Genomic DNA, 57671 nt, shown 5'->3' on the forward strand with positions numbered 1-57671 from the left:
CCCGCTCGTCTCCGACCTGCCCAACCAGCGCCTGTGGGGCACCCTCGCGGCCCCCGGCTACCTGCTCGCCGGGCTGCTCTGCCTCGTCCTGCCGCGTCGCTTCGCCGCCCGGGCCGGGGCGACGGCCGCTCTGCTGGGCGCCGTACTGGTGCCGCTGGTGCTGCTCGTGCTGCAGGGCCGCCACCAGTCCGAGGTGATGGTGGTCGAGCGCTCCGCGCACCTGCTGTTCACCACCGGCAGCCCGTACCTGCCGCATCCGGTGACGGTCACCGACTACAACCCGTACCTGCCGGCGATGTCGCTGTTCGGGGTGCCGCACGCGCTGCTCGGCGAGGGCAGCGCCGCCGCCCGGCTGGCCGGGGACGCCCGGATCTGGTTCGCGTTGGCCTTCGTCGCCTGTCTGCTGGCGAGCTGGCGGCTGCTGCGGCCCACCAGGGACCACGCGCCGCTGCTGCCGCTGACCGTGCTCACCGCCTCGCCGCTGGTCGCGCTGGCACTGGTCGGCGGCGGGGTGGACCTGCCGCTGATCGGGCTCTGCTGCCTGGCGATGGCGCTCGCCGAGCGGGACCGGACCATCGCCGCCGGGCTGGTGCTGGCGCTGGCCGGGACCCTGAAGTGGACGGTCTGGCCGGCGCTGCCGGTGGCAGTCCTGCTGCTCTGGCGGCTCTACGGGCGCCGGCCCGCCGCCCGGGCCGGGCTGACCGCGCTCGGCGCGGCGTCCGCCGTCATGGTGCCGTACGTGCTGGCGCGGGCCGAGGAGCTGCGCGAGCAGGTGGTGCGCTTCCCGCTCGGGCTGACCGCGATCCAGACGCCGGCCGGCAGTCCGCTGCCCGGCAAGGTGCTGGCCGGGTTCGGGCCCAGCGGGCACATCGCCTCACTGGTGCTGCTGACCGTCGGCGGGCTGGGGGTGACGGTCTGGCTGCTGGCCCGGCCGCCGGTCTCCGCGATCGCCGGCGCCGATCTGCTGGCCGGCGGGCTGGCGATCGCCTTCATGCTGGCGCCGGCCGGGCGGTTCGGCTACCTGGCGCTGCCGGCCGTCCTGGTGATCTGGCCCCGGCTGGCCGCCCGGCGGTGGAGCGCCCGCCCGTCCGTCCCGTCGGCCTGCCTGCTGGCACAGGGCGGGCCCGCCCTGCCGACGACGCGGTAGGACGGGCCCGGGTGGCTGCCGAGGGGTGGTCGCCGAGGTTCGGCGAAGGGCGTCAGCGGTTGCCGGCGGCCTTGATGATCGAGGCGACGGCGGGACCGGCGGCGTCCACGCCGTGGCCGCCGCCCTCGACCTCGGCGGCGACCGCGAGGTTGCCCCGGTAGGCGGTGAACCAGCTGTTGGTGGTGGCGATGCCGGTGGCCTCGGCGGAGCCGGTCTTGGCGCCCGCGTTGTCGGAGATCCCGGCCATCACGCCCTGGGCGGTGCCGCCCGTGGCGGTGGCGGCCATCATCTGGCGCAGCTTGCCGGCGACGTCGGGGGTCATGTCCCGGGCGGCCTTCTGCTGCGGCAGCTCGGCGACCAGGATCGGCTGCTTGAAGCTGCCGCTCTGCACGGTGGCCGTGATCGAGGCGATGGCCAGCGGGTTCATCTGGACCTTGCCCTGGCCGATGGACTGCATGGCCTGCTCGTCCTTGTTGGTGCCGGCGTCCGGCACCACGGCGTCGAAGCTGGGCAGGCCGGTCTGCCAGTTCAGGCCGATGCCGTAGACGTCCTTGGCGGTGGTGGTCAGCGCGCCCGGCTTGAGGCTGGTCAGGCCCTGGTCGATGAAGGCCGTGTTGCAGGAGATCATGAAGTCCTGCTGGAGCGTGTTGTTCGGGTACGCGTCGGGGAACGAGTTCGGGATCTTCTTCGGGTTGCTGCTCAGGGTCGGGCAGGGCACCGGGGTGTCCGGGTTGACCCCGGCCTCCAGCAGGGCGGTGGAGGTGAGGATCTTCAGCGTGGAGCCCGGGGCGAGCTGGCCCTGGAAGGCCCGGTTCAGACCGGTGACCGGGGCGTTGGCGAAGGCCAGGACCTGACCGGTGCTCGGCTCGATGGCGACGATCGAGCCCTTCTTGCCGCCCAGGTCGGTCATCGCCTTCTCGGCGGCGGCCTGCAGGTTGGCGTCGATGGTCAGCTTGAAGGGCTTCGGGGGCTTGGGGTCGACGATGGTGAACAGCCGGTCCGGGGTGCTGTTCTGGTCGGCCGCGTTGGTGATCACCACACCGGTGCCGTTGTCGCTCTGGTCCTTGTTCTGGTCCGCGAGCAGCTTGGCGACCTTGGCCTGCACGGTGGCGACCAGCGGGGTGATCGAGGGGCTGTTCAGCGCCTTGTTGTTGCGGTCCACCACGTTGCCGGCCAGCGGGGGCAGCGGCTGGACGGAGATCGTCTCGCCCGCGCCCAGGTGCGGGTGGATCACTGACGGCGCCCAGTGCACGGCCGGGGTGTCGTCGCTCATCTTCACGACACCGAGGAAGCCGTTGTAGTCCCAGACCCGGTTGGTGCCCTCGAACTCGGCGCGGGCCTTGAAGCCCATCAGCACCCCGGTCGGGGCGGCGGAGGCGGTCGGGGACGCGGAGTCGGTGGCGGTCGGGTCGCCCGGGGTGGCCGGGGCGGTGGCGGGGGCCGTGGTCCTGGCGGGGGAGGGGGTGCCGGTGGCCGAGGCGAAGGCCGCCGGGGTGGCCGGGCCGGCGGGCGCCAGGGTGAGGCCGCTCGGCTTCACCTGGTCGCGGAACGCGCTCAGCGCGGTGGTCGCGGCGGCCGGGTCGTCGGTCAGCGCGGCCGCCTTGGCGAGGTCACCGGCCGCCCAGGCTTCCAGGAAGTCCTTGGCCCCGGCCGCGGCCTGCTCGGCGCTCGGGGGTTCGGCGACCACCGTGCGTGGCTTCTTGGCGGCGGGCTCGCCCTTGTCGTCCGAGCCGCCGACGAGGCTGTACGCCCCGTAGCCGCCGGCGGCGAGCATGGCGACGGCCACGCCGGTGATGATGCCGGTCTTCGCGCCATTGCGCATGGTGATGTTCCCCCAAGGGTCAGGCGATCGGCCGCAGCCGGAGGTGGCCGGATGCGCGTTCGGAGCCCAGCCTAGGCAGCCGGATTCCGCGCACCGACGAAGGGACCGGGTGTTGTGACGGTTCTGGTACGTGTCGCGTACCACTTCGGTACCCTTCGCCGCCCGGCCGCCGTCCCCGCGCGGCGGCCGGACGCCGTCAGATCCAGGTGTTGAACCACATCCGGCGGCGCCAGTCCTCCATCGGGATCGTCTCGCCGGTGTACAGGGGGTGGAAGAACAGGAAGTTCCACATGATCAGCAGGACCACCAGGCCGGCCGCCGCGGAGCCGATGATCCGGCGGTCCCGGGACGCCCCGGCGGGTCCGATCAGCGCTCCCACCAGCATCGTCACGGCGAGCACCAGGAACGGCACGAAGCAGACCGCGTAGAAGAGGAAGATCGTCCGCTGCTGGTAGGCGAACCAGGGCAGGTAGCCGGCGGCCAGGCCGCAGAGCACCGCGCCGGCCCGCCAGTCGCGCCGGGCCGCCCACCGCCACAGGCAGTAGACCAGGGCGATCACGCCGGTCCACCAGAGCAGCGGGGTGCCGATGCCCAGCACCTCGCGGGCGCACTCGTTCACCGTGCAGCCGGCCGTCCCCTGCTTCGGGGACTCGTAGAAGAAGGACACCGGCCGGCCCAGCACCAGCCAGCTCCACGGGTTCGACTGGTAGGTGTGCGGGTCGCTCAGGTGGGTGTGGAAGTCGTAGACCGTCGAGTGGTAGTGCCAGAGCGAGCGCAGGCCCTCGGGGATCCACGGGTAGTCGGTGGAGCGGCCGACCGCCCAGTCGCGGCCGTAGCCGCCCTGGTTCGGCACGTTGCTGCTGGCGAACCAGCCCCACCAGGAGGTGACGTAGACGACCACCGAGGTCACCACGATCGAGACGAAGGCGGGCACCGCGTCCCGGACCAGCGTCCACAGGTAGGGGCGGTCGGCACCGGCCAGCCGGCGCGAGCCCACGTCCCACAGCACGGTCATCAGGCCGAAGGCGGCCGCCACGTACAGGCCGCTCCACTTGGTCGCGCAGGTCAGGCCGACGCAGACGCCGGCCGCGATCCGGTACGGGCGCCAGCCCAGGTTCATCCGGCGGGCGAGCGCCGCGTCCGGCCCGCCGTCACCGTGCGCCGCGAGACGGGCGGCGATCCGGGCCCGGGTGTGGTCGCGGTCCAGCAGCAGGCAGCCGAAGGCGGCGAGGATCCAGAACATCACCACCAGGTCCAGCAGCGCGGACCGGCTCATCACGAAGTGCAGGCCGTCCACCGCGAGCAGCAGGCCCGCCACGCAGCCCAGCAGGGTCGAGCGGAAGAGCCGGCGGGCGATCCGGGCCACCATCAGCACCGAGAGGGTGCCGAGCAGGGCCACCGCGAACCGCCAGCCGAAGGGGTTCATCCCGAAGATCTGGATGCCGGCGCCGATGATCCACTTGCCGACCGGCGGGTGCACCACGTACGAGGGGTTCGGCCGGTACGGGACCGGGTCGCCCGCCATGATGTGGTCGTTGGCGCCCTCCGGCCAGCTGATCTCGTAGCCGCCGTGCCAGAGCGCGTAGGCGTCCTTGGCGTAGTAGGTCTCGTCGAAGATGATCGCGTCCGGCGAGCCGAGGTTGTCGAACCGCAGCGCGCCGGCGAACAGGGCCACCGCGAGCGGGCCGAGCCAGCCGGACCAGCGCACCAGCCAGGACCACAGCGGCGCCGGCAGGGACAGGCCCAGGCGGAGCAGCAGGGGGGAGGGCGGCACCCGCTTCGGGGTGACGCCCCGGCCGTCCGGCATCGGCGGGACCAGGCGTTCGGCCAGGGTGGCGGCGGGCGGTGGCGAGTAGCCGAAGCGGCCCAGGCCGCGCAGCCAGGCGGGGCGGGGCGGCGCCGGTATGGAGCCGTCGGCGCCCTCGCCGTCGGGGCCGCCGGGGCCGCCGTCGTCGTCCGGGTCCCGGGGGCCGGGCAGAGCGGGCGACGGCTGGTCCGTCAGGACCGGCACGCCGACGTCACCCCGCGCGGTGTGGTCTGTACCAGTGGGCGTCTGCGCCGCCGTGTCGCCGTTCATCCGCCACATCGTAGGGGCGCGGGACGAGCCTGCGGAGGGCCCCTCCGCAGGCTGCCCGAATCGTCACCAAAAGCGCCCGGCCGCCGGTTGCTGGAAGGATGGGGCCCGTGACAGGAGTACTGGTACTGGCAGGCACCCCCATCGGCGACGTCTCGGACGCCCCGCCCCGGCTGCTCACCGAGCTGGCCACCGCGGACGTGATCGCGGCCGAGGACACCCGGCGGCTGCGCCGGCTCACCCAGGCGCTCGGGGTGACCCCGACCGGGCGGGTGGTCTCCTACTTCGAGGGCAACGAGGTCGGACGCACCCCCGAACTCGTCGAGGCGCTGCTCGGCGGCGCCCGGGTGCTGCTGGTGACCGACGCCGGGATGCCGTCCGTCTCCGACCCCGGCTACCGGCTGGTGGCGGCAGCCGTCGCCGCCGACGTCAAGGTGACCGCGGTGCCCGGGCCGTCCGCGGTGCTGACGGCGCTGGCGCTGTCCGGGCTGCCGGTCGACCGGTTCACCTTCGAGGGCTTCCTGCCGCGCAAGAGCGGCGACCGGGCCCGGCAGCTGGCCTCGATCGCCGCCGAGCCCCGCACCATGGTCTTCTTCGAGGCCCCGCACCGGATCGCCGAGGCGCTCACCGCGATGGCCGAGGCGTTCGGCGCCGAGCGGCCCGCCGCCGTCTGCCGCGAGCTGACCAAGACCTACGAGGAGGTCCGGCGCGGGCCGATCGGCGAACTCGCGGCCTGGGCGGCCGAGGGCGTCAAGGGCGAGATCACCGTGGTCGTGGCGGGCGCGCCGCCGGCCGCGCCGCAGGAGCTGACGCCGGCCGAGCTGGCCCGGCTGGTGGCCGTCCGGGAGGAGGCCGGAGAGCGCCGCAAGGAGGCCATCGCGGCGGTCGCGTCCGAACTGTCGTTGCCCAAGCGGGAGGTCTTCGACGCGGTCGTGGCGGCCAAGAACGCGGCTGCGGCAGGCTCCGGGCGTACGGTCGGTGAACCGTCCTGAACTGACCGCGACAAGCCGCTGAGCTGCGAGTACGTACCGTTCGTGGGCGATGTGCCGCAGCGCGTGCGGGCGCGTACCGTGGGGAGAAGGCCCCGGGCGAACACCCGTCGGGCCGAAGCTTCGGTCGAGGTTCCCGGACAGGACCCACCCTTTCGTATAGGGATTCCCAATCTGCCTCCAAGTCTTCACAAGAGGGGCATCGCCCGGAGCGTTCCGGGCATTTCCTGGGATGGAAAGACCCAGCCGGGCGAGCGCCCGGCGGGCGCTGGGAGACGGCTATGAGCGAGACGATCGGTAGCCCCCGCGGTGGCAACGCCCTGAGCGACCCCGGCCCGAGCGGCACCGGCCCGAACGGCCGGACGCAGACTCCCGTCGAGACCGTCCGGGAGGCCTACTCCTTCGCGTGCCTGAGCTGCGGGTACGGCTGGGAGCAGGCGTACGACATCGAGCACCACGTGGCCCGGGACGGGCACGTCGTCTTCGAGTACCACGCCAACGGAGTCCGGGTGCCGTCGCCGCTGCTCAAGCCGACCTGCCCGGGGTGCGGCGGCCACACCGTCCGGATCATGCGCGAGGGCCGGGTCGGCGTCGCGGACCAGTCGTGGCAGCACGCCCCCGGGTTCGCGGCCCACGCCGAGCCGGCCGGGGCGCCCGGGACGGGCCGGCCGGTGCGGCCCGCCCCGACGGGCGGGCGCTGGGCGCGGTTCTGGGCGCGGCTGCGCGGCTGACGAGGAGGCGGCGGGCCCCGGCGGGGAAGCGGAGGCCCGCCGACGAGGAGGCGGAGGGCCGGTGGCCGCGGGGCCACCGGCCCTCGCCGTGCGGGGGCCCGCGCGGGCCCGACTAAGCTTGCGGACCATGGCCGCCACTGCAGAGCACCACAGCACCAGCGGGGGCACCACCCCCGCGTACTACGTCACCACCCCGATCTACTACGTCAACGACCGCCCCCACCTCGGCCACGCGTACACCACCGTGGCGGGCGACGTGCTGACCCGCTGGCACCGCCAGCGCGGCGAGAAGGTGTGGTACCTGACCGGCACCGACGAGCACGGTCAGAAGATCCTGCGCACCGCCGAGGCCAACGGCGTCACCCCGCAGGAGTGGTGCGACAAGCTGGTCGAGGAGGCCTGGAAGCCGCTCTGGCAGCACCTGGAGATCGCCAACGACGACTTCGTCCGCACCACCCAGGAGCGGCACACCGCCCGGGTGCAGGAGTTCGTCCAGGACCTGTACGACAAGGGCGAGATCTACAAGGGCGGCTACTCCGGCCCGTACTGCGTCGGCTGCGAGGAGTACAAGCTCCCCGCCGAACTGCTCGACGGTGCCACCGAGGGCGAGAAGCTCTGCCCCATCCACAAGAAGCCGGTCGAGTGGCTGGAGGAGGAGAACTACTTCTTCCGCCTCTCCGCGTACGGCCCGAAGCTGCTGGAGTTCTACGCCGAGAACCCCGGCTTCATCGCCCCCGAGTCGGCCCGCAACGAGGTGCTGCGCTTCGTCGAGCAGGGGCTGCAGGACCTCTCCATCTCCCGCTCCACCTTCAACTGGGGCGTCCCGCTGCCCTGGGACGAGAAGCACGTGCTCTACGTGTGGGTGGACGCGCTGCAGAACTACATCACCGCGGCCGGCTACGGCGCCGACCCGGAGCGCTTCGCCGAGCTGTGGCCGGCCTCGGTGCACCTCGTCGGCAAGGACATCCTGCGCTTCCACGCGGTGATCTGGCCCGCGATGCTGATGGCCGCCGGCCTGCCGCTGCCGAAGCGGGTCGTCGCCAACGGCTGGCTGATGGTCGGCGGCGAGAAGATGTCCAAGTCCAACCTGACCGGCATCGCGCCCACCGACCTGACCTCGCACTTCGGCGTGGACGCCTACCGCTACTACTTCCTGCGGGCGATCCCGTTCGGCACCGACGGCTCGTTCTCCTGGGAGGACTTCACCGCCCGGTACACCTCCGAGCTGGCCAACGACTTCGGTAACCTCGCCTCCCGGCTGGCGGCCATGGTCGGCAAGTACTTCGACGGCGTGCTGCCGGCCGCGGCGGCGCCGGGCGAGGCCGAGCGGGCCGTCGCCGAGGGCCTCGCGGCGGCCGTCGCGACCGCCGACCGGAAGATCGGCGAGGAGCTGGACTTCGCGGGCGGGCTCGCGGCCGTCTTCGACTTCGTCAAGCAGGTCAACGGCTACCTCACCGAGCAGGAGCCGTGGAAGGTCGCCAAGGACGACTCGGCCGAGGGTCGGGACCGGCTGGCCACCATCCTCTACACCGCCGCCGAGTCGCTGCGGGCCACCGCGGTGCTGCTCAACCCGGTGATGCCGACCACCGCCGAGAAGCTCTGGGCCTCGCTCGGCGCCGCCGAGGGGCTGGGGTCGCTCGCCGGGCAGACCGTCGCCGGGGCCGCGGTGTGGGGCCGGCTGCCCGCCGGTGCCACCGTCACCAAGGGCGAGATCCTGTTCCCCCGTCTCGAGGAGAAGCCGGCCTCCTGAGGCCGGTGAAGGACGACTGATGCCGAAGAAGGACGACGACCGGTCCACCCCGCCGCCGCTGCCCGCCCCGCTGGCGGTGGCGGTCGCCGACTCGCACACCCATCTGGACATGCAGTCCGGCACCCCCGAGGAGGGCTTGGCCAAGGCCGCCTCGGTCGGGGTGACCACCGTCGTCCAGGTCGGCTGCGACGTGCCGGGCTCGCGCTGGGCCGCCGAACTGGCGGCCCGGTTCGAGCAGGTGCACGCCGCCGTCGCCCTGCACCCCAACGAGGCGCCGCGGATCTTCCTCGGCGACCCCGACGGCTGGTCGGGGCAGCGGCGGGAGCCCGGCGGGCAGGCCGCGCTCGACGCGGCGCTGGCCGAGATCGACGCGCTCGCGGCGCTGCCGCAGGTTCGCGCGGTCGGCGAGACCGGTCTCGACTACTTCCGCACCGGGCCGGAGGGCGTGGAGATCCAGAAGGAGTCGTTCCGGCGCCACATCGCGATGGCCAAGCGGCACGGCAAGGCCCTGGTGATCCACGACCGGGACGCCCACGAGGACGTCATCGCCGTCCTGCTGGAGGAGGGCGCCCCCGAGCGGACCGTCTTCCACTGCTACTCCGGCGACGCCGAGATGGCCAAGGTCTGCGCCGAGCACGGCTGGTACCTCTCCTTCGCCGGCCCGGTCACCTTCAAGGCCAACCAGCCGCTGCGCGACGCCCTGACCGCCACCCCGCTCGACCGGATCCTGGTCGAGACCGACGCCCCCTTCCTCACCCCCCACCCGTACCGCGGCCGCCCCAACGCCCCCTACCTCATCCCGGTCACGGTCCGCTCGATGGCCGACACCCTGGGCCTGTCGGAGGACGAGCTCGCCGGGGCCGTCGCGGAGAACACGGCGCGGGCGTTCGGGTACTGATCCGATCGAACGAATGTCGGGTTGCGGCGGAACGATTCGGCACTCGTGGCGGCTTTCTAGGCTGGTTAGCATGAGTGCAGTGAGGGAGGTGGCCATGACCGCCATGCCGATCGACGGACCCGTCGAGGATCATCACGACTCGTCGCACCCGCTGTCCCAACTGCGGACGTACGAGCAGGTCAAGAACCTCGACCTGCCGTTCGATTGGGATCTTGTGGACGGAGTCATCGTGGTCCGGGGGCAGACGAATCAGTGGCACGACCAGGTGCGGGACCGGCTCTTCATGGCCCTGTTCAACGCGCGGATCGGGCCTTACGCGGCGAACGTCGAGCGCTGCGTGCTGCTGGACGAGGACAACACGACCAAGCCGGATGTCGTGGTGTTCGACAAGACCGGCATCGATGTCTTCGAGCTGGAGTGCCTCCCGCCCGAGGCCGTGGTGCTCACCGTGGAGGTCGTCTCGCACGGGACCCGGGCCAACGACCGCTTCCGCAAGCCCGGGCAGTACGCCGACAAGGGCATCCCGTACTACTGGCGGGTCGAGCGCGGCATCGACGACCTGCCGATCGTCCACGAGTTCCACCGGGACGAGGAGAAGGGCGTCTACCTGCCCGTCGCCCAGCACGAGGGCGTGCTGCGCACCACCGTCCCCTACCCCGTGGAGATCGACCTCGCGGCGGTCGTCGAGCTGTGAGGGGGCCGCGCGCCCGTATCCTTGGCGGGTGAGCAGCACCGACCCCACCTCTGACAGCCACCCCCAGCCTTCGGCCGGGGGGACCCCCTTGCTCGGCGGCGCGGACATCCGGGCGCTGGCGGACGCGTTCGGCGTGAAGCCGACCAAGCAGCGCGGGCAGAACTTCGTCATCGACGGCAACACCGTGCGGCGGATCGTCCGGGCCGCGGAGGTGACCGGCGAGGACGCGGTGGTCGAGGTCGGGCCCGGGCTCGGGTCGCTGACGCTCGCGCTGCTGGAGGTCGCCCGGCACGTCACCGCGGTGGAGATCGACCCGGTGCTGGCCCGGCACCTGCCCGACACCGTCGCCGCCCGGATGCCCGGGAAGGCCGAGGCGTTCGACCTGGTGTTCAGCGACGCCATGCTGGTCACCGAGCTGCCCGGCCCCGCGCCGACCGCGCTGGTCGCCAACCTGCCGTACAACGTGGCCGTACCGGTGCTGCTGCACATGCTCGCCACCTTCCCCAGCATCGAGCGCACCCTGGTCATGGTGCAGAGCGAGGTCGCCGACCGGCTCGCCGCCAAGCCCGGCAACAAGGTGTACGGCGTCCCCTCGGTCAAGGCCAACTGGTACGCCGAGGTGAAGCGGGCCGGGGCCATCGGCCGCAACGTCTTCTGGCCCGCCCCCAACGTCGACTCCGGGCTGGTCTCGCTGGTCCGCCGCGACCCGCCGAGCACCACCGCGAGCCGCGAGGAGGTGTTCGCGGTCGTCGACGCCGCGTTCGCCCAGCGCCGCAAGACCCTGCGGGCCGCGCTGACCGGCTGGGCCGGCTCCGCCGCCGGGGCCGAGCAGGCGCTCGCCGCCGCCGGCATCGACCACAAGCTGCGCGGTGAGATGCTCACCGTCGAGCAGTTCGCCGCCATCGCCGAACACAAGCCGGAGTAGGGGAAGGATCCCGTGAGCGTCACGGTACGCGTGCCCGCCAAGGTCAACGTCCAGCTCGGGGTCGGCGGCCTGCGCGCCGACGGCTTCCACGACCTGGCCAACGTCTTCTTCGCGGTCGCCCTCGGCGACGAGGTGACGGCGACGGCGGGCGAGCCCGGCGCGGGCGTCACCCTGAGCTGCACCGGACCGGACGCCGACGCCGTCCCGCTGGACGGGAGCAACCTCGCCGCCCGGGCCGCCCGGCTGCTCGCCGCCCGCCACGGCCTCGCCGAGCCCGACGTCCACCTGCACATCGCCAAGGCCATCCCGGTCGCGGGCGGCATGGCCGGCGGCAGCGCCGACGGCGCGGCGGCGCTGGTCGCCTGCGACGCCCTGTGGGGGCTCGGCACGCCGGCCGGCACGCTGCTGGAGCTGGCCGCCGAGCTCGGCTCGGACGTGCCGTTCGCCCTGGTCGGCGGCGTCGCCCTGGGCCGCGGCCGGGGCGAGATCCTGGAGCCGCTGCCCGTCACCGGCAGCTACCACTGGGTCTTCGCGGTCGCCGACGGCGGCCTGTCCACCCCCGCCGTCTTCCGCGAGTGCGACCGCCTGCGCGAGGAGGCCGGCACCGGCTCCAGCGACGCCGAGGTGCCCACCCCCGACGCCGACCCCGCCCTGCTCGCCGCCCTGGCCGACGGCGACGCCGTCGCGCTGGCCGCCGCCCTGGCCAACGACCTCCAGCCGGCCGCCCTGTCGCTGCGCCCCGCCCTCGCCGACACCCTCCGGGCCGGCACCGCGGCCGGGGCGCTCGGGGCGCTGGTCTCCGGCTCCGGGCCGACCTGCGCCTTCCTGGCCAAGGACACCGAGGGCGCCGAGGCGGTCGCCGCCGCGCTGCGCGCCTCCGGCAGCTGCCGGACCGCGCACGCCACCCACGGGCCGGTGCCGGGCGCGGCCGTGGCGGCGGGCTCGCCGGACGCCGTGGTGCCGGGGCCGGGCGCGTAGCGACCGGTCGGGCTGGTCGGGCCGGCCGGGCTGGTCGGCCGAGCGCGCGGCGACCCGGGACGGGCCCACTAGGCTGGGAGGCTCAGGGCTCCGCCCGAGCCCGGACCGTCGAACCCAGGAGCGCAGCACACGTGGCCGTCAACCTCGCCACCATCGAGTCCGTCACGAAGGTCTACGGCACCCGGGCCCTTCTGGACGGGGTCAGCCTCGGCGTCAGCGAGGGCGACCGGATCGGTGTCGTCGGACGCAACGGCGACGGCAAGACCACCCTGATCCGGATGCTCGCCAAGCTGGAGGAGCCCGACGGCGGCCGGATCACCTGGTCCGGCGGCCTCCAGCTGGCCGTCCTCACCCAGCACGACTCGCTGGACCCGACCGCCACCATCCGGCACGAGGTCATCGCCGACCGCGCCGACCACGAGTGGCTCGGCGACGCCCGCATCCGCGACATCATCGAGGGCCTCTTCGGCGGCCTCGACCTGCCCGGGTTCCCCGACGGCCTGGACACCGTCATCGGCCCGCTCTCCGGCGGCGAGCGCCGCCGCATCGCCCTCGCCAAGCTGCTGCTCGGCTCGCCGGACCTCATCGTCCTCGACGAGCCCACCAACCACCTCGACGTCGAGGGCATCGCCTGGCTCGCCCGACACCTCCAGTCCCGCCGCTCCGGGCTGGTCTGCGTCACCCACGACCGCTGGTTCCTCGACCAGGTCTGCACCCGGATGTGGGACGTCCAGCACGGCGCCGTCCACGAGTACGAGGGCGGCTACTCCGACTACGTCTTCGCGCGCGCCGAGCGGTCCCGGATCGAGGCCGTCGAGGAGCAGAAGCGCCAGAACCTCGCCCGCAAGGAGCTGGCCTGGCTGCGCCGCGGCGCCCCCGCCCGGACCTCCAAGCCCCGCTACCGCATCGAGGCCGCCAACGCGCTCATCGCCGACGTGCCCGAGCCGCGCGACAAGAGCGAGCTGATGAAGTTCGCCAACGCGCGCCTCGGGCGGACGGTCTTCGACCTGGAGGGCGTGACCGTCAAGGCCGGCCCCAAGCTGCTGATGGAGAACCTCACCTGGCAGCTCGGCCCCGGCGACCGGATCGGCCTGCTCGGCGTCAACGGCGCCGGCAAGACCTCGCTGCTGCGCGCGATGCGCGACGCCTACGCCTCGGAGGGCGACGTCCAGCCGACGTCCGGGGTCATCAAGGTCGGCAAGACGGTGCGCCTGGCGTACCTCTCCCAGGAGGTCGCCGAGCTGGAGCCGACCACCCGGGTGCTGCAGGCCGTCGAGCAGGTCCGCTCCCGGGTCGACCTCGGCAAGGGCCGGGAGATGAGCGCCGGCCAGCTCTGCGAGCAGTTCGGCTTCGGCAAGGACAAGCAGTGGACGCCGGTCGGCGACCTCTCCGGCGGCGAGCGGCGCCGGCTCCAGCTGCTCCGGCTGCTGATGGACGAGCCCAACGTGCTGTTCCTCGACGAGCCCACCAACGACCTCGACATCGAGACGCTCAACCAGCTGGAGGACCTGCTCGACGGCTGGCCCGGCTCGATGGTCGTCATCAGCCACGACCGCTTCTTCATCGAGCGGACCACCGACGTGACGTACGCGCTGCTCGGCGACCGGCGGTTGCGGATGCTGCCGAACGGCGTCGACGAGTACCTGGAGCGGCGGGCCGCGATGGCCGCCGCCGCGGCGGCCGCGGCGGCTTCGGCCGCTGCCACCGGTGCGGCAGCGCCGGCGGCGGGCGGCGCGGGGGCCGGGGCGCCCGCGCTGTCCGGCGGGGACCTGCGGGCGGCGAAGAAGGAGATGCAGAAGCTGGAGCGGCAGATCGCCAAGCTGGACGAGAAGGAGTCCAAGCTGCACGCCCAGCTCGCCGAGCACGCCGCCGACTTCTCCAAGGTCGCCGAGCTGGACGGCCGGCTGCGGGCGGTCCGGGAGGAGAAGGAGGAGCTGGAGATGAGCTGGCTGGAGCTGGCCGAGCAGGTCTGAGTCCCCCGGGAGCCGCCGACGAGCGGCCTCTCCCATCCGCACGGCCCGACGGCCCGGCGCGCTGAGCGCCGGGCCGCACGTGTCAAGTTCGTACCGATCGCGTACAAGCGGGCCATGGGCCCTGCCGGTCCGACGGAGGCGGTGGCTACGATGACCGAGGCGCCGCTCGTCCCGAGGCGTGGACGGTGCGGGGCCGCTACGACCGAGTAGTTGACGTTGTGTTGTGTGCGACGGCGATCCGGGAGGCCTGGAGCGCTCCGCACATACGGGGGAGAGGTGAACAGCCGTGCCAGGTGAGGTCCCGCCGAGCTCGGAACCCAGGCCGGATGTGCCCGGCGAGGTGAATCCGTATTCACTCAACGACACGTGGATCGGCCGCACGATCAGCTATGCGCAGGCCAACGTCAGTGCCGTCGGACTGGTGTCCGCGTTCGGCAAGCAGGACGTCACGGTGGAGCTCGACACGCTCACCACGTTCGCGAACAAGATCGAAGCGCTGCTCGCCGCCATGGAAGGGTCGCCGGCCGCACCCTACAAGCTCCAGGAGCAGAAGCTGACCGGTGGAAGCTTCGCCAGTGCGGAGTTCTCGGAGGCGACGGCTCTGACGGCTGCCTACGACAAGGTCCACGCCCAGCTCGTCAAGCTCCACAAGGACTTCATGTCCCAGATCGAGGCCATGAAGAACGCGGTCTCGCAGACGGCGGGCAACTACGCGGGCAACGAGGATCACACCGCTGCCGCGCAGACCACGATCGCGAAGAACGCGGGCGTCGCCACTCCGGCAGCGGGTCCGGACGGGCCGGCGCCGAAGCCGACCAGTGTCACCTACTGATGGCGGCGGTCCGGGGAGAGGTTTTCGGGGAGACGGGGAGTAAGTAGTGGCAGGTGGAACGAACTTCGAGGGCATTCACCACGCCGGGCTCAAGAACATGGTCAAGGGCAGCGACCCCACCAAGGTGCTCAGCCGGGGGACCCAGCTGCAGGCGGCCGGCCGTGTCCTCAAGGACCTGGGTGCGGCACTCAAGGCGCACGCCTCGCAGATCGCCTGGGAAGGGCCGGCTGCCGAGAGCTTCAAGGCCTGGGTCGGCAATCTGCAGCAATCGGCCGCACTGCTCGGCGACTACTCCAAGTCGGCCGGCGACGCGATGCACCAGGCCGGCGAGGCGCTCAGTACCGCGAAGGCGGCCGTACCGGAGGTGCCTGAGCAGGACATCAAGACGGTCAACGGGCGCCAGACGCAGGGCTCGCCCAACCCGATGGCGCTCACCAAGGCCAATCTCACGATCGACGGTGGGACCACCGCGAACATCGACTCGATCATGAAGAGGAGCTACAACTCCAACTGGGTGTCCGAGGCCGATGCGCAAGCCGCAGCCCATCGGGTGTATCTGGCGCACCAGGAAGCCATCCACCAGATGGAGAAGCTGGGGCAGGCGTACGACGCGGCGACGACGAAGCTGAACTCGCTGGGTGATGTGACACTGCCGGGAACGCCGGAGTCCGGTAGTCGAGACAGCTCGTCGGACTACTCGAAGGGCGGTGGCGGTGGCGGTGTCGGTGGCGGGGGCGGCGGAGCCGTTCGCAGCCTTGCGCCGAGCGTTGGTGGTGGCAACGGCCCAGTCGGCGGCGGTTACGTAAGCAGTGGCGGTTCCGTGACGCCGCGTCCGCCCGCGTCGGTGCCGGACGGGCCGAGGACTCCGGGGCACAGCACTCCGATTCCGCCGTCGCACGGTGGTTCGGTGCCGCTGCCGGGCGACCCGGGCACGCCCGGGACGGTGACTCCGCCGACCACGTTCCCCGGGGACCGTCCCGGCACCGGGCTGGACAGCCTGCCGACGGTGCCGACGCTGCCCGGACACACCGGACCGGTGGGGCCGGCGGGTGGCGGCCCCGTGCCGTCGTACCCGCAGGGCGGCGGCCCCGGACAGCCGGGCATCCCGGGTGGCGGGCCCGGTCCCTTCCCGGGTGGCGGGCCGATCCCGTTGGGCGGCACCGGACCGTTCACCGGGGGAACCGTGCCGCTGAAGGGCGGCGGCGGGGGCTCCGTTCCCCCGAACCGGACCAGCACCTTCGGGGGCGGGAACCCGTCGGCGAAGGGTGGTGCCCCGGTGCCGACCAACGGCGGGGCCGTCTTCGGGGCGCGCGAGGCGGCCCAGGGCCGGGCCGGCGGGCCGGCCGGCGGTGGCGGCTTCGGCGGTCCGGGCGGCGCGATGCACCCGGGTGGCGGCGGCCATGGTGGTGGCGCGGTCGGTGGTTCGCGCGGTCGCGGGTACAGCTCGACCGTCGGCGGTGTGGTCGGCGGGGCGAAGGGGCCGGTGGCCGGCGGGGAGTTCACCCCCGGCGGCAGCGGCCTGCGCAACCGGGCGGCCGCAGCCGGGGCTGCGGCGGCCGAGGGCGCGGCGCGGCCGGGCCAGAACGGCATGATGGGCCCGGGCATGACGGGCGGTGCGGGGGAGCGGCGCGAGCGTGAACGGCGCCGGCGGGCCGACTACCTGCACGAGGACGAGGAGACCTGGACCAGCGGTACTCCGAAGAGCAACCCGGGCGTGATTGAGTAGTGCGGAACGACTGCCCGGCCACTGGGCCCACCCGGTGGCCGGGCAGTTCTGCGTGGGCGTGTTCTCGGACAACGGGGAAGTGGCGAGGAGTTGTGATGCGTCGGACGATCGCCGGAGCGCGTCGACGGGTGTTGGCCATTTCGTTCTTGGCGGCGGGCCTTGTGGTCGGGCCGATCGCGGTGCCGGCAGTCGCGGATGGTCCGATGCGTGAGGATCAGTGGCATCTGGATGTCATGCGCGCATCCGAGATGTGGAAGATCACCAAGGGGCAGGGCGTCACGGTCGCGGTGATCGACAGTGGCTTCAAGCTGGATCATCCGGATCTGGCGGGACAGTTCCTGCCCGGCAAGGATTTCAGCGACAGCCCGGGTGGTGTGGGGAGCTACGCCGAGGGGCACGGCACCCAGATGGCCGGCCTCATCGCAGGTACCGGGAAAGCGGACGGTGGAAAGGGGGCGTACGGGCTCGCCCCCGGAGTGAAGATTCTCCCGTTGAAGATCGCCAACGGTTCTGAGAAGCCGATGGTCGCCACGGAGTTCCTCGGCCAGATCGGGCAGGCCGTCGACTACGCGGCCGACCAGGGAGCCCGGGTCATCAACGTTTCCCAGGGGATTGCCGCGTTCAGGGCGTCCGACTCCGACGTGGCGAAGTTGAACGCGTCCCTTGCCCGGGCGAGGGCCAAGGGCTCTCTTGTCGTATCCAGCGTGGGGAACTCGGCTCAGTCGGGTAACCAGGTCGAGTATCCGGGGGCGCTGCCCAACGTCGTCGGTGTAGGGGCTGCCGACCGGAACGGCACGGTGACAGCTGAGTCGCAGCGCGGGCCGCAGGTCACGCTCGTTGCGCCCGGTGTGGACATGATCGAGTCATGCACCGGTTCGACCGGCTACTGCAAGAGTCATGGCACTTCGGACTCGGCGGCCTTGGTGTCGGCTTCGGCGGCTCTGGTATGGGCGGTGCATCCGGATTGGACGGCCAATCAGGTTCTCCGGGTGCTGATCAATACGGCGGGGAAGCCGGTGGACGGTTCGGTTCGGACGGATGATGCCGGGTACGGCGCGGTGCGGCCGCGGGTTGCGCTGACGGATCCGGGTGATCCGGGCCCGGCCGATGTGTCTCCCGTTCCGGTGACGGAGGCGTCGTCCTCGGCGAGCCCGTCGGCAACTGTTGCGTCGAGCGCGCCGGGCGAGCCGACCGCATCCGGGGCGAGCCCGAGCGCTGCGCCGGTGGGCGGCGCTCCCACGGTAGGACCGGACGCGGTGGAACGGTCCGGGTCGGGCAGTGTGGTTCCGGTCGTGGTGGCGGTGGTTGCGGGGCTGGCCGTGGTGCTGGCGGTGGTTGTGGTGGTCGCGAGGCGGCGGGCTGCCGGGGCGCGGCAGGGAGTGGTGGGCGCTGTGCCGCCTCCGCCGGTGTACGGGCCGCCGGAGCCGCCGGGCGACAACCCGTACGCGAGGTGATGTGGGGGGTTGCTGTGGGGGTGTGAGGGCGGCGCCGGGGGGCGTGGGGGGTGGGGTGGGGCGCGGGTGTCACTCGGGTGGGCGCTGTCGGGGGTGGGGTGGGGTCGTCAGGGTTGGGGGCATGGGTGCGACGGGGCAGATGCGGCGGGCCGCTGCGGCGGCGCTGATCGGTACGGCGATCGAGTTCTACGACTTCTTCATCTACGGGACGGCGGCGGCGCTCGTCTTCGGTGAGGTGTTCTTTCCCGAACTGGGCACGGTGGGAGCGCTGTTGGCGGCGTTCTCGGTGTACGCGGTGGCTTTCCTGGCGCGGCCGCTGGGGGCGGTGGTGTTCGGGCACTTCGGGGACCGGCTGGGGCGCAAGACGACGCTGGTGGTGTCGCTGCTGCTGATGGGCCTGTCGACGGCGGCGGTGGGGGTGCTGCCGGGGTTCGCGGCGTGGGGGTGGTGGGCGCCGGTGGCGCTGGTGGTGTTGCGGGTGTGCCAGGGGGTGGGGCTGGGCGGGGAGTGGGGTGGCGCGGCGCTGCTGGTGGCGGAGAACGCGCCGGCGGGGCGGCGGGGGCGGTACGGGGCGTATCTGCAGCTGGGGCCGACGACCGGGTTCGTGCTGGCCAACGGGGTGTTCCTGGCGCTGCAACTCGGGCTGGACGAGGGGGCGTTCCGGTCCTGGGGCTGGCGGGTGCCGTTCCTGGCGTCGCTGGCGCTGGTGGCGGTGGGGCTGTTCGTGCGGCTGCGGCTGGAGGAGACGCCGCTGTTCCGGGGCGAGGCGCGGACCGGGGCCGAGCGGGCGCCGGTGGTGGAGGTGCTGCGCGGGCACTGGCGGACGGTGCTGGTGGGGTGCGGGGCGATCACGGTGGGGTACGCGCTGTTCTACCTGACCACCACGTATGCGCTGGCGTACGCGACGACGGGGCTCGGGGTGCCGAGCACGGTGGTGCTGGCGATGCTGCTGGCCGGGGCGGCGGGGAAGGCGGTGACGGTGTGGCTGAGCGCGCGGCGCAGTGACGAGTGGGGCCGGCGCCGGACGCTGCAGGGGGCGACGGCGCTGGCGGTGGCCTGGGGGCTGGTGCTGTTCCCGCTGCTGGAGACGGAGCGGCGGGAGCTGATGTTCCTGGCGCTGGCGGGGGCCATGGTGGTCCTGGGGTGCCTGCTGGGGCCGCTGGCGGCGTTCCTGCCGGAGCTGTTCCCGACCCGGGTGCGGTACACGGGGGCGGCGCTGACGTACAACCTGGGCGGGGTGGTGGGCGGGGCGACGACGCCGCTGATCGCGACCAGGCTGACCGAGGCGTACGGCACGGCGGAGCCGGTCGGCTGGTACCTGGCGGCGTGGGGGGTGGTGGCGCTGCTCTGCCTGCGGCTGCTGCCGGAGACCCGCGGAACGGACCTGGCGGTGGCGGGTTCGCTGCGCGGCCGGGCGGCCGGGACGGATTTCCCAATCGGCCCCCCGGCCGTGTAATGTCTTCCTTGTTCGAGCGAGCGGGCGGAGCGGAAAGCGAAGCCGGGGAGCACGGACAGGGAACAAGCCCCTATAGCTCAGTCGGTAGAGCGTCTCCATGGTAAGGAGAAGGTCTGCGGTTCGATTCCGCATGGGGGCTCGGTCAGGACCTCCGCCTTCGGGCGGGGGTCCTTTTTGTTGTGCCCGCGAGGCCGGGCCAGGGTCGGGCCACGGCCGGGCGGCAGCCGAGTGGCGGCCGGGTGGTGAGACGGTCCGGTGAGACGGTCTGGCAGGTCGGGTACGGAATGCGCTGTGATGGTGCGTCATCGGACGCCTTCCTCAGCCGGGCGGGGCTGCGGGCGGGACGCCGACCTGGAGGGGTCTCATGGGTGTTCGTCTCGTCGTGGTGGACGACCACCGGTTGCTGGCCGAGGCGCTGGCGACCGCGCTCCAACTGCGCGGTCACCGGGTGCTCGCGGTGGGTTCGCCGGCTTCGTCGGCGGCCGATCTGGTGGCGGGCCGGCGGCCGGAGGTGTGTCTGCTGGGGGTGGCCGCGCCGGGCGAGCCGGGGGCGTTCGACGGTTTGCGGCGGATCCGCCGCGAGCGGCCCGAGGTGGCCGTGATCGTGCTCGGCCCGGTCGGTGAACTGCGGGGCGTGGCAGGGGCGTTCGCCTCGGGGGCGGCCGGGTACGTGCCGAGCGACGAGCGGATCGAGGTGGTCGAGCGGGCCATCGCGCGGGCCCGGGCAGGGGAGGCGGCGGTCGCGGTGGAGGTGCTGCGGGGCGCGTTCGACCAACTGCTGAGGCCGGCGGCCGAGCCGGACGACGAGGCGGTGCGGCTGCTGCGACTGCTGACCCGCCGGGAGGTCCAGGTGCTGGCGCGGATCGCGGACGGCGAGGACACCGCGGCGATCGCGGCGGGGATGCGGATCGCGGCGAGCACGGCCCGTACGCACGTCCAGCGGGTGCTGATGAAGCTCGGCGCGCGGACCCGGCTGGAGGCGGCGGCGGTGGCGGCGCGCACCGGACTGCTGGAGCGGATGGCGCGCGGCTGACCGCCGGGCGACGGGCCGGCGACGGGCGGGTGGACGGCGCCGGAGGCCAGTGGGAAGCGGACGGCGCCCCGGTCGGGAAGGGCCCTCCGGATGGTTCCGAGCACCCCCGGCGGCCAGGGAGAATAGGCCGCAGTCGTACGTACGTCCCCGATGGTCCGCCGACGGCGGTCCATCGCCCGCTGGAGGTCGCATCATGAGTAAGTACCTGGTCACGGGTGGCGCCGGCTATGTCGGCAGTGTGGTCGCCGCCCACCTGCTGGAGGCGGGGCACCAGGTGACCGTCCTGGACGACCTCTCGACCGGCTTCCGCGAGGGCGTGCCGGCCGGTGCCGAGTTCGTCGAGGGCCGGATCCAGGAGGCCGGCAAGGTTCTGGACGCCTCCTTCGACGGCGTGCTGCACTTCGCCGCCTCCTCGCAGGTCGGCGAGTCGGTCGTGGACCCGGAGAAGTACTGGCGCAACAACGTGGCCGGCTCGCTGGAGCTGATCAGCGCGATGCGCGCGGCGGGTGTGCGCAAGCTGGTGTTCTCGTCGACCGCCGCCACCTACGGCGAGCCGGAGTCCGTGCCGATCGCCGAGACGGCCCGCACCGCGCCGACCAACACCTACGGTGCCACCAAGCTGGCCGTGGACCACCTGATCACCAGTGAGGCCGTCGCCCACGGCCTGGCCGCCGTCTCGCTGCGCTACTTCAACGTCGCGGGCGCGTACGGCCAGTACGGTGAGCGCCATGACCCCGAGTCGCACCTGATCCCGCTGGTGTTCCAGGCTGCCCTCGGCCAGCGCGAGCACATCGCGGTGTACGGCGACGACTACCCGACCCCGGACGGCACCTGCATCCGCGACTACATCCACGTCGCGGACCTGGCCGACGCGCACCTGCTGGCGCTGGACGCCGCCAAGCCGGGCGAGCACCTGATCTGCAACCTGGGCAACGGCAGCGGCTTCTCGGTCCGCGAGGTGATCGAGTCGGTCAAGCGGGTCACCGGCCGGGAGATCCCGGTCGTGGTCTCCGGCCGTCGCGCCGGCGACCCGGCCGTGCTGGTGGCCTCCGCCGAGCGCGCCCACCGGGAGCTGGGCTGGACCCCGCGCCGCCCGAACCTGGACGACATCGTCGCCGACGCCTGGAAGTTCACGCTGGAGAAGAACGGCCGGTAGGCCCGCCCGTTCCGGCGCCCACGGAGCGCCGCCCCCCGTCCGGACGGGGGGCGGCGCTCCGGCGTTTCGCGGAAGCGCCGGGGGGAGAACGGCGACGGAGGGGCGGCGACGGTGGGGGAGAGCGGTCGCGGGGCGCCAAGTCACGCCAATTTCGCACCTCCTGACGAAACTTCACCAAACCCCCACCGAGCCAGCGCCCACCCCGTACGCTGATTCCGGTACCGGTGGGGGTCGGTGCCTCGGTTCTTCCGGACATCCGGGAGGCGATCGGCGCAGGACGCGCCCGGACGGCGGCGGTGGGACCGGGCGCCGTCCCGGGCACGGGCCGGAGCTGAGCAGGGGGGAAGTGACGATGGGGCGGATCCGCGTCCTGGTGGTCGACGACCACCGGATCTTCGCCGAGGCACTGGCCGCGGCGCTCGCCGCCGAGCCCGACGTCGAGGTCGGTGCGGCGGGCAGCGCGGCCGCCGCGGAGCGCGCCCTGGAGCGCGCCGCCACCGAGGGGCGGGCGTTCGACGTCGTCCTGGTGGACGCCGACCTCGGGGTGGCCGAGGGCGGGTCCGCCGCGCGCAAGGCCCGCCAGCCGGGTGCCGACCCGCCCGACGCGCTGCGCCGCCGTCCGGCTCCGGCCGTGCCCTCACCCCGCCGCCCCCCGGCGATCCCGAACGCGGGCCCGGCCGGCCCGGCCGGTGCCCCCGGCGGGGCGGTCCGCTACCCGGTCGCCGCCCGCCCGGCCGGCCCGTACCCGGCGGAACCGCATCCGGCGACGGCGACCCCGTCCGCCGCCCAGCCGCCGCCGACGACCGGGCCGTCCACCGCACAGGTCCCCGACGGCATCACCCTGCTGGCCCGCGTCCGCCGCCGTCACCCCGGCCTGCGGGCGATCGTCCTGGCCACCGTCGACGACCCGCAGCGGGCCGCCCGGGCCCTGCACGCCGGCGCCACCGGCTGGGTGGCGAAGGAGAGTTCACTGGCCCGGCTGCTGGCGGTGATCCGGGGCGTGCTGCGGGACGAGACCCATCTGCCGCCCGCGCTGCTCACCGGGGTGATCCGCGAACTCACCACGGCCCGCCGGGACCGCACCGAGAGCGAGCGGCTGGTCGACACGCTCACCCCGCGGGAGAAGCAGATCCTGCGCTGCATGGTCGCGGGCCTCGGCCGGCAGGCCGTCGCCGAGCGGCTCTACCTGTCCCCGCACACCGTCCGCACCCACATGCAGAACGTCCTCGGCAAGCTCGGGGTGCACTCCACCCTGGCCGCCGTCGCGGTGGCCCGCCGGGCGGGCGTCAGCCCGTCCGAACTCGCGGCTCCCGCCGCTCCGCCGTCCGTCGCCACGTCCACCTCTCCCGGCGCCGGCTGATCCGCCCGTCCGTCACACCCAGGTACCGGCCCCGGACCGCCTCCGGCGCCGGCTCAGGTCCGTCAGGTCAGGGAACTTCGGAGGACAGATGTCGCCGCACAGCACTTCCGCACGCCCGCACACGGCCCCGCAGGGCGCGAACGAGGGCGCGAACGACGCCGTGAGCGCGCCGGGCGCCCGGCCGGACGCACCGTCCGGCCGGTCCGATCGGGCCTCCGGCGGCCGTGCCGCGCCGCCGACGGGGCTGCGCACCCTGGTGGTCGGGGCCGGGGCGGCCGGCACCGCGCTGGTGCGCGACCTCGGCCGGGCCCCGGAGTTCGGCCTCGCCCCGATCGGCCTGCTCGACGACGACCCGGCCAAGGCCGGGCAGTCGGTGGACGCCGTGCCCGTCCTCGGCACGCTCGCCGAGCTGACCGCGCTGGCCGTCGAGCACCGTGCCCAGGTCGTCGCGCTGGCCATCCCCGGGCTCGGCCCGCAGCGGGTCCGGGCGCTGGCGACCGCCGCCGCCGCGGCCGGGGCGGCCGTGCGCTACCTGCCCTCCTTCCTCGCCGCGCTGCGCCGCGAGGTGGTCGGCTCCGACATGCGCAGCCTGGACGTCAACCGGCTGATCGGCCGGCACGAGGTGCACGTGGTCTCCGCCGACGTCCGGGACGTGATCGAGGGCCGACGGGTGCTGGTGACCGGCGCCGGCGGCTCGATCGGCAGCGAACTCTGCCGCCAGGTGCACGCGTTCAACCCCAGCGCGCTCTACATGCTCGACCACGACGAGTCCAATCTGCACCGGCTGCAGCTGGAGATCTGGGGCGAGGCGCTGCTGACCGACGAGTCGCTGGTGATCGCCGACATCCGGGACCGGCCGCGGATCCAGCAGATCTTCCGCGACCTCAAGCCCGAGGTGGTCTTCCACGCCGCCGCCCACAAGCACCTGCCGCTGCTGGAGCGCCACCCCAGCGAGGCGGTGAAGTCCAATGTGCTGGGCACCGACCACCTGGTGGAGGCGGCGCTGGCCACCGGTGTCGAGCGGTTCGTGCTGATCTCCACCGACAAGGCGGCCGATCCGACCTCGGTGCTGGGCGCGAGCAAGCGGCTGGCCGAGCTGATCGTCCAGGCGAACGCCCGGGACGCCCGCGATCTGGGCACCGGGGTGTTCTCCGCGGTGCGGTTCGGCAATGTGCTGGGTTCGCGCGGCTCGCTGCTCTCGGTGCTGGCCGAGCAGCTGCGCAGCGGCGGCCCGGTGACGATCACCCATCCCGATGTCACGCGCTTTTTCATGACCATCGAGGAGGCCGTCGGCCTGGTGCTGGAGTCCGGCCGGATGGCGCGCGGCGGCGAGGTGTTCGTGCTGGACATGGGCGAGCCGGTGCGGATCGTCGACCTGGTGCACAACTTCGCCGAGCAGGTGCAGCTGGCCAGGGACGAGGTGGAGATCCGCTACACCGGGCTGCGGGCCGGGGAGAAGCTCAACGAGGCGCTGTTCTCGGAGGGCGAGGAGCGGCTGGCGACCGAGCACACGCGGATCTACGCCACCGTCGCGGACGCCGCGGCCGGGCCGGAGGACCTGGCCGGCGGGCTGACCGGGCTGTACGGGGCGGCGGCGGTGAACAGCGACGACGAGGTGCGCCGGCGGCTGGCCGAGCTGCTGCCGGGCTACCGGACGCCGGAGCCGGTGCCCGCCCCGGTGCCCGCGCTGAGCACGCCGTACCCGGACGGGTTCTGAGGCCGCCGCCGGTTTGCTGCCGCCTGCCTGCCGGGGTGCCGCCCGTCCGCGGGCCCCGTCGGCTACGGGATGTTGTCGAAGGGCGCGACCAGCTGCCGCAGCAGGCCGGCGAGCTCGCCCCGCTGGGCGGAGGTCAGCTGGGCGAGCAGTTCGCGCTCGTGCGCGAGCAGCCCGGCGAGCGCCTGGTCGGCGCGGTCGCGCCCGTCGTCGGTGAGCCGGACCAGGACACCGCGCCGGTCGTCCGGGTCGGGCAGCCGTTTGACCAGGCCCTTGCCGGTGAGCCGGTCGATCCGGTTGGTCATGGTGCCGGAGGTGACCAGGGTCTGGGTGAGCAGCTGGCCGGGGGAGAGCTGGTACGGGGCGCCGGCCCGCCGCAGCGCGGTCAGCACGTCGAACTCCCAGGGCTCCAGTCCGTGCTCCGCGAAGGCGGTCCGGCGGGCGCGGTCGAGGTGGCGGGCGAGCCGGCTGACCCGGCTGAGCACTTCGAGCGGTTCCACGTCGAGGTCGGGGCGCTCCCTGCGCCACGCTGCGACCAGCCGATCGACCTCGTCCTCCATGACGATCAGTGTATCGGGGGTTGTGTCGATGTGAAGTCTCTTGACATCGAGAAATCCAGTACCGAAGCTGGCATGGATATCTTGATGTCGAGATACTTATGAGGCCGATCATGACCGACCCCGTCTGGGACCCCGAGCAGTACCTGCGCTTCGCCGACGAACGGACCCGCCCGCTGCGCGACCTGCTCGCCCGGGTCCCGGCCCTCCCGCACGAACCCGCCCCGACCGTGCTCGACATCGGCTGCGGACCCGGCAACTCCACCGCCGTCCTGCGCGAGCGCTGGCCCGCCGCCCGGATCACCGGGATCGACAACTCCGCCGAGATGCTCGCCGCCGCCCGCGCCGAGGGCGAGCCGGGCTCCGACTACCTGCTCGCCGACGCCGCCGACTACGACCCGGCCCCGGCGGCGCCCGACGCGATCGTCTCCAACGCCGCCCTGCAGTGGATCGGCTTCGGGACGGGCGACCGGACGCAGCAGGGACCCTCCTCGCCGAAGGCGGGCGCGGCGGGACGGACCGAGGGGCACATCGGGCTGCTGCCGCGCTGGGCGCAGGCGCTGAAGCCCGGCGGGGTGATCGCCTTCCAGGTGCCCGGCAACTTCGGCTCGCCCAGCCACACGGCGCTCGCCGAACTGCGCCGCAGCCCCCGCTGGCGGGCCGTCCTCGGCGCGGACGCCACCCGGTCCGGCGTCCACGAGCCCGGCGCCTACCTGGACGCGCTGGCCGGTGCGGGCTGCTCCGCCGACGTCTGGGAGACCACCTACAGCACCCTGCTCACCGGGCCGGACCCGGTGCTGGAGTGGGTCAAGGGCACCGCCCTGCGGCCCGTCCTCACCCGGCTCGGGGAGCGGGCCGAGCGCGAGGCCTTCCTCGCCGAGTACGGCGCGCTGCTGCGCGAGGCCTACCCGGCCGGGCCGCACGGCACCGTCTTCCCGTTCCGCCGGATCTTCGCCGTCGGGGTGAAGCGGCGCTAACCGGGCCTTCGGGCCGGCGGGCTCAGGCCTTGCGCTCGCCGACCAGCTTGGGGTGCCGCTCCATCCCCTCCAGGCCGTGCCAGGCCAGGTTCACCAGGTGGGCGGCGACCTCGGCCTTCTCCGGCTTGCGCACCTCCAGCCACCACTGGCCGGTCAGCGCGACCATCCCGACCAGCATCTGCGAGTACATCGGGGCGAGCCGGGCGTCGAAGCCGCGCGCCTTGAACTCCAGGCCCAGGATGTCCTCCACCTGGGTCGCGATGTCGCTGATCAGCGAGGCGAAGGTGCCCGTCGACTGGGCCACCGGGGAGTCCCGGACCAGGATCCGGAAGCCGTCCGTCGAGGTGTCGATGTAGTCCATCAGCGCGAACGCCGCCTGCTCCAGCAGCTCGCGCGAGTGGCCCCCGGTCAGCGCTCCGGTCACCATGTCCAGCAGCAGCTGCATCTCGCGGTCGACCACCACCGCGTACAGCCCCTCCTTGCCGCCGAAGTGCTCGTACACCACCGGCTTGGACACCCCGGCGCGCTCGGCGATCTCCTCCACCGAGGTGCCGTCGTAGCCGCGCTCGGCGAACACCGTGCGGCCGATCTCCAGCAGCTGCTCCCGGCGCTGCTTGCCGGTCATCCGCACCCGGCCACCCCGCCGGCGCGGCGCCGGCGCAGCGCCGTCCGCCCCGGCGGCGGCACGCGGACGGGCCTGCGCCGGACCGGGCGCGGCGTCCGTCCGCATGCTCTGGTGGCCGCCTGTGCTGTCTGCGCTGCTCCCGTTCACCCCTACATCATGCTGCAGGTGCGCCCTCATGCGGCGCGGCGGGCGGCGATCCGCTGCGCGTCCGGCCAGCGGACGTCCCGGACCCAGCCCGCCAGCTCGAACCAGCGGATCAGCCGGGCCGAGGAGTCGATCTGGCCGCGCAGGACGCCGTGCCGGGCCGAGGTGGGGTCGGCGTGGTGCAGGTTGTGCCAGGACTCGCCGCAGGAGAGCACGGCCAGCCACCAGACGTTGCCGGAGCGGTCCCGGGAGCGGAACGGCCGGCGGCCCACCGCGTGGCAGATCGAGTTGATCGACCAGGTGACGTGGTGCAGCAGCGCGACCCGGACCAGCGAACCCCAGAAGAACGCGGACAGCGCGCCCTGCCAGGAGAGCGTGACCAGCCCGCCGACCAGCGGCGGCAGCAGCATCGACAGGGCGGTCCAGAGCCAGAACAGCCGGGAGATCCGCCTTATGGCCGGGTCGCGGACCAGGTCGGGGGCGTACTTGAGCTGCGGGGTCTGCTCCTCGTCGAAGAGCCAGCCCATGTGGGCCCACCACAGGCCCTTGAGCAGCGCGGGCACGGTCTCGCCGTAGCGCCAGGGCGAGTGCGGGTCGCCGTCCTTGTCGCTGAACCGGTGGTGCTTGCGGTGGTCGGCCACCCAGCGCACCAGCGGGCCCTCGATCGCCAGCGAGCCGGCCACCGCGAGGGCGATCCGCAGCGGGCGGTTGGCCTTGAAGGCGCCGTGGGTGAAGTAGCGGTGGTAGCCGACGGTGATGCCGTGACAGGTGAGGAAGTACATGACGGTGGCGATCGCGACGTCGGTCCAGCCGAGTCCCCACCCCCAGGCCACCGGGACGGCGGCGACCAGGGCGGCGAAGGGCACCGCGATGAACAGGGCGAGCGCGATCCGCTCGGCGGCGCCCTGCCGCTCCCCGCCGCGGGTGGCGGAGAGCAGCCGCGGCTCGTCCCCGGCGTCCGGGGTGTCGGCGACGGCCGTGGGGGCGGCCGTGGGGGCGGTGGCGGGGGTGGGCGCGGGGGTGGGTGCGGACGGATCTGGGGCGTCGGGTCCGGGGGCGGAGGAGTCGAGGGGGCGCGCGGAATCGGCGTGCGCCTCGCCGGCCTGGATGGTCATGGGCGTCCCTTGAGGGGGGAGAGGACGGAGCCTACGTTGGCGTAACCTACGGAATCGTAGGTTGCGCTCCGCCACCGAGGGAATACGCCGCCGGGCGGCGCTTGAGTGAATTCACCCGACTGGATGGATGACATCAGGAACGCGGCGGGGGCCCCGGTGGGCCGGGCCGAGGAGGTAGATGTGACGGCCCGTACCCCGTAGTCTTGGCGGAGCGCGTCCCCGGAAGCGGGGGCGGATGCGCCGGTCCCGGATCGTCTAAGGGCAGGACAGCTGGTTTTGGTCCAGCTTATGGGGGTTCGAATCCTCCTCCGGGAGCCATCTGCGGGCCGGTCGGCCCGGGCTCGTGGGCGGCTGCCGCGCGGCGGCTCCCGGGGTCGCGGAAGCGGAATTGCTCCGCGCACTATCCTCGAAGCGGCCGCGGCGCCGACGTGCGGGTCCCGCCACCGGCCGCTCTGCCCTCCCCGTGTAACCGAATGAGGAGCCTCCCCCCGTGAGTGCCAATTCGCCTGCCGCCGTTGTCGTGCTCGCCGCCGGTGGCGGGACCAGGATGAAGTCGAACAGCCTCCCGAAGGTGCTGCACGAGGTGTGCGGGCGGTCGCTGGTCGGCCACGCGGTGGCGGCGGCCGAGGAGTTGACGCCGGGCCGGCTGGTCGTGGTGATCGGCCACATGCGGGAGAAGGTCGCCGAGCACCTGGCGGCGCATCACCCGGGCGCCCGCGCCGTGGTGCAGGAGGAGCAGAACGGCACCGGGCACGCGGTGCGCACCGCACTGGAGGCGCTGGCGGCCGACGGGGTCGAGCTGGACGGCACCGTGATCGTCACCACCGGCGACGCGCCGCTGCTGACCGGCGGCACGCTGAGCGCGCTGGCCGGGGCGCACGCCGAGCAGGGCAACGGCGTCACCGTGCTGACCGCGGTGGTGCCGGACCCGTTCGGCTATGGGCGGATCCTGCGTGACGAGGCGGACGGCGCGGTCGCGGCGATCGTCGAGGAGAAGGACGCCTCGGACGCCCAGCGGACGATCGACGAGATCAACTCCGGCGTGTTCGCCTTCGACGCCAAGCTGCTGGTGGACGCGCTCGCCGAGGTCACCACGGACAACTCGCAGGGCGAGGAGTACCTGACCGACACCCTGGAGATCCTGCGCCGGGCCGGCCACCGGGTGGGCGCCGTGGTCGCCGCCGACTACCGGGACATCCTCGGCATCAACGACCGGGTGCAGCTCGCGCACGCCCGCCGGCTGCTGAACGACCGCCTGCTGGAGCGGGCGATGCGGGCCGGGGTGACCGTGGTGGACCCGGCGACCACCTGGTTCGACGTCCAGGTCTCCTACGAGCCCGACGCGGTGGTCCTGCCCAACACCCAGCTGCAGGGCGCCACCCACCTCGGCGAGGGCTGCGAGGTCGGCCCCAACTCGACGATCAAGGACACTCGGATCGGCGCCGGAGCCCGTGTGAGCAACACCACGGCGGACCGCGCCGAGGTCGGCGAGCTCGCCACCGCCGGCCCGTACGCCTACCTGCGGCCGGGCGCCCGGCTGGCCCGCGGGGCCAAGGTCGGCACCTACGTCGAGGTGAAGAACTCGGAGCTGGGCGAGGGCGCCAAGGTGCCGCACCTCTCCTACATCGGCGACGCCACGATCGGCGAGGGCACCAACGTCGGCGCCGCCTCGGTCACCGTGAATTACGACGGCGTCAACAAGCACCGCACGGTGATCGGTGCGCACTGCCGTACCGGATCCGACAACATGTTCATCGCGCCGGTGACGGTGGGCGACGGCGCCTACACCGCGGCCGGCTCGGTGATCACCAACGACGTGCCGGCCGGCGCCCTCGGGGTCGGCCGGGCCCAGCAGCGGAACATCGCCGGCTGGGTGGGACGCAAGCGCCCCGGCAGCTCGTCGGCGCAGGCCGCGGCGGCCGCGACGGAGCGCGACGAGCGGCCCGCGACGGAGGCCTGAGCGGGCGGGCGGAGGTCCGGTGGACGGTCCCGGGGCGGACGGTTCGCGCGCGGGCGCGTAACCTTGGGGTCATACGTGCGCCATTGGGCCTACCGCCCGTGTCCAGGCGTACCGACAATTCCCCCGACCCTTCACGCCGGCTGGCGACGCCTGCCCGCGGTGCGGACGGGATCGGTGTCAGCAACGCGAGGAGACGGTGGCAGTGAGCGGGATCACGACGTCGGGCGAGAAGAAGCTGAAGCTCTTCTCCGGCCGTGCCCACCCGGAGCTGGCGAAGGAGGTGGCCGAGTCACTGGGGACCGAACTGGTTCCGACCAAGGCCCTGGACTTCGCCAACGGTGAGATCTACGTCCGCTTCCTGGAGTCGGCCCGCGGTGCCGACTGCTTCGTGATGCAGAGCCACACGGCTCCCATCAACCAGTGGATCATGGAGCAACTGATCATGATCGATGCTCTGAAGCGGGCCTCCGCCCGGAGCATCACCGCGATCCTCCCGTTCTACGGGTACGCCCGCCAGGACAAGAAGCACCTGGGCCGCGAGCCCATCTCCGCCCGGCTGGTCGCCGACCTGCTGCGCCAGGCCGGTGCCGACCGGCTGATGGCCGTGGACCTGCACACCGCGCAGATCCAGGGCTTCTTCGACGGCCCGGTCGACCACCTGTTCGCGCTGCCGCTGCTGGCCGACTACGTGGGCGAGCGGGTCGACCGCGACAAGCTCACCGTGGTCTCCCCGGACGCCGGCCGCGTCAAGGTGGCCGACCAGTGGTGCGACCGGCTGGACGCGCCGCTGGCGATCATCCACAAGCGCCGCGACATGACCCAGGCCAACACCATCCTGTCGGCCGAGGTCGTCGGTGACGTCAAGGACCGGGTCTGCGTCCTGGTCGACGACATGATCGACACCGCCGGCACGATCTGCGCCGCCGCCGACGCGCTGTTCGAGGCCGGTGCCGCGGACGTCCTGGTGGCCGCCACCCACGGCGTGCTCTCCGGCCCGGCCGCGGACCGGCTGAAGAACTCCCGGGTCAGCGAGTTCGTGTTCACCAACACGCTGCCGACCCCGGCCTCGCTCCAGCTGGACAAGATCACCACGCTGTCGATCGCCCCGTCCATCGCCGCCGCGATCCGCGAGGTGTTCGAGGAGGGCTCGGTCACGAGCCTCTTCGAGGGCGTGCACTGACCAAGCCCCGTGCGTGCGGCCCCGGTTCCGGAAGGACCGGGGCCGCCGCCGATTTCGCGAGAGGGCGCCGCTCCGGTTAGACTCGTGAAACTGCTCGGCGAGGGATGCCGTGTGCCCGCTCCGCGGGTGCCCGCTCCGTGATCGACGCGCTGCCGGCTCCGGAATCCCCCGGTTCCCGGCAGAGGTCGTGCGCCGCCGAGTGACCCCCGAACGTTATGAGGGTGTGGTCCCGGCGGTTTTTCGCGTTGCCTGCACCCCCGCGCCAGCTTTCACGAGGAGTGCAGTCGTGTCCGAGATCCGCCTTGCCGCCGAGACCCGTACCGAGTTCGGCAAGGGTGCCGCCCGTCGCGCCCGCCGTGCCGGCTTCGTCCCCGGTGTCGTCTACGGCCACGGCCACGCGCCGGTTCACCTGAACCTGCCCGGCCACGACCTGATGATGGCCCTGAAGACCCCGAACGCCCTGCTGGTCGTCCCGATCGAGGGCAAGGACGAGTACGTGCTGCCCAAGGCCGTCCAGCGCGAGGCCATCAAGCGCACCATCGAGCACGTCGACCTGCTGCTGGTCAAGCGCGGCGAGAAGGTCACCGTCGAGATTCCGGTCCACACCGAGGGCGAGCTGGCCCCGGGCGGCAACCTGCTGGAGCACGTCCTGCAGGCCCTGCCGGTCGAGGCCGAGGCCACCCACCTGCCCGAGGCCGTCACCGTCTCGGTCGAGGGTCTGGAGGCCGGCGCCTCGATCCACGCCAAGGACATCGCCCTGCCGAACGGCGTCTCGCTGGCCGTCGAGGCCGACGCCGTCGTGCTGCAGGTCATCGCCGCCCAGGCCGCCCCGGCCGAGGACGAGGCCGCCGAGGCCGAGGCCGGCGCCGAGGCCTGAGCCTCACGCACAGTCTGAGACCGCTGCCCCGGTCGCTCCCGCTGGAGCGGCCGGGGCAGCGGCGTGTCCGGGATGATGGCGGTGAACATGACCACGAGGAGCGGTGGGATGAACGACGAATCGTACGAAGGCCCCTGGCTGGTGGTGGGGCTGGGCAACCCCGGGGAGCAGTACGCCCGGAACCGGCACAACATCGGGTTCATGGTGGTGGACCTGCTGGCCCAGCGGATGGGCGCCAAGTTCAAGGCCCACAAGAGCCGGGCCCAGATCGCCGAGGGGCGGCTTTCGGGCCGACGGGTGGTGCTGGCCAAGCCGATGTCGTTCATGAACCTCTCCGGCGGGCCGGTCACCGCGCTGCGCGACTTCTACAAGGCGCCGGTCTCCGCGCTGGTGGCCGTCCACGACGAGCTGGACATCGACTACGCGGCCCTGCGGCTGAAGCTGGGCGGCGGCGACAACGGGCACAACGGGCTGAAGTCCATCACCAAGTCGCTCGGCCCGGAGTACCACCGGGTGCGGTGCGGGATCGGCCGTCCGCCGGGCCGGATGGAGGTCGCGGACTTCGTGCTGAAGGACTTCTCCGCCACCGAGCGCAAGGACCTGGAGTGGTTCGTGGACCGCTCGGCGGACGCGGTGGAGGCACTGCTCTCCGAGGGCCTGGAGCGGGCCCAGTCGACGTACAACTCCTGACCCGCGGTCACGGCCCCCGCCCCGGGTGAAGGGCGGTGGTCCGGATGCGCAACGGTCGTACAACTCTTGGCAGGCCAAACCTGAATACCTGTGAGAAATCTGTGCGGATCGGATAGCGTCAAGGCCAGTACGCGAACGGGTTGGGGAGTTCTCGATGCGGAGTTTGCGGCCGGTCCGGCGGCTTCGGCGGATCCGGGTGGTTCGGCTGGGAAGGCTCGGACGGCGGGTGGGTACGGCGGGTGCACTGGGCACCGCGGGCGTGCTCGGCGCTGCCGGGATGCTGCTGGGCGCGGCCGGCACCGCGCACGCCGACTCGGTGGCGGAGCCCGATCCGGGTGTGGTGTCCCCGGAGCCCGTCTCGGCGCAGCTCGGCCCGGTGCTCGGCAGCGCGGTCGGCGGTGACGCCGGTCTGCTGGCCGTCGGCGGCGGGCTGGTCGTGGCGGCCGGCGGCGCGGCCCTGTGGGTCAAGCGCCACCGCGCGGGCGAAGCGGGGGAGTGAGCACGGAAACGTGACGGAGGGGCCGGGGACCGAGCTGATCGGTGCCCGGCCCCTCCGGTGTTCCCAGCGGTATCTTTTCCGGCGCGTGTCACCCGTTTCCGGTCTCCTGTGCGTCTGGTCGGTATGAAGCGCGAATCCATGCGGCCGGGGGGCTTCACCGAGGGCACCCGGCGGGATGATCCGTTCGACGAGTTCATCGCGGCGCGGTACCAGGTCCTGCTCCGCGCCGCGTTCCTGATCACGGGGGACGTCCACGACGCGCGGGATCTGCTGCACGACGCCCTGTCCCGGGTGTACGTCCGGCGCGGTGCGATCCGCGACCCGGGCGCGGCCGAGGCCTACGTCCGCCGGGCGATGGTCCGCACCCACGTCTCGCGGTGGCGGCGCACCCGCCGGGAGGTGCTGACCTCGCTGCTGCCGGACTCCCCGGTGGCCGCGGTGGACCCCGGGGACGAGGAACTGGAGGGGGCGCTGCGGTCGCTGCCGCCCCGTCAGCGGGCGGCGGTGGTGCTCCGGTACTACGCGGACCTGTCGGTGGCCCAGGTGGCCGAGGAACTCGGCTGCTCGACCGCGACGGCGAAGACCCATCTGGCGCGCGCGATGAAGACGCTTCGGCAGGAACTGGCGCTGGCGAAGGAGACCGTGGGCCATGGTGGTTGAGAACGGGGACGACCGGATTGGCGCGGGCGGTGCCGGGGACGGCTTCGAGGAGGCACTGGTCGTCCGGCTCGGGGCGCATGTGCAGGGGGTCGGGGGAAGCCCGCCGCTGGCGATCCTGCGGGCCGCGGGACGACGCCGGGCCCGTCGGGGTGTGCTGCTCCGGGTGGCCGCGGGGGCGGCGGTGCTGCTGGTCGGGGTGGGGGCGCTGACGCAGCTGGAGTCCTCTGCGGGCGCCGGACCGGCGGAGCCGGCCTGGGCCGGTGAGAGCGGGTCCGACGACCCGGGCGGACCGGGGGGCGTCTGCCAGTACGGGCCCGCCACGCTCCGCGCGTTCACCTGGCAGCAGATCCCCAACCTGGAACCGACTCCCCCGCCCCGGGCGATACGTTCGAGCCTGGAGCGGAGCGCCCGCCACACCCGGGTGGTGGCCAACGCGGTCAGGAGCTTCGGCGAGAAGATGTACCCGGAGTCCTGGTTCGGCGCCTGCAGTGACCTGGGGACGAATACGGTCTACGTCATGCGGGCGCCGGGGAGCGACCTCGACACCGCGCTCGCGAAGGCCGTCCCGCACCCGGGTGTCACCCTTGAGTTCGTGGACGTGGCCGGCTCGCGGAAGTACTACGACGCCATGGCGGGGTTCATCAAGTCGACGGATGTCGCCTACTGGGCCGAGCGGAACGTGACGATCTCCGACGTCCGGATCTCGGAGGACGGCACCGGACTGATCGTCTTCACCGAGCAGGCCGAGGCGGCCCGCGCGGAGATCCTGGCCCGGTACGGGGCGGAGCTGGTGATCGAGGTGAGGCCGCGCTACTGACGGGCGCACAGGGGGAGAGCACGGGGGACACGGGGGCGAAGGGCCCCGCGGCGGGTGCCGCGGGGCCCTTCGGTGTCTGTTCCGGCGGAACCCCGCCGCCCGGTCAGCCGGTGTTGCGCAGGCCGGCGGCGATGCCGTTGACGGTCAGCAGCAGCGCCCGGGCCCGCAGCGGGTCCTCGTGGCGGCCGGTGGCGGCCTCCTCGCGCTGCCGGCGCAGCAGCGCGACCTGGAGGTAGGAGATCGGGTCGAGGTAGGCGTCGCGGACGGCGAAGGTCTGCTTGAGCACCGGGTTGTGCTCCAGCAGCTCGTTCTCCCCGGTGAGGCGGAGCACCTCGCGCAGGGTGAGGTCGTGCTCGGCCTGGATCTGCTCGAAGACGTGGTGCAGCTCGGCGGGCACCAGCTGCTCGACGTAGTGGCGGGCGATCCGCAGGTCGGTCTTGGCCAGCGTCATGGCGACGTTGGAAAGGAAGTTGCGGAAGAAGTGCCACTGGCCGTACATCTCGTCGAGCACGTCGCCCAGGCCCGCCTCGCGGGCGGCGGCCAGGCCGGCGCCGACGCCGTACCAGCCGGGCACGATCTGGCGGGACTGGGTCCAGCCGAACACCCACGGGATGGCCCGCAGGCCGTCCAGGCCGGCGCCGGAGTCGGGGCGGCGGGACGGGCGGGAGCCCAGGTGCAGCGAGGCGAGCTGGTCGACCGGGGTTGCGGCGAAGAAGTACTTCGGCAGGTCGTCCTGCTCGACCAGGGCCCGGTAGGAGGTGTGCGCGGCCTCGGAGACCCGGTCCATGGCGGCGTCCCAGCGGGCCAGCTCCTCGGGGGCCTGGCGCGGGGCGGTGTGCAGCGCGGAGGCGGCCAGCGTGGCGGAGAGGGTCAGTTCGAGGTTCTCCCGGGCCAGCGAGGGCAGCAGGTACTTGTCGGAGATGACCTCGCCCTGCTCGGTGACCTTGATCTCGCCCTCCAGGGTGCCCCACGGCTGGGCCAGGATGGCCTCGTGCGAGGGGCCGCCGCCGCGGCCGACGGTGCCGCCGCGGCCGTGGAAGAGCCGCAGCCGGATGCCGTAGCGGTGGGCGACGTCGCGCAGCTGGCGCTGGGCGCGGTGGATCTCCCACTGGGAGGTGGTGATGCCGCCGAACTTGGAGGAGTCGGAGTAGCCGAGCATGACCTCCTGGACGTCGCCGCGCAGCGAGACGAGCAGCCGGTAGGAGGGGTCGGAGAGCATCTCGTCGAGGATCCGGTCGGCCTGCTGCAGCTCGTCGGTGGTCTCCAGCAGCGGCACGATGCCGATCTTGGCGATCCCGGCGTGCAGGTCGATCAGGCCGGCCTCACGGGCCAGCACGGTGGCGGCGAAGACGTCGTCGGCGCCCTGGCACATCGAGATGATGTACGACTCGACGATCTCGTCGCCGAAGCGCTCGAAGCCCTCGCGGATGGTGGTGAAGACGCCGAGGGTCTTGGCGCCGGCGGAGTCCAGCGGGGCCGGGGTGGGGGCGAGCGGGCGGCGCGAGCGCAGCTCCTTGGCGAGCAAGCGCTGGCGGTACTCGCGGGGCATGTCGGCGTAGCGCCAGGCCTCCTCGCCGAGCCGGTCGAAGAGCTGGCCGAGCGCGTGGTGGTGGGCCTCGGCGTGCTCGCGCACGTCCATGGTGGCGAGCTGCAGGCCGAACGCCTCGATGGTGCGGATGGCGCGGGCGAGCCGGCCGTCGGCGATCAGCTCGCCGCGGTGGGCGCGCAGCGAGTCCTGGATCATCCGCAGGTCGGCGATCAGTTCGCGGGTGCCGAGGTAGTCGCGGCCCTCGACGTGCGGGGTGCCGCCGGCCAGGCGCTCGCGGGTGTTCTCCAGCTTGAGCCGGATGCAGGTGGCCTTGAGACGGTACGGCTCCTCGGCGTTCATCCGCTTGTAGCGCGGGCTCAGTTCGGGGAGCAGGTGGAGGTCGCTGTTGAGCGAGGCGAGCAGTTCGACGGAGGCGCCGGCCAGCCGCTCCGAGGTGGAGAGGGTGCTGCGCAGGTCGTCGATGGCGGCGAGGGCGTCCTTGATGCCGTACTCGTGCTGGAGGTTGAGGACGTCCCAGGTGACCTGCGGGGTGACGTTGGGGTTGCCGTCCCGGTCGCCGCCGATCCAGGTGCCGAAGGTGAGCGGGCGCACGCCGTCGGGCAGTTCCAGGCCGACCCGGGCGAGTTCCTCGTGCAGCTCCTCCAGGACCTGCGGGACGGCGTCGCGGTAGAGCTCGTCGAGGTAGTAGACGGCGTTGCGGGCCTCGTCGGTGGGCTCCGGGCGGGCGATGCGCAGCTCGTCGGTCTGCCAGAGCAGGTCGATCACCTCGGCGAGGCGGCGGTCGGCCTGGCGGCGGGCGGAGCTGGTGCGGGCCGGGTCGGCCTGGGAGAGGCCGGCGGCGATCTCCTCGCGGTGGATGCGGTCGAGCAGTTCGCCGATCCGGCGCAGCTTGTTGAGGACGCTGCGGCGGGCCGCCTCGGTCGGGTGCGCGGTGAAGACCGGGCGGACGGCGAGGTGGGTCAGGGTGTCCTTGAGGTGCTTGGCGTCGGCCTCGGCCAGCTGGTCGGCGGTCTGCGCGAGCAGCGAGCCCTCGCGGGCGCGGCGGGTGGCGAACTCGCGGCCGCGGTGCACCTGCTCGGTGACGTTGGCGAGGTGGAAGTAGGTGGAGAAGGCGCGCACCAGCTTGGCGGCGGTCTCCAGATCGATGTCGGAGAGCAGTTCGGCGGTGGCCTCGCCGTTGGTGCGGCTGAGCAGCCGGACCTGTTCGACCAGGCCGAGCAGCTGGGGACCTTCCTGGCGGACCAGCGTCTCGCCGAGCAGGTCGCCGAGGCGACGGATGTCCGCGCGCAATGCGGCGTTGTCGGCGACCACGGGGGTCGGGTTGTCCGCCTGGCTGGGGACCGGAGCGGTCACGGCTGGCTCCCTCGGGGTGGTGGGGTGTTCGGCAACGGCTCATCGTCACAGGGCTGCCCCGCGTGTGGCGGGTGTGACGCGTGCGGACCGCGCTGTCCGACGCGACCAGCATAGGTGTCGGCCGGGGCGCTGTCCGCGAAGTGGCCGGATGGCGGACAGCCATGCCCCCGGACCGTATGTGGTCTGGACCACTTGGGGCCGGTCTGCGGCCGCTCCGCGGTCGCTCCGGGGGCGTCCGGGCCGGGGGCCGGGCGGCGGCCGGGCGGGTTCTCGGCGCGACCCGGTGGGGACGGGCCCGGGGCGCGCCGTAGTCTGTGGGGCATGAGCAAGTCGCCTGGGGAGCGCACGCGGGACCGGTCGTCGTTCTTGTGGTGGCGGCGGCGGCGCAGCGCCCTCCTGGACGCCGGGCTCGCCGCCCTGGCGGCGCTGGAGTGCGCCGGCAGTTCGATCGCGAACGTCGGCAGCCGGGTCCACCTGGGCGCGGCGGCGGAGATCGTGCTCGGGGTGTTCGCCGCGATGGCGGGCGCGAGCCTGGTGCTGCGGCGGCGCTGGCCGGCCGTCCCGGTGGTGGTCGCGCTGCTGGTGATGCCGGCCGTGCCCGGCATGGTGCTGCTGCTGGTGGCGCTCTTCACACTGGCCGAGACCTGGGAGTGGCCCTCGCGCCGCCGGCGGGTGGTGGCGCTCTCCGCGCTCGCCTACGCCGAGGCGGCCGGGGTGATCCTGATGTCGATGCTCAACCCCGGCGAGTCGGTGACCGACCAGCCGCCGTTCTGGGGCCAGCTGGTGTTCTCGCTGCTGGTGGCGGCCGGCGCGACCGCGGCTCCGGTGGTGACCGGCCTGTACGTCGGCGCGCGGCGGCGGCTGATCGATTCGCTCCAGGACCGCGCGCACGGCCTGGAGGCCGAGCTGGACCTGCTGGCCGAGCAGGCCAGGGAGCGCGCCCGCCGGGCCAGGCTGGAGGAGCGCACCCGGATCGCCCGCGAGATGCACGACGTGGTCGCGCACCGGGTCTCGCTGATGGTGGTGCACGCCGGGGCGCTGGAGCGGATCGTCGTCAAGGACCCGGAGAAGGCGACGCAGAGCGCCAAACTGATGGGCGAGGTCGGCCGGCAGGCGCTCAACGAGCTGCGGGAGATCCTCGGCGTGCTGCGGATGTCCGACGAGAGCGCGCCGGAGCCGGACGTGCTGTCCGGGCTGCCGCGGCTGGTCGACCAGTCCCGGGCGGCCGGAATGGCCGTCACCCTGACCGTCAGCGGCAGCCGGCAGGAGTTCACCGGCGAGGCCGAGCAGACCGCCTACCGGGTGGTGCAGGAGGGGCTGACCAACGCCCACAAGCACGCCGGCGGCGCGCAGGTGTCGGTGCTGCTCGCCTACGCGCCGAACGGCGTGCGGGTGAGCGTGGTGAACGCCTGCCCGGGCGGTGAGCGGGCCGCCGCCGCGCTGCCCAGCGGCGGCAACGGGCTGGTCGGGATGCGCGAGCGGGTGGTCGCGCTCGGCGGCACCTTCTCGGCGGGGCCGGAGCGGGACGGCGGGTTCCGGGTGGAGGCGGTGCTGCCGTCCCGGCTGGCGGTCCGCCGGGACCGGCTGGTCTGAGTCCCCGGTCCGTCAGACCTCGTCGGCGGTGCGCAGCCGTTCCGGGGCGGTGCCCAGGACCAGCGCGCTGATCGCCTGGTCGACGCCGGGGCCGAGGTACCACTCGCCGGTGTGGTCCAGGCTGTAGACCCGGCCCAGCTCGTCGATCGCCAGCAGCGCCTGCCCGTACGACTCCTCGCCCAGCGGGGCGATCCGGACGTCCAGGGCGCGGCCCAGGTCGGCCAGGGTGCGCGGCAGGTGCAGGCCGCGCAGCGGGTCGATCAGGAACGGGGTGCGGGCCAGCTGCCGGCCGGGCCCGGTCAGGTCGAAGGCGAGGCCGCCGAACTCGGCCCAGGCCTCCACCGCCGCCGGGAACACCGCGTGCTGGACGCCGGCCGGGCTGCCGTGGCCGACCAGGGCGTCGGCCCACTCCTCGGCCTGCCGGATCTGCCAGCGCCCGGGGTGCCAGCCGGCCGCCTTGAGTTCGGCGGCGACGTCGGCCGGGAAGCGCGGGCGGGTCCGCGGCGCGGGACCGCCGAGCACGGCCGAGGGCGGGGACGGGGAGGGGGCGGGCGGATTCAGGACGGGCTCCGGTGGCTCGGGGACGGGGGACGGGCGATGCGCCGCACGGCCGGCACGGGCGGCCGTCCGGCGGACCGGTCAGCCGGCGGTGGCCGGGCCGACCGCGACGCTCTGGACGGTGAAGTGCTCCAGCAGCGGAGCGCAGGAACGGCAGGGCGGCGCATGGGTGCCGTGCGCGGGATCGTGCTCCTCGCGGATCCGTACTGTGGTCAGCCGGGCGCCCTTGAGCGCCTTGCGGGCCTCGTGCAGGGTCATCGGCTTGCGGGCGGCGCGCTTGGAGCGCCGGCCGTCCACCGCCGTCAGGTACCGGGAGAGCAGGACCGCCTCCGGGCAGCGGCCGGTGAAGCGCTCGCGGTGCTCCGGCGGCAGCGCGTCGAGGAAGTCGCCGACCAGCGGGTGCAGGACCGGGCGGCGGTCCGACTTGTCGCCGGCCAGGGTCTGCACCTCGCCGCCCTTCAGCGAGAGCGCGGCGGCGACGGCGGGCAGCAGGCTGTCGCGGTGGTGGCGCAGCACCGGCGGCCCGGCCGGTTCCCCGGTGGTCATGGCGCGCCCTCCTCGTCGTCCCGCTGGTCGTTCGTCCGCCTCCCGCCCGGCCCTTCCGCCCGGCCCGGTGGTGGCACGGCTGTCAGGGGCCAGCCTGTCAAACGACACTGACAACCGCACATCCGGGGTGCGGAGGGCGGAGCCGACCGGCGGACGGGCACGGGACGTTGGCCGGATCGGCACGGCATCATCACGACTCGTCCCCGGTTTTCCCGAATCCGCCCCCGGTGGCCGCGGTGGCCGGTAGCGTTCCAGCAGCGAGCGAGGGGTCGGCCGGTCCGGTGGGGGTGCCGGGGGGAGACGGCAACGCCTGCGCTTGCCACGGCCGTTGGGGCCGCCGGGGCCGGGGGGCCCTGACGCCTAGCAAGGGGGGTCTTGCGATGACGGAAACCGCCAACGAGGCACCGGGCGAGCACGTGCCCACGCCGGGTACACCGCCGCAGCCGGTGCCCGCGCACCGGATCGGGATCGCGGTGGTCGGGGCCGGCTACTGGGGGCCGAACCTGGTCCGCAACGCGCAGCAGACACCGGCGCTGCGCCTGCACTGGCTCTGCGACCTGGACGAGGCGAAGTCCCGCCGGGTGCTCGGCGAGTACAGCACCGTCCGCGCCACCACCTCGTTCGCGGAGGTGCTGGCCGACGAACGGGTCGCCGCGGTCGCGGTGGCCACCCCGGCGGCCGCGCACTACCGGCTGGTCCGGGCCGCGCTGGAGGCCGGCAAGCACGTCCTGGTGGAGAAGCCGATCACCACCTCGGCCGCGGAGGCCGCCGAGCTGGTGGCGCTCGCCGAGCAGCGCGGCCTGGTGCTGATGTGCGACCACACCTTCTGCTACACCCCGGTGGTGCGCCGGATCCGGGAACTCGTGCACGGCGGGGAGATCGGCGACGTCCAGTTCTTCGACTCGGTGCGGATCAACCTCGGGCTGGTCCAGCCGGACGTCGACGTGCTCTGGGACCTCGCCCCGCACGACCTGTCGATCCTGGACTTCGTCCTGCCGCCGGGTGTCGAGCCCGTCGGCGTCTCCGCCCAGGGAGCCGACCCGATCGGCGCCGGCCGGGCCTGCGTCGCGTACCTGACGGTCCGGCTGAGCAACGGCGCGCTGGCGCACTGCCACGTCAACTGGCTCTCGCCCACCAAGGTGCGCACCACGCTGATCGGCGGCTCGCGGCGCACCCTGGTCTGGGACGACCTCAACCCGCAAGCCAGGCTCGCGGTCCACGACCGCGGCGTGGACCTCACCCCGCCCGACGAGCTGACCGACGCGATCCGCCACCAGGCGCTCATCTCGTACCGGGTCGGCTCGATGGTCGCCCCCGCCCTGGTCGAGCAGGAGGCGCTGCGCAACGTGATGGCCGAGTTCGCCGCCGCCATCACCGAGGGCCGCGCCCCGCTCACCGACGGCCGGGCCGGCCTACGGGTGCTCCAGCTGCTGGAGGCGGCCTCGCTCAGCCTCGAACTCGGCGGTGCCACCGTCCCGGTGGGCATCGGCCTCGACTCCGCACTGTCCGAAGCTCAGGAAAGGGCCGCCACCCGGTGAACGCTGTACAGATCGAGGGCTCCCGCTGCCTGGTCACCGGAGGGGCCGGCACCATCGGCTCCACCGTGGTCGACCAGCTGATCGAGGCCGGCGCCCGCGAGGTGGTCGTGCTCGACAACTTCGTCCGCGGCCGGACGGCCAACCTCGGGTACGCCCAGCGGATCGCCGCCCCCGGGCAGCTGCGCGTGGTGGAGGGCGACATCCGCGACCGCGCCCTGCTGCGCCGGCTGCTCGACCCGGGCACCGACCTGCTCTTCCACCTGGCCGCGATCCGGATCACCCAGTGCGCCACCGAGCCCAGGCTGGCGCTGGAGGTCATGGTGGACGGCACCTTCGACGTGGTCGAGGCCGCCGCCGAGACGGGCGTCGGCAAGGTGGTCGCCTCGTCCACCGCCTCCGTCTACGGCCTCGCCGAGGTCTTCCCGACGCCCGAGACCCACCACCCCTACAACAACGACACCCTGTACGGGGCGGCCAAGGTCTTCAACGAGGGCCTGCTGCGCTCCTTCCACGCCATGGCCGGCCTGGACTACGTCGCACTGCGCTACTTCAACGTGTACGGGCCGCGGATGGACGTGCACGGCCGGTACACCGAGGTGTTCATCCGCTGGATGGACCGGATAGCCGCCGGCCGGCCGCCGCTGATCTTCGGCGACGGTGCCCAGACCATGGACTTCGTCTACACCGAGGACATCGCCCGGGCCAATCTGCTGGCCGCCGCCGCGCCCGTCACCGACCGGGTCTACAACATCGCCAGCGCGAGCGAGGTCTCGCTGCGCGGGCTGGCCGACGCGCTGCTCGGCGCGATGGACCGCACCGACCTGGGCGTCGAGCACGGCCCGGCCCGGGACACCGCCGGCGGCGTGGTCCGGCGGCTGGCGGACATCGGCGCCGCCGAGCGCGACCTCGGCTGGAAGCCCGAGCTGGGCCTCGACGAGGGCCTGCGCCGGCTGGTCGCCTGGTGGCGCGAGCAGTAACCGCGCCGTCGTTGCCGGCCCCCGTTCCGGTCACCGTCCCTCGTTCTTGTTCCCGTTCCCGTTCCCGTTCCTCGTCCCCTCGTACCGAGCACGCCCGAGTCAGCCTTCGGAGCACCCCTGTGTCCAGCAACCCCGTTCCGTCCACGATCCCGGTCATGGTGCCCTGGCTCGGCGAGGAGGAGGCCGAGGCCGCCGCCGAGGCGGTCCGCTCGGGCTGGGTGGCCCAGGGCCCCCGGGTCGCCGCGTTCGAGCGGGCCTTCGCCGAGCACCTCGGCGTCGAGCACGCGGTCGCGGTCTCCTCCTGCACCACCGCGCTGCACCTGGCGCTGATCGGCGCGGGCGTCGGGCCGGGCGACGAGGTGGTCGTCCCCTCGCTCTCCTTCATCGCCACCGCCAACGCCGTCACCTACGTCGGCGCGGTGCCGGTCTTCGCGGACGTCGACCCGGCCACCGGCAACCTCACCGCCGACACCGTCGAGCCGCTGCTCACCGCACGGACCAGGGCGGTGATCGCGGTCGACCAGGGCGGGGTGCCGGTCGACCTGGACGGCATCCGGGCCGCCGTCGAGCCGCGCGGAGTCACCGTCGTCGAGGACGCCGCCTGCGCGGCCGGCTCGGTGTACCGGGGCCGGCCGGCCGGCGCGGGCGCCGAACTCGCCGCGTACTCCTTCCACCCGCGCAAGCTGCTGACCACCGGCGAGGGCGGCATGGTCACCTGCCGGGACGGCGAAGTCGCCACCCGGCTGCGGCGGTTGCGCGAGCACGGGATGAGCGTCTCGGCGGCCGACCGGCACGCGGCGGCCGGCGGCGCGAGCCTGCTGGAGACCTACGACGAGATCGGCTTCAACCACCGGATGACCGACATCCAGGCCGCCGTCGGCCTGGTGCAGCTGGGCAAGCTGCCCGCGATGGTCGCCCGGCGGCGCGAACTCGCCGCCCGCTACCGGGAGCTGCTGGCCGGCACCGGCTTGCGGCTGGTCGAGGATCCGGCGCACGGCACCACCAACTACCAGTCCTGCTGGGTGCTGCCGCCGGACGGTGCCCCGGAGCGCGCCGAGCTGCTGGCCCGGCTCGCCGGGGCCGGGGTCTCGGCCCGGCGCGGCATCATGGCCGCCCACCTGGAGGCCCCGTACAAGGGGACCGCCCGGGTGCCGCTGCCCGCCACCGAGCTGCTCACCCGGCGCTCGCTGATCCTGCCGCTGTACCACGCGCTGACCGAGGAGCAGCAGGACCGGGTGGTGGCCGCGCTGCGGGCCGCGCTCGGCTGAGGCCGCGGCCCGCCCGTTCGTCTGCTTGACCGCTTGACCGCTTGACCGCTTGACCGCTTGCCCGCTTGCCCGCTTGACCGCTTGTCCGTTCGTCCGCCCGCCATTGCCCGCCGACCGGCCCAGGGGAGACCACAGGATGACCACCGACCAGCCCGTCCCGCTCGTCGACCTGGCGGCCGCGCACACCGAGATCGAGGCGGAGGTCCGGGCCGGCTTCGACCGGGTGCTCGCGAGCGGCGGCTACGTCAAGGGACCGGAGGTGGCCGGCTTCGAGGAGGAGTACGCCGCCTTCTCCGGCGCCCGGCACTGCGTCGGCGCCGCCAACGGCACCGACGCCCTCGAACTGGCCCTGCGCGCCCTCGACCTGCCGCCCGGCGGCGGTGTGGTGCTGCCCGCCAACACCTTCGTCGCCACCGCCGAGGCCGTCCAGCGGGCCGGCCTGCGCCCGGTGCTGGTCGACGCCGACCCCGAGCACCTGCTGATCGACCCGGCCCGGGTCGCCGAGGTGCTCGCCGACGCCGTCGCGCTGCTGCCCGTCCACCTCACCGGCCAGCTCGCCCCGATGGCGCCGCTGCTCGAACTGGCCGGCGGACGGCCGGTGGTGGAGGACGCCGCGCAGTCCCAGGGCGCCCGGCAGGACGGCCGGGCCCTGCACGGCAGGATCGCCGCGACCAGCTTCTACCCCGGGAAGAACCTCGGCGCGTACGGCGACGCGGGCGCCGTCGTCACCGACGACGACGACCTGGCCGCCGCCGTCCGGCTGATCGGCGACCACGGCTCGGCGCGCAAGTACGCGCACGAGCGGTTCGGCTTCAACTCCCGGATGGACGCGCTGCAGGCCGTCGTGCTGCGGGCCAAGCTGCGCCGGCTGGCCGGCTGGAACGAGGCCCGGCGGGCCGCCGCCGCCCGCTACGACCGGCTGCTGGCCGGGCTGGACGGCGTGTCGGCGCCGCGCACCGCGCCCGGCAACGAGCACGTCTGGCACCTGTACGCGGTCCGGGTGGGCGCCGGCCGCGGGCGGCGGGACGCGCTGCTCGCCGCGCTGAACGAGGCCGGGATCGGCGCGGGCGTGCACTACCCGGTGCCGGTCCACCTGCAGCCGGCGTTCCGGCACCTCGGGCACGGCGAGGGCGCGTTCCCGGTCGCCGAGCGGGCCGCCGGGGAGCTGCTGACGCTGCCGCTCTACCCGCAGATCACCGCCGGGCAGCAGGAGCGGGTGGTGGAGGCGCTGGCCAAGGCACTCGCGGCCTGAGCCGCGGCGCGCGCCGTCCCCGTACCGCTCGCCCCGGGTCGCGCGCGGGCGTGCCGGGCGGGGGGCCGGGTCGCGCGCGCACCCCCTACGCTGGTTGCCGACAGGCGCACCGAGAACATGCAGCAGCCAGTGGGGGCTCCCAGATGACGACAGGTCGGCCCGGCGTCGCCGCCGCACCGAACGCGGCGTACGCAGGTCAGGTGGTGCACTTCCCGGACCCGGTCCGTGCGGAGCGGCACCCCGCCGGGGTCCGGGTGGACGAGTACGGCTACCCGGACTTCGGCCCGTACGCCGCCGCGGCGGCCGAGGTCGCCGACCCGCCGGCCGGCTTCGGCGTCGACGAGCTGCGGCTGACCGACTACGTCTCGGCCAACGTCGCGCAGTTCACCCAGGGCCATCCGCTCTGGGCCGACCTGGAGACCGCCGTCGCGACCCCGCCCGGCTGGACCTGGCACCACGCGGTCGGCCGCGCCGCGCCCGGATGGCGGCGGATGGAGCTGGTCCCGGTCGAGGTCAAGGCGCTGCTGCGGCACCACGGCGGCCTGGCGACCTCCTCCGCCGACCACGCGCGCCGCGGCACCCGGCCGTTGCAGGAGAAGCGGCCGGTGCACTTCTCGCTCGCCAAGGACGGCGGCGACCCGATCGGCGTCTCCGAGGACCTCGTGCAGCGGGCCGAGGAGCGGCTCGGGTACCGGCTGCCCGGCGCCTACCGCACCTTCCTCAAGCTCGGCGGCGGCCGCGCCCCGGTCGGCGTGGCGCTCGACGCGGAGCTCGGGCTGCTGCTCGACCAGCCGTTCCTGACGCTCACCGAGGAGTACGGCACCACGGACGTCGTCTACGCCAACAAGTGCCTGCGCGACCACCTCACCAAGGACTACCTGGGCATCGCCTACGCCCAGGGCGGCATCGTGGCGCTGAAGGTGCGCGGCGAGCGGACCGGGTCGGTCTGGTTCTGCCTCTACGACGACGCCCGGGACACCGGTGCGCCGGAGGCGGCCGAGGACCGGGTCGGGCGGCTGCTGCTGCCCTGCGGGGAGGACTTCGACGACTTCCTGCTGCGGCTGGCGGGGAGCCCGGCGGAGCTGGAGACGGTGGCCGGGCTGATGGTGGACGGCGGCTTCGCCCGTGCCGTCCCGGTGGGCTGACGTGGCGGCGTCGGGCCGTGCGGCCCGGACGGTCGCCGAGGGCGTGGAACGAGCGGGGACGATGGGGACAGGGGTGAACCGGGCGTGGTGACGTACGCGCAGGCGCATGAGCTCGCCGAGGAGTGGATCAACGGCGGGGTGCTGCGGGAGCGGCAGCGCGAGGTGCGGGTCCGGGAGTTCGACCTGGGCTTCGTCTGCTGGGCGGTGCAGCCGGGTGACGGCGCGGCGCCCGCCGAGGGGGAGGCCCGGCTGGTGATCGCCCGGGACTCCGGCGCGAGCACGCTCTGGCCCGCACTGCCCGTCAACGAGGTGGTCCGGCAGTACGAGGAGGCCTACGGGCGCCCGGTCGCGGCCAATCCGGCCGGTGCGGCCCGGCCCGCGCCGGGGCCGGTCGAGGCGACGTCCTTCCTGCTCAGCCCGCCGCAGTGGCTGCAGGAGGCCGGTGCGGCGGCGCTCGCCGCGGAGGCGGAGCAGCTGGGGACGGGGGCTCCGCCCGTCGAGCCGCCCATCGAGCCGGCCGCCGAGCCGGTTGTCCGGGCCGCCGAGCCGACCGTTGCACCGGTGGCGCCGCCGGTTCCGCCCGCGCCGCCGGCCGCCCCGGTCGTGCCGCCCGCTGCTGCGCCGGGTGCCGCTGTGCCGGGTGCCGCACCGGGTGCCGGGCCCGTCGCCGCCGAGCACGGGGAGCCGCCCGCGCCCGCCGTCCTGACCACGCCGCCGGTCTCCGAGCGGCCCGCCGGGGACGCGCCGACCATGCTCGCCCCGCCGCCCGGCCACCGGGAGCCGGCCGCCGCGCCCGCCCCGCGTGCGGAGGTCGAGGCGGCGACCGTGCTGCTGCCGGACGGGCTGCGCACCAACGGCGCCGGCCTGCCCGGCGAGCCGCGGGCCGGTTCCGAGGCGGCCACCGTGCTGCTGCCCGAGGGCGGTCTGCCGGGGCTGGCGGGTCTGCCGGGTGCGCCCGGCGGTCCGGGCACGCCCGCGCCGGGGACGTCGGTGCCGCCGCAGGGCGCGCCCGTCCCGCCGCAGGCGCCGGCCGTGGAGCCCGCGCCGACGCTGCTGGCGCCGCCGGACGGTCCGCCGGGCATGGCGGGGCCGGCTGGTCTGCCGGGCGCGCCCGTCCCGTCGCCGGCCGTACCGCCGGCCGCGCCGTCGGTGGAGCACGCCCCGACCATGCTGGCCTCGCCCGACGGCCTGCCCGGCCTGGCGGGCCTGCCCGGCGCGCCCGCGCCCGGTGCTCCGGTGCCGCCGCCCGCCGACGCGCCGGCCGGTGGCCGCAACCCGGCGTCCGCCCCGCCGCCGCCCCCGCCCGCGGGTCTGCTCGGCGGCCCGTCCGGTCCCGGCGCGGGCTCCGCTCCCGTCGGCCTCGGCCGCAACCCCGCGTCCGCCCCGCCGCCGCCCCCGCCGCCCGGACTGCTCGGCGGTTCCGGCCCGGCCCCCGCCGCGTCCGGCGGTCGCGGCGCCTCCAGCGCCCCGCCGCCCCCGCCCCCGGCGGGCCTGCGGCCCGGCGACGCCCCGCCCGCCCCGCCCGCCGCGCCCGCACCGGGCGCCGGTGTGGCGTACGAGCGCACCCAGCTGGCGGGCGCGATCGACCCGGCGCAACTCGGCGCCCCCGCCGACCCGGGCACCCCGCCGTCCGGCGGCCCCGCCGTCCCGCCGCCGCCCGGCGCGGGCGCGCCCGTCGACGCACCGGGGGCCGGTTACGGCTACCCGGGCGGCCCGGCCCCCGTCGGCCCCCCGGCGCCCGCCCCGGCTCCGGCCGCCCCGCCGGCGCCCGTGCCCGGGCCGCCGCCGGCCGCCCCGGTGCCGCCCGGCGTACCCGCCGTCGGCCCGGGCTACTTCGCCGCGCTCAGCTACCGGGGCCCGGACGGCTCGGAGCAGAAGCTGCTGCACCGCAGCGAGCCCGGCACCCCGCACCCGGAGTGGAAGATCCTCCAGGACCTGCGGCGGCTGAACGTGCCGCCGGAGCAGGTGCTGGAGCTCTACACCGAGCTGGAGTCGTGCGACCTGCCCGGCGGGTACTGCAACCGGATGATCGCCGCCTCCTGGCCGAACGTCCGGCTCACCCACACCGCCGACTACGGCCGCGACCACCACTCCCGGCAGGCCGGCATGGCCCAGCTGCTCGACCACCTGGACGAGCTGCACCAGCTGGCCTCCGGCCAGCAGCGGGTCCGGCCGTTCCGGGTGCCGCTGCCCGCGCCGGGCACCGTCCCGCCGCTGCCGCCGCTCGCCCCGCAGCAGCTCGCCTCGGAGCTCGGCCAGGCCTTCGGGCCGAACGTGTTCCGCTTCGAGCAGCGCGCGGTGGCCCGTCAGGGCGTGCCCGAGCCGGTGGCGCAGACGCTGATGTGGGCGGGCCTGCCGCGCGACTTCGGACCGTTCTTCTGGGCGCAGGCCCAGGAGGGCCGGCCGATCCCGACGCTCGCCGAGCTGGCCGCCGAGCGCGGTCTGCCGGGCGGCCCGGACTTCGGCGGTTACCTGGTGCTCGGCAACGACTACGGCCGGCAGCTCTGCGTGCAGTACGGCACCGCGCACGTGGTCGCGGTGGACCTGGAAGGAACCGGCGAGCCCCCCCGGTTCGTCAACACCGGTGTACCGGAGTTCGCCCGTTCGCTGGCCCTGCTGGGGCGGATGTGGCGGCTGCGGTACGGGCTGACCCCGGACCAGGCCGGTCGCTGGACGACCGACTTCCAGGCCCAGCTGGCCGCGATCGACCCGGCTGCGCTGCAGTCCGCGGACACCTGGTGGGCCGTGCTGCTGGAGCAGTTCTGGGACGGTCTGCTCTGAGCAGGCCGTGCCGGATCCGCGCAGGTGGCAGGGGGTCGTTCCGGTCTCCGGAACGGCCCCTTCGGCGTACCGGCGCGGCGGTGCCTCGTTGGGGTTTCGTCCAGATCCGCGCAAAATAGGTCAAGAGGATGGTCACTGTCGGCCATTCTCGACATGTTTCGATCCGTCCGACGCACGATTCCCGACCGGGTTCGCCGACCCGGTCCCCGAGCAGACCGATCCGTCCGATCATGGGCTCCGCAGCCCGCGACACGAGGGGAAGAGCCCATGAGCGACGCCGTCCCCCAGTACGGCTTCACCGTTGCCCGGCGCGGTTACGCGCCGGAGCAGGTCGACCGAGCCCTGACCGCGCTCACCGCGCAGCGCGACGAGGGGTGGGAACGGCTGAGCGTGCTCGGTGCCGGCCTCCGGGAGATGGAGCGCCGGCTGGCCGAGATCCAGCAGGCCGCCGCCGACGCCCCCGAGCCCGACTACCAGGTGCTCAGCGACGAGGCCGCCGGTCTGGCCCGGATGGCCGAGAACGAGGCCCGCGCCGTCCGCGACAAGGCCGAGCGGTTCGCCGAGGACCTCCGCGACGAGGTGTACGAGGCCGGCCAGGCACTCGACCGCGCCGCCAAGGAGTACGCCACCACCACCCGCACCGAGGCCGACGCCGCCGTGCGCCGCACCGACGAGCGCACCCGGGCCGAGGCGGAGACCATCCGGGCCGAGACCGACCGCGAGGTCCGGTCCGTCCGGGACGCCGCCACCGGGCACGCCGCCAAGGTCCGGGTCGCGGCCGCCGAGGCCTCCGAGCGGGCCGAGGCCAAGCTGGCCGAGCTGCGCCGCAAGGCCGACGAGATGTTCGCCGAGGCGCAGGCCGCGGCCGACGCCGAGGACTCGACGGTCTCCGCCACCGCCGAGCGGCGGGTCAAGGAGGCCGAGCAGTTCCGCGAGACGGTGCTCGGCCAGATCAAGCAGAGCGACGCCGAGGCGCAGGCCCGGGCGGACCAGCTGGTCGAGCAGGCCCGGCGCGAGGCCGAGCGGATCAACGCGGCCACCGAGCGCGAGCAGCGCGAGTACGCGACCAGGCTGGAGACGGTGCAGCAGCACCTCGACCACATCAAGGCGACGCTGGCCTCGCTCACCGGTGCCGCGGTCGGCGCGATCGAGCCCGCGGCGCTCGCGGCGGCCACCGCCGTCCCGGCCGAGGCCGTCCCGGCCGACCGCGCGCCGGCCGTCGGCGCGCCGGTGGACCGGGCGCCGGTGGTGGGCCGGGCACCGGTCGTGGACTCGGAGGCGGACACCGGGGAGATCCCGCTGCCGGTCCTCGCGGACCCGCGGGCCGACCTCCGCAAGGAGGCGCTCCCGGCGCCGGCGAGCGAGGCGGCCACGGCCGTGCTGCGGGTCACCCCGGGGCGGATCTCCCCGGCCCCGGCCCCGGCGGCCGCGGTCGCCACCGGCCCGGTGCCGCCGCGGCCGGCCACCCCGCCCCCGGCGCCGACGGACGCCGGGGAGGGCCCGGCCGCCCCGGCCGAGCGGCCGGCCGAGGAGGAGACCCGGATCATCCCGAAGATCGTGATCATCGACGACGGCAGTGACTACGCCACTCCGAACACGGTCGGCTACCACCGCCGCTGATCCGTTCCGCGGCCCGTCGGGCCCCGGGTGCCCTCCGGCGCCCGGGGCCCGACCCGTTCGCGACGGGTCCGTCCGGCGCCCCGGGGCTCACGGGGTGGGCCCGGCGTCCCCTTCGGCGAGCAGTCGGGTGAGCTTGGCGTCCTGGGCCCGGACGGCCTCGCGGTGGGCGTTCAGGGCCGGGCCGTTGCGGTCGATCTGCTGGCGCTGGTAGCCCGCCAGGACGGTGAACCAGATCCCGGCCAGGTTGCTGTCGGCGGTGCAGTCGGCGTCGGCCCGGGCGGCGGTCAGCTCGGCCGGGGTGGTCTCCGCCGCGGCGCGGAAGCGGTCCGGGAAGGTCGCCGGGTCGTCGGTCCGGAAGCCCGCGGCCGTCATGCAGGCGGCCCACCGCGCGGTCGCCGCCGTGACCCGTCCGTCCCGCCCGGTGGCGGCCATGGAGTCGGCGAAGAGCCGGCCGAGGAGGTCGGCCCCCGGCCCGGGCGGCGAGCCGATCCGTTCGGCGGCCTGCCGGTCGCAGTCGACCCGGGCGGTGTCGTAGGCCTCGCCGGCCCCGGCCGCCGGTCCGGTCACGACGCCGGGGACGTTCCGCCGGGGCGCGTGGAACCCCTGGGTGCCCGCGGCCTGCGCGCCGAGGTACCCCCAGGCGCCGGCCGGCAGGGCGGTGGCGTTGTCCGGCGGCCGGGCCTCCTGCAGACCGTCGCCGCCGAAGCCGGTGTAACCGGCCCGGCGCATGCACGAGACGACCAGCGCATTGCGGACCCGAATCTCCTTGACGGAGGCTTCGTCGTCGGCCTGATAAGCGGAAAGCGGAAGTCCGGTCATTCCGGCCCGGCCGGATTCCGGGGCTTTCGGTGCGTCGATCGCCGGCGGGGTCATGGTGGAATCCGCAGAACCTCCTCCGGAGGGTCCGGCGCAGCCTGTGAAAAAGGCCGATAAAACGACCGCCGTGGCGGTGGCGGTGAATCGTCCGAAATGCGGCGGGCGGGCCAAGCGGAAGCTCCGATCCTCAGGAACGGCAGGACTGTTCGGACCCTAGCGCATGCCTGTGCGGAGCGGCCTTCCGGGTGTCGCGGCCGTGCGGCTTGGCCGGAAAAGAACTGTTCGGTCGTGCGGCGTCATGTCAGCCTCTGGAGTCGCAGCCGCTACCCCTTCGGAGGGTTTCCATGATTCGCCGCACAAGTCTTTCGGAACGTTCTTCCGGGCATCGTCCAGGAAATGTCATGAGCCGCCGGATCGGCGCACTCGCCGTGCTCACCGCAGCGGCCGCGACGTTGCTGCCGGCCGCGAATGCCGAGGCCATCAACCGGATCGATTGTGGAAACCGCAACGATTTCGCGAAGGTCTACAACTACGGTTACGGCGGCTCGCTCTGTTTCGCGAACGACGGGTGGATGGCGGTGCGCATCTACAACGTCGACCGGATCGACGCCGGGAACAACAAGGTCATCACGTACCTGGGCAGTGGCATGGGCTCGTGGACCGTCTTCAACTGGGAGCAGTACGACTTCAACGGCCACGTGGGCCACGAGGTGACGATGTACGACATCAACCTCTCCCGCTGGTAGCGGCCGGGGGACGGGCCCCGCGGGGCCGCGCGGGCGAGGAGGCCCGCTGACCCGCGGTGCCGGGCGGGTGCGGTCGCCCGGCACCGTTCCGACGGGTCAGAGCACCTCGACCGAGGCCCCCGGGGCCAGCCGGCGCCGGCAGTCCAGTACGTACCGGGAATGGGCGGTGACCGCCTCGTAGTCGAAGTCGTCGTGGTCGGCGAGCAGCACCACCGCGTCCGCCGCCGCCAGCTCCTCCGGGCTCGCCTCCACCCGGCGAACCGCGCCGAACGGGTCCCCGTGCGGGTCGTGCTCGGCGGCGCGCTGGCCGGGGATCACCGGCTCGGGCACGTGCACCCCGACCACCACGTGCGGATCGGCGGCCCGGACCTCGGCGCCCATCCGGACCAGCAGCTCGGCGACCCGGGCGGCCGGCGTCTCCCGGGCGTCGCCGGTGTTCTTCTTGTACGCCAGCCCGAGCAGCAGTATCCGCGAGCCCTTGACCGAGCGCTGCCGCTCGTTCAGCGCCTCGGCGAGCCGGCGCACCACGTAGTCGGGCATGTGGCTGTTGACGTCGTTGGCCAGCTCGACGAACCGGAACGACTGGCCGAGCGCCCGCTCGACCCGCCAGGACAGGTAGGACGGGTCGATCGGCAGGCAGTGCCCGCCCACCCCCGGGCCGGGGGTGAACCGCAGATAGCCGAACGGCTTGGTGGAGGCCGCGTCGATGGCCTCCCAGACGTCGATGCCGAGGTCGTGCGCGAACATCGCCAGCTCGTTGACCAGCGCGATGTTCACATGACGGAAGGTGTTCTCCAGCAGCTTGGTGAGCTCGGCCTCCTTGCAGGAGGAGACCGGGACGGTCCGCTCGACCAGCCCGCCGTAGAAGCCCTCCACCGCCGCCAGCGACGCCGGGTCGACCCCGGAGACCACCTTCGGGGTGTTCTCCAGCCGCCAGGTCGGGTTGCCCGGGTCGATCCGCTCCGGGCTGTAGCCGAGGTGGAAGTCCCGCCCGGCGGTCAGCCCGGACCCCTGCTCCAGCAGCGGCGCGAGCAGTTCCTCGGTGGTGCCCGGGTAGGTGGTCGACTCCAGGACGACGCTCGCCCCGGGCCGCAGGTGCTGGGCGAGCAGGGCGGCCGAGGCCTCGATGAACGACAGGTCGGGCACGCCCTCGCGCAGCGGCGTCGGCACGGTGATCACCGCGATGTCGAAGCCCGCCACGTCGGACGGCTCGGCGGACGGCAGGTAGCTCCCGTTCTCCAGCAGCGGCCGCAGCCGCTCGGCCGGGATGTCCTCGACGTACGACTCGCCGACGGCCAGCCGTTTGATCCGGCGCTCGTCCACGTCGTAGCCGACCACCCGGTGCCCCACCTCGGCCGCGCGGACCGCGAGCGGCAGCCCCACGTAGCCCTGGCCTGCGATGACAACGCGCATGACGAAGAACCCCCTCCATCGCGACGCCCCCTGGCCCCTCCGGGCGTCCCCCACACGGTCTTCACATCAGGGTAGGGAGCGGGGCCCGACCGCGCGGGTTTTCCCGGGATTGCGCAAGCCGGGAGGCGCCGGGGAAGGAGCGCCGGGGAAAGAATGAGGCCGAGACCCGTGGCGTCCTCCAGGAAAGGACGCCACGGTTCCCGGCGCGTGGGCGGGCGCCCCCACCCAGGGTCGCCCGGCCTCGCACCCCCGACCCCCATCGGGTGTGCGACCGTGCCTTCCGCAGCCATCCCCCACGGTTGGGTGCGGCGGGCACATTCACCATGGTGCGCGATCTCCATGGACGGGCAGTGACAGGAGTATGTCCAGTTCGTGGCAGAACGCGACGGTCGGGAAACGGTCCGGCGAAACGAGCGGAGCGGCAGGCCGCGGCCGGTGGTTCGCCTGCGCCTGACCGCACCCCGCCCCGCCCCGGCCGTGTGCCGGGTGCGCGTCAGCCCCGCGGCGTACCCTGGAGACCCCCGGCCGCTCGGCGTGCCGGGCCGTTCGCGTTGCCCGGACGGGCCCCCGGCCCCAGGGCAGCACCAGCCACGGGACGAAGAAGAGACTCCAGATGAGCCTGACCGGACTGCTCGATGTCGTCGCGCGGGACGCGGCCCTCGCCGAGGCGATCGAGGCCGCGACCGCCACCGGTGCCGCGGCCGGCGGCCGCCGGCACCTCGACCTGGTCGGACCGCCCGCCGCCCGGCCGTTCGCGATCGCCGCGCTGGCCCGTGCGCTCGCCGGGCAGGCGGCCGGGGAGCGGGGCCGTCCGGTGCTGGCCGTCACCGCCACCGGCCGGGAGGCCGAGGACCTCGCCGCCTCGCTCCGTTCGCTGCTGCCGCCGGACGCGGTCGCCGAGTTCCCGGCCTGGGAGACGCTGCCGCACGAGCGGCTCTCGCCGCGCTCCGACACGGTCGGCCGTCGGCTGGCGGTGCTGCGCCGGATCGTCCACCCGCGCGCCGACGACGCCGCGGCCGGGCCGGTCCAGGTGATCGTGGCGCCGGTGCGCTCGGTGCTCCAGCCGCAGGTGAAGGGGCTGGCCGAGCTGGAGCCGGTGGCCGTCCAGCGGGGCGAGTCGCACGATCTTGAGGAGATCGCCCGCAAGCTTGCCGCCGCCGCCTACTCGCGGGTCGAACTGGTCGAGAAGCGCGGCGAGTTCGCGGTACGCGGCGGCATTCTGGACGTCTTCCCGCCGACCGAGGAGCACCCGCTGCGGGTGGAGTTCTGGGGCGACGACGTCGAGGAGATCCGGTACTTCAAGGTGGCCGACCAGCGCTCGCTGGAGATCGCCGAGCACGGTCTGTGGGCGCCGCCCTGTCGGGAGCTGCTGCTGACCGACGAGGTGCGGGCCCGGGCCGCCGAGCTGGCCGCCGAGCACCCGGGGCTGGCCGAGATCCTGGACAAGATCGCCGAGGGCATCGCGGTCGAGGGCATGGAGTCCCTCGCGCCCGTCCTGGTCGACGACATGGAGCTGCTGCTGGACGTGCTTCCGCTCGGCTCGGTCGCCGTGGTCTGCGACCCCGAGCGGGTCCGCACCCGGGCCGCCGACCTGGTGGCGACCAGCCAGGAGTTCCTGCACGCCTCCTGGGTGGCGGCCGCGGCCGGCGGCGACCGCCCGATCGACCTGGAGGCGATCGACGTCTCGGCCGCCTCGCTGCGCTCGCTCGCCGAGGTGCGCGAGCACGCCGCCGAGATCGGCCTGCCGTGGTGGTCGGTCAGCCCGTTCGCGACCAGCGACGCCGCGGTCCACGAGGTGCTGGAGTTCGACGCCAACACGCTGACCCTCGGCATGCACGCGGTTGAGGCGTACCGGGGCGACACCGCGCGGGCGATCGCCGACGCCAAGGAGCGGCTGGCCGCCGACTGGCGGGTCGTCATGGTCACCGAGGGGCACGGCCCGGCCTCGCGCCTCGCCGAGGTGCTCGGCAACGAGGGCATCCCGGCCCGGCTGGTCGCCGACCTGTCCGAGGCGCCGACCCGGGACGTCGTGCACGTCTCCTGCGGCTCGATCGAGCACGGCTTCGTCGACGAGGCGCTCAAGCTGACCGTGATCACCGAGACCGATCTGTCCGGCCAGAAGTCCTCCACCAAGGACATGCGGCGGATGCCGTCCCGGCGCCGCAACGCGATCGACCCGCTGGCGCTGGTGGCCGGCGACTACGTGGTGCACGAGGCGCACGGCGTCGGCCGGTACGTGGAGATGGTGCAGCGCACCGTGCAGGGCGCCACCCGCGAGTACCTGGTGCTGGAGTACGCGCCGGCCAAGCGCGGGCACCCCGGCGACCGGCTGTTCGTGCCGACCGACCAGCTCGACCAGGTCACCAAGTACGTCGGCGGGGAGGCCCCGACGCTGCACCGGCTCGGCGGCGCGGACTGGGCGAAGACCAAGCAGCGGGCCAAGAAGGCGGTCAAGGAGATCGCCGCCGACCTCATCAAGCTGTACTCGGCGCGGATGGCCGCGCCGGGCCACACCTTCGGCCCGGACACGCCGTGGCAGCGCGAGCTGGAGGACGCCTTCCCCTACGCGGAGACGCCGGACCAGCTGACCACCATCGCCGAGGTCAAGTCGGACATGGAGAAGTCCGTCCCGATGGACCGGCTGATCTGTGGCGACGTCGGCTACGGCAAGACCGAGATCGCGGTGCGCGCGGCCTTCAAGGCGGTGCAGGACGGCAAGCAGGTGGCGGTGTTGGTGCCGACCACGCTGCTGGTGCAGCAGCACTTCTCGACCTTCGCCGAGCGCTACGCCAACTTCCCGGTGAACGTGCGGGCGCTGTCCCGGTTCCAGACCGACAGCGAGGCCAAGGCCGTGCTGGAGGGGCTGTTCGAGGGCTCGGTGGACGTCGTCATCGGCACCCACCGGCTGTTCTCCTCGGAGACCCGTTTCAAGGACCTCGGGCTGGTGATCGTCGACGAGGAGCAGCGCTTCGGTGTCGAGCACAAGGAACAGCTGAAGAAGCTGCGGGCCAACGTGGACGTGCTCACCATGTCCGCGACCCCGATCCCGCGCACCCTGGAGATGGCCGTCACCGGCATCCGCGAGATGTCCACCATCACCACCCCGCCGGAGGAGCGGCACCCGGTGCTGACCTTCGTCGGACCGTACGACGAGAAGCAGATCTCGGCGGCGATCCGGCGTGAACTCCTGCGCGAGGGCCAGGTGTTCTACATCCACAACCGGGTCGAGTCGATCGACAAGGCGGCCGCCCGGCTGAAGGACCTGGTGCCCGAGGCGCGGATCGCCACCGCGCACGGGCAGATGGGCGAGACCCAGCTGGAGAAGGTGGTCGTCGACTTCTGGGAGAAGGAGTTCGACGTCCTGGTGTCGACCACGATCGTGGAGTCCGGCATCGACATCTCCAATGCCAACACGCTCATCGTCGAGCGCGGTGACACCTTCGGCCTCTCCCAGCTGCACCAGCTGCGCGGCCGGGTGGGCCGGGGGCGGGAGCGCGGGTACGCGTACATGCTGTACCCGCCGGAGAAGCCGCTGACCGAGACGGCCCACGAGCGGCTGGCCACCATCGCCCAGCACACCGAGATGGGCGCCGGTATGTACGTGGCGATGAAGGACCTGGAGATCCGCGGCGCGGGCAACCTGCTCGGCGGCGAGCAGTCCGGGCACATCGCGGGCGTCGGCTTCGACCTCTACATGCGGATG

Annotated in this window: 45 protein-coding genes and 2 tRNA genes (2 of these 47 only partly in view); 37 read left to right on the forward strand and 10 right to left on the reverse strand. The window is 73.8% G+C overall.

Annotated features, from left to right (window positions below; translation table 11 throughout):
• Nucleotides 1–1147, forward strand: the 3' portion of a protein-coding gene (locus ACFU9E_RS01765) for a glycosyltransferase 87 family protein (protein WP_380685677.1). 275 nt of this gene lie to the left of the window's left edge; only the last 1147 of its 1422 coding nucleotides appear in the window; the start codon falls outside the window, past its left edge; its stop codon occupies nt 1145–1147.
• Between the two features lie 52 nt (nt 1148–1199).
• On the opposite strand, the gene ACFU9E_RS01770 is transcribed toward ACFU9E_RS01765, so the two are convergent.
• The gene (locus ACFU9E_RS01770) at nt 1200–2969 is read right to left on the reverse strand and encodes a penicillin-binding transpeptidase domain-containing protein (protein WP_380685679.1); all 1770 of its coding nucleotides are present in this window, start codon (nt 2967–2969) and stop codon (nt 1200–1202) included.
• 196 nt (nt 2970–3165) lie between these two features.
• Entirely contained in the window at nt 3166–5046 is a 1881-nt protein-coding gene (locus ACFU9E_RS01775) for a dolichyl-phosphate-mannose--protein mannosyltransferase (RefSeq protein WP_380685682.1), read from the reverse strand.
• A gap of 107 nt (nt 5047–5153) precedes the next feature.
• Here ACFU9E_RS01775 and rsmI point away from each other — a divergent pair, with 107 nt between their 5' ends.
• From rsmI to ACFU9E_RS01860, 17 genes are all read left to right on the forward strand, one after another.
• Nucleotides 5154–6035 carry a 16S rRNA (cytidine(1402)-2'-O)-methyltransferase gene (rsmI, locus tag ACFU9E_RS01780; RefSeq protein ID WP_380685684.1) on the forward strand — a complete coding sequence of 294 codons (882 nt, stop codon included), beginning with the start codon at nt 5154–5156 and terminating at the stop codon, nt 6033–6035.
• A gap of 278 nt (nt 6036–6313) precedes the next feature.
• Nucleotides 6314–6763 (forward strand): hypothetical protein, encoded by a 450-nt coding sequence (locus ACFU9E_RS01785; protein WP_380685686.1) that lies wholly within the window; start codon nt 6314–6316, stop codon nt 6761–6763.
• A 127-nt stretch (nt 6764–6890) separates the two neighbouring features.
• On the forward strand, nt 6891–8513 hold the full coding sequence (gene metG, locus ACFU9E_RS01790) for a methionine--tRNA ligase (protein WP_380684019.1): 1623 nt from the start codon (nt 6891–6893) through the stop codon (nt 8511–8513).
• Nucleotides 8514–8532: 19 nt separating this feature from the next.
• Nucleotides 8533–9411 carry a TatD family hydrolase gene (locus tag ACFU9E_RS01795; protein WP_380684018.1) on the forward strand — a complete coding sequence of 293 codons (879 nt, stop codon included), beginning with the start codon at nt 8533–8535 and terminating at the stop codon, nt 9409–9411.
• Nucleotides 9412–9481: 70 nt separating this feature from the next.
• Nucleotides 9482–10105 (forward strand): Uma2 family endonuclease, encoded by a 624-nt coding sequence (locus ACFU9E_RS01800; RefSeq protein ID WP_380684017.1) that lies wholly within the window; start codon nt 9482–9484, stop codon nt 10103–10105.
• Between the two features lie 28 nt (nt 10106–10133).
• Nucleotides 10134–11030, forward strand: a complete 897-nt coding sequence (gene rsmA, locus ACFU9E_RS01805; protein WP_380684016.1) for a 16S rRNA (adenine(1518)-N(6)/adenine(1519)-N(6))-dimethyltransferase RsmA — start codon at nt 10134–10136, stop codon at nt 11028–11030.
• 12 nt (nt 11031–11042) lie between these two features.
• A complete protein-coding gene (locus ACFU9E_RS01810) occupies nt 11043–12008 on the forward strand; it encodes a 4-(cytidine 5'-diphospho)-2-C-methyl-D-erythritol kinase (RefSeq protein WP_380684015.1) in 966 nt (321 codons plus the stop codon).
• A gap of 131 nt (nt 12009–12139) precedes the next feature.
• Nucleotides 12140–13981, forward strand: a complete 1842-nt coding sequence (locus ACFU9E_RS01815; RefSeq protein ID WP_380684014.1) for an ABC-F family ATP-binding cassette domain-containing protein — start codon at nt 12140–12142, stop codon at nt 13979–13981.
• 286 nt (nt 13982–14267) lie between these two features.
• Nucleotides 14268–14813, forward strand: coding sequence for a hypothetical protein (locus tag ACFU9E_RS01820; RefSeq protein ID WP_380684013.1), 546 nt, complete (start codon nt 14268–14270; stop codon nt 14811–14813).
• 46 nt (nt 14814–14859) lie between these two features.
• Entirely contained in the window at nt 14860–16539 is a 1680-nt protein-coding gene (locus ACFU9E_RS01825; protein WP_380684012.1) for a WXG100 family type VII secretion target, read from the forward strand.
• A 95-nt stretch (nt 16540–16634) separates the two neighbouring features.
• Nucleotides 16635–17993, forward strand: a complete 1359-nt coding sequence (gene mycP / locus ACFU9E_RS01830) for a type VII secretion-associated serine protease mycosin (protein ID WP_380684011.1) — start codon at nt 16635–16637, stop codon at nt 17991–17993.
• A gap of 121 nt (nt 17994–18114) precedes the next feature.
• Nucleotides 18115–19449, forward strand: a complete 1335-nt coding sequence (locus ACFU9E_RS01835) for an MFS transporter (RefSeq protein ID WP_380684010.1) — start codon at nt 18115–18117, stop codon at nt 19447–19449.
• Nucleotides 19450–19515: 66 nt separating this feature from the next.
• Nucleotides 19516–19588 (forward strand) — tRNA-Thr (locus ACFU9E_RS01840).
• A gap of 225 nt (nt 19589–19813) precedes the next feature.
• Nucleotides 19814–20482 carry a response regulator transcription factor gene (locus ACFU9E_RS01845; protein WP_355370240.1) on the forward strand — a complete coding sequence of 223 codons (669 nt, stop codon included), beginning with the start codon at nt 19814–19816 and terminating at the stop codon, nt 20480–20482.
• A 193-nt stretch (nt 20483–20675) separates the two neighbouring features.
• On the forward strand, nt 20676–21638 hold the full coding sequence (galE, locus tag ACFU9E_RS01850; protein ID WP_380684009.1) for a UDP-glucose 4-epimerase GalE: 963 nt from the start codon (nt 20676–20678) through the stop codon (nt 21636–21638).
• Nucleotides 21639–21990: 352 nt separating this feature from the next.
• Nucleotides 21991–22998 carry a LuxR C-terminal-related transcriptional regulator gene (locus ACFU9E_RS01855; protein ID WP_380690267.1) on the forward strand — a complete coding sequence of 336 codons (1008 nt, stop codon included), beginning with the start codon at nt 21991–21993 and terminating at the stop codon, nt 22996–22998.
• An 88-nt stretch (nt 22999–23086) separates the two neighbouring features.
• The gene (locus tag ACFU9E_RS01860; RefSeq protein ID WP_380714702.1) at nt 23087–24715 is read left to right on the forward strand and encodes a polysaccharide biosynthesis protein; all 1629 of its coding nucleotides are present in this window, start codon (nt 23087–23089) and stop codon (nt 24713–24715) included.
• 62 nt (nt 24716–24777) lie between these two features.
• Here ACFU9E_RS01860 and ACFU9E_RS01865 read toward each other — a convergent pair whose 3' ends face one another.
• The gene (locus tag ACFU9E_RS01865; RefSeq protein ID WP_380686090.1) at nt 24778–25272 is read right to left on the reverse strand and encodes a MarR family winged helix-turn-helix transcriptional regulator; all 495 of its coding nucleotides are present in this window, start codon (nt 25270–25272) and stop codon (nt 24778–24780) included.
• Nucleotides 25273–25382: 110 nt separating this feature from the next.
• Here ACFU9E_RS01865 and ACFU9E_RS01870 point away from each other — a divergent pair, with 110 nt between their 5' ends.
• Nucleotides 25383–26246, forward strand: coding sequence for a methyltransferase domain-containing protein (locus ACFU9E_RS01870; protein WP_380686092.1), 864 nt, complete (start codon nt 25383–25385; stop codon nt 26244–26246).
• 22 nt (nt 26247–26268) lie between these two features.
• Here ACFU9E_RS01870 and ACFU9E_RS01875 read toward each other — a convergent pair whose 3' ends face one another.
• Both ACFU9E_RS01875 and ACFU9E_RS01880 read right to left on the reverse strand, forming a co-directional pair.
• Nucleotides 26269–26871 carry a TetR/AcrR family transcriptional regulator gene (locus ACFU9E_RS01875; protein ID WP_350551889.1) on the reverse strand — a complete coding sequence of 201 codons (603 nt, stop codon included), beginning with the start codon at nt 26869–26871 and terminating at the stop codon, nt 26269–26271.
• A 173-nt stretch (nt 26872–27044) separates the two neighbouring features.
• Nucleotides 27045–28130 (reverse strand): acyl-CoA desaturase, encoded by a 1086-nt coding sequence (locus tag ACFU9E_RS01880; RefSeq protein WP_380686094.1) that lies wholly within the window; start codon nt 28128–28130, stop codon nt 27045–27047.
• A 244-nt stretch (nt 28131–28374) separates the two neighbouring features.
• Here ACFU9E_RS01880 and ACFU9E_RS01885 point away from each other — a divergent pair.
• The 8 genes from ACFU9E_RS01885 to ACFU9E_RS01920 all read left to right on the forward strand — a co-directional run bounded on the left by ACFU9E_RS01885 (nt 28375) and on the right by ACFU9E_RS01920 (nt 34813).
• A tRNA-Gln gene (locus ACFU9E_RS01885) sits at nt 28375–28448 on the forward strand.
• 172 nt (nt 28449–28620) lie between these two features.
• Complete coding sequence (gene glmU, locus ACFU9E_RS01890) at nt 28621–30090, forward strand: bifunctional UDP-N-acetylglucosamine diphosphorylase/glucosamine-1-phosphate N-acetyltransferase GlmU (protein WP_380686096.1); 1470 nt, start codon at nt 28621–28623, stop codon at nt 30088–30090.
• 202 nt (nt 30091–30292) lie between these two features.
• Entirely contained in the window at nt 30293–31270 is a 978-nt protein-coding gene (locus tag ACFU9E_RS01895; RefSeq protein WP_380686098.1) for a ribose-phosphate diphosphokinase, read from the forward strand.
• A 286-nt stretch (nt 31271–31556) separates the two neighbouring features.
• Nucleotides 31557–32147, forward strand: coding sequence for a 50S ribosomal protein L25/general stress protein Ctc (locus tag ACFU9E_RS01900; RefSeq protein WP_380686100.1), 591 nt, complete (start codon nt 31557–31559; stop codon nt 32145–32147).
• Nucleotides 32148–32255: 108 nt separating this feature from the next.
• Nucleotides 32256–32837: an aminoacyl-tRNA hydrolase gene (pth, locus tag ACFU9E_RS01905; protein ID WP_380689892.1), complete on the forward strand. Its 582-nt coding sequence runs from the start codon at nt 32256–32258 to the stop codon at nt 32835–32837.
• A 226-nt stretch (nt 32838–33063) separates the two neighbouring features.
• Entirely contained in the window at nt 33064–33336 is a 273-nt protein-coding gene (locus ACFU9E_RS01910) for a hypothetical protein (RefSeq protein ID WP_380689894.1), read from the forward strand.
• A 123-nt stretch (nt 33337–33459) separates the two neighbouring features.
• Complete coding sequence (locus ACFU9E_RS01915) at nt 33460–33996, forward strand: SigE family RNA polymerase sigma factor (RefSeq protein ID WP_380689896.1); 537 nt, start codon at nt 33460–33462, stop codon at nt 33994–33996.
• Nucleotides 33986–34813 (forward strand): hypothetical protein, encoded by an 828-nt coding sequence (locus ACFU9E_RS01920; protein ID WP_380689898.1) that lies wholly within the window; start codon nt 33986–33988, stop codon nt 34811–34813. Before ACFU9E_RS01915 ends, ACFU9E_RS01920 begins: the two co-directional genes overlap by 11 nt.
• 103 nt (nt 34814–34916) lie before the next feature.
• Here ACFU9E_RS01920 and ppc read toward each other — a convergent pair whose 3' ends face one another.
• Nucleotides 34917–37715, reverse strand: coding sequence for a phosphoenolpyruvate carboxylase (gene ppc / locus ACFU9E_RS01925; RefSeq protein WP_380684476.1), 2799 nt, complete (start codon nt 37713–37715; stop codon nt 34917–34919).
• A gap of 321 nt (nt 37716–38036) precedes the next feature.
• Between ppc and ACFU9E_RS01930 the strand changes: the two genes are divergently transcribed.
• A complete protein-coding gene (locus ACFU9E_RS01930) occupies nt 38037–39308 on the forward strand; it encodes a sensor histidine kinase (RefSeq protein ID WP_380684475.1) in 1272 nt (423 codons plus the stop codon).
• Nucleotides 39309–39320: 12 nt separating this feature from the next.
• Here ACFU9E_RS01930 and ACFU9E_RS01935 read toward each other — a convergent pair whose 3' ends face one another.
• Nucleotides 39321–39830, reverse strand: coding sequence for an SUKH-3 domain-containing protein (locus ACFU9E_RS01935; protein ID WP_380684474.1), 510 nt, complete (start codon nt 39828–39830; stop codon nt 39321–39323).
• Between the two features lie 117 nt (nt 39831–39947).
• On the reverse strand, nt 39948–40412 hold the full coding sequence (locus ACFU9E_RS01940) for a YwqJ-related putative deaminase (RefSeq protein WP_380684473.1): 465 nt from the start codon (nt 40410–40412) through the stop codon (nt 39948–39950).
• Between the two features lie 380 nt (nt 40413–40792).
• Here ACFU9E_RS01940 and ACFU9E_RS01945 point away from each other — a divergent pair, with 380 nt between their 5' ends.
• The 7 genes from ACFU9E_RS01945 (at nt 40793) to ACFU9E_RS01975 (ending at nt 50993) form a co-directional block, all read left to right on the forward strand.
• Nucleotides 40793–41950, forward strand: coding sequence for a Gfo/Idh/MocA family protein (locus tag ACFU9E_RS01945; RefSeq protein WP_380684472.1), 1158 nt, complete (start codon nt 40793–40795; stop codon nt 41948–41950).
• Entirely contained in the window at nt 41947–42927 is a 981-nt protein-coding gene (locus tag ACFU9E_RS01950; protein WP_380684471.1) for an NAD-dependent epimerase/dehydratase family protein, read from the forward strand. Before ACFU9E_RS01945 ends, ACFU9E_RS01950 begins: the two co-directional genes overlap by 4 nt.
• A gap of 119 nt (nt 42928–43046) precedes the next feature.
• Entirely contained in the window at nt 43047–44195 is a 1149-nt protein-coding gene (locus ACFU9E_RS01955) for a DegT/DnrJ/EryC1/StrS family aminotransferase (protein ID WP_380684470.1), read from the forward strand.
• Nucleotides 44196–44331: 136 nt separating this feature from the next.
• Entirely contained in the window at nt 44332–45447 is a 1116-nt protein-coding gene (locus tag ACFU9E_RS01960) for a DegT/DnrJ/EryC1/StrS family aminotransferase (protein WP_380684469.1), read from the forward strand.
• Between the two features lie 143 nt (nt 45448–45590).
• Nucleotides 45591–46592, forward strand: a complete 1002-nt coding sequence (locus ACFU9E_RS01965) for an SMI1/KNR4 family protein (protein WP_380684468.1) — start codon at nt 45591–45593, stop codon at nt 46590–46592.
• Between the two features lie 84 nt (nt 46593–46676).
• The gene (locus ACFU9E_RS01970; protein WP_380714704.1) at nt 46677–49373 is read left to right on the forward strand and encodes an SUKH-4 family immunity protein; all 2697 of its coding nucleotides are present in this window, start codon (nt 46677–46679) and stop codon (nt 49371–49373) included.
• A gap of 267 nt (nt 49374–49640) precedes the next feature.
• Nucleotides 49641–50993, forward strand: coding sequence for a hypothetical protein (locus tag ACFU9E_RS01975; RefSeq protein WP_380689857.1), 1353 nt, complete (start codon nt 49641–49643; stop codon nt 50991–50993).
• A gap of 87 nt (nt 50994–51080) precedes the next feature.
• On the opposite strand, the gene ACFU9E_RS01980 is transcribed toward ACFU9E_RS01975, so the two are convergent.
• Nucleotides 51081–51722 (reverse strand): hypothetical protein, encoded by a 642-nt coding sequence (locus ACFU9E_RS01980; protein ID WP_380684055.1) that lies wholly within the window; start codon nt 51720–51722, stop codon nt 51081–51083.
• Nucleotides 51723–52210: 488 nt separating this feature from the next.
• Here ACFU9E_RS01980 and ACFU9E_RS01985 point away from each other — a divergent pair, with 488 nt between their 5' ends.
• Nucleotides 52211–52555 carry a beta/gamma crystallin domain-containing protein gene (locus tag ACFU9E_RS01985; RefSeq protein ID WP_380684054.1) on the forward strand — a complete coding sequence of 115 codons (345 nt, stop codon included), beginning with the start codon at nt 52211–52213 and terminating at the stop codon, nt 52553–52555.
• A gap of 96 nt (nt 52556–52651) precedes the next feature.
• On the opposite strand, the gene ACFU9E_RS01990 is transcribed toward ACFU9E_RS01985, so the two are convergent.
• Nucleotides 52652–53968, reverse strand: a complete 1317-nt coding sequence (locus ACFU9E_RS01990) for a nucleotide sugar dehydrogenase (protein ID WP_380684053.1) — start codon at nt 53966–53968, stop codon at nt 52652–52654.
• Nucleotides 53969–54581: 613 nt separating this feature from the next.
• Between ACFU9E_RS01990 and mfd the strand changes: the two genes are divergently transcribed.
• Nucleotides 54582–57671 carry the 5' portion of a transcription-repair coupling factor gene (mfd, locus tag ACFU9E_RS01995; protein WP_380684052.1) on the forward strand. It continues 540 nt past the right edge of the window, so 3090 of the gene's 3630 nt are visible here — the first part of the coding sequence; its start codon is at nt 54582–54584; the stop codon falls past the right edge of the window.

It is taken from the genome of Kitasatospora sp. NPDC057595, from assembly GCF_042800875.1.
In the GTDB taxonomy this organism is placed as follows: Bacteria; Actinomycetota; Actinomycetes; order Streptomycetales; family Streptomycetaceae; genus Kitasatospora.

Excerpts from the sequence above, each read along its gene's own strand:
- mycP (WP_380684011.1), top strand. The coding sequence starts at position 16,635 with ATGCGTCGGACGATCGCCGGAGCGCGTCGACGGGTGTTGGCCATTTCG.
- ACFU9E_RS01965 (WP_380684468.1), top strand. The coding sequence starts at position 45,591 with ATGACGACAGGTCGGCCCGGCGTCGCCGCCGCACCGAACGCGGCGTAC.
- ACFU9E_RS01945 (WP_380684472.1), top strand. The coding sequence starts at position 40,793 with ATGACGGAAACCGCCAACGAGGCACCGGGCGAGCACGTGCCCACGCCG.
- ACFU9E_RS01915 (WP_380689896.1), top strand. The coding sequence starts at position 33,460 with ATGAAGCGCGAATCCATGCGGCCGGGGGGCTTCACCGAGGGCACCCGG.
- ACFU9E_RS01880 (WP_380686094.1), bottom strand. The coding sequence starts at position 28,130 with ATGACCATCCAGGCCGGCGAGGCGCACGCCGATTCCGCGCGCCCCCTC.
- ACFU9E_RS01930 (WP_380684475.1), top strand. The coding sequence starts at position 38,037 with ATGAGCAAGTCGCCTGGGGAGCGCACGCGGGACCGGTCGTCGTTCTTG.
- ACFU9E_RS01770 (WP_380685679.1), bottom strand. The coding sequence starts at position 2,969 with ATGCGCAATGGCGCGAAGACCGGCATCATCACCGGCGTGGCCGTCGCC.
- ACFU9E_RS01920 (WP_380689898.1), top strand. The coding sequence starts at position 33,986 with ATGGTGGTTGAGAACGGGGACGACCGGATTGGCGCGGGCGGTGCCGGG.
- ACFU9E_RS01985 (WP_380684054.1), top strand. The coding sequence starts at position 52,211 with ATGAGCCGCCGGATCGGCGCACTCGCCGTGCTCACCGCAGCGGCCGCG.
- ACFU9E_RS01975 (WP_380689857.1), top strand. The coding sequence starts at position 49,641 with ATGAGCGACGCCGTCCCCCAGTACGGCTTCACCGTTGCCCGGCGCGGT.
- ACFU9E_RS01865 (WP_380686090.1), bottom strand. The coding sequence starts at position 25,272 with ATGGAGGACGAGGTCGATCGGCTGGTCGCAGCGTGGCGCAGGGAGCGC.
- ACFU9E_RS01980 (WP_380684055.1), bottom strand. The coding sequence starts at position 51,722 with ATGCGCCGGGCCGGTTACACCGGCTTCGGCGGCGACGGTCTGCAGGAG.
- ACFU9E_RS01775 (WP_380685682.1), bottom strand. The coding sequence starts at position 5,046 with ATGAACGGCGACACGGCGGCGCAGACGCCCACTGGTACAGACCACACC.
- ACFU9E_RS01870 (WP_380686092.1), top strand. The coding sequence starts at position 25,383 with ATGACCGACCCCGTCTGGGACCCCGAGCAGTACCTGCGCTTCGCCGAC.
- ACFU9E_RS01800 (WP_380684017.1), top strand. The coding sequence starts at position 9,482 with ATGAGTGCAGTGAGGGAGGTGGCCATGACCGCCATGCCGATCGACGGA.
- pth (WP_380689892.1), top strand. The coding sequence starts at position 32,256 with ATGAACGACGAATCGTACGAAGGCCCCTGGCTGGTGGTGGGGCTGGGC.
- ACFU9E_RS01960 (WP_380684469.1), top strand. The coding sequence starts at position 44,332 with ATGACCACCGACCAGCCCGTCCCGCTCGTCGACCTGGCGGCCGCGCAC.
- metG (WP_380684019.1), top strand. The coding sequence starts at position 6,891 with ATGGCCGCCACTGCAGAGCACCACAGCACCAGCGGGGGCACCACCCCC.
- ACFU9E_RS01855 (WP_380690267.1), top strand. The coding sequence starts at position 21,991 with ATGGGGCGGATCCGCGTCCTGGTGGTCGACGACCACCGGATCTTCGCC.
- ACFU9E_RS01845 (WP_355370240.1), top strand. The coding sequence starts at position 19,814 with ATGGGTGTTCGTCTCGTCGTGGTGGACGACCACCGGTTGCTGGCCGAG.
- ACFU9E_RS01990 (WP_380684053.1), bottom strand. The coding sequence starts at position 53,968 with ATGCGCGTTGTCATCGCAGGCCAGGGCTACGTGGGGCTGCCGCTCGCG.
- ACFU9E_RS01940 (WP_380684473.1), bottom strand. The coding sequence starts at position 40,412 with ATGACCACCGGGGAACCGGCCGGGCCGCCGGTGCTGCGCCACCACCGC.
- ACFU9E_RS01835 (WP_380684010.1), top strand. The coding sequence starts at position 18,115 with ATGGGTGCGACGGGGCAGATGCGGCGGGCCGCTGCGGCGGCGCTGATC.
- ACFU9E_RS01785 (WP_380685686.1), top strand. The coding sequence starts at position 6,314 with ATGAGCGAGACGATCGGTAGCCCCCGCGGTGGCAACGCCCTGAGCGAC.
- ACFU9E_RS01795 (WP_380684018.1), top strand. The coding sequence starts at position 8,533 with ATGCCGAAGAAGGACGACGACCGGTCCACCCCGCCGCCGCTGCCCGCC.
- ACFU9E_RS01860 (WP_380714702.1), top strand. The coding sequence starts at position 23,087 with ATGTCGCCGCACAGCACTTCCGCACGCCCGCACACGGCCCCGCAGGGC.
- galE (WP_380684009.1), top strand. The coding sequence starts at position 20,676 with ATGAGTAAGTACCTGGTCACGGGTGGCGCCGGCTATGTCGGCAGTGTG.
- ACFU9E_RS01875 (WP_350551889.1), bottom strand. The coding sequence starts at position 26,871 with ATGACCGGCAAGCAGCGCCGGGAGCAGCTGCTGGAGATCGGCCGCACG.